Raw genomic sequence first — 57,671 nt, forward strand, 5'->3', positions numbered from 1 at the left:
TTCTACTACACCTTTCACTGTTACCCCTAGCTTTTCAGTCATTATAACAACCTTTTTAACTATCATTGATACCATATCTTGTGGTGTTGAAACAACTACCATGCTGGAGATAGGGAAGCTTTGCATTACAGTAAGAGCAATATCCCCTGTTCCTGGAGGCATATCTATCAAAAGATAATCAAGTTCTCCCCATTCAGTGTCTGAATACATCTGGTTTAACACCCCAGTTATTACAGGGCCTCTCCAAATTACTGGCTGTTCTTCTTGTTCTGTTAATAAATTTATAGATATAACCTTAATCCCTAAAGCAGTTTCTACTGGAATAAATTTAACCTCATCCTTTTCGCCTGCTGGAACTATAGGTGCTCTTTTTTCATTTATACCAAAGAATCTTGGCATAGAAGGTCCTGTTATGTCAGCATCTAGCACTCCAACCTTATATCCTTGCTTCTTTAGAGCAACAGCTAATATACCTGTGACAGTAGACTTACCAACTCCACCTTTTCCACTTATTACGCCTATTATATTTTTTATATTTCCATACTTAGGCACTAATTTTGAACAGGAACTTTCTTTTCCTGATTTTTTCACACTACAACTATTTTTACTAGGGCAAGTTGAACAATTACTCATAATAATATCTCCCCTTTAAATAAATTAAAAATCTTTAGGTCTTTGATCTGTTATATTTATCTCCCAGTCCTTATCTTGGCGCTTACACCAAACATAATAATTAAGCTCACTATTATCCGTCTTATCATATAAGGTTATTATACTCTTATAAACAGTAGTTTTATATCCATAAGTTTTAACATTTATTAATACATCGAAATCTTCTTTATTCTTCTCAACTAAAGACAAATCACTCATTTTATTCTTTAAGTTTATCTTAAAGTCTTCTATATCTGTAGAAAGCATGTATTTAGCAACTTCTACATCATCTTGTATATTTACCCCTATTTTTTTGTCCTTTTGTGTATTCTTTACATAGAGGTCTATAAAATTAAGTATGGAATTATAGTACAACTCTTCAAAGGTTCTAGGTTTTCTAAGTGTAGACATATTTTTAATTATATCATTATCCACTCTTTTGGAAACCACATAAGCTTTATTATCATCATAAAAATTTCCTAATCCCTTTTCTTGAATTCCTACTACATAATTAAACTTGTGTACTTTCTCATCACCTTCATGAAATTCAAAAACATAATCAGGTGGTAATGCAGTTTTGTTCTCTACAGGTTTTGCACTGGATAACATTGTATAAAGATCATTTATAGCTCTTTTATCCGTTACTATAAACCTGAATCCCTTATCTCTAGTACTTTGAATTATTATTTTCTGTATTTTATTTTGCTTTATATAATCAAAATCTCGATTTTTATATCCACTCTTTACCTTTAAGTCATCTATTTTACTACATCCAGTAAAAACCAACATAAAAATCACAAGAAAACATAATAGTTTCACTAATTTATTATTTTTCACCTTTTACCAAGCTCCCTTTAATTTTATCTAAATTAAATAATATCAACCCTATAATAAGGGTTATTATGCCTATGAATTGCGATGTTGAAAATACACCTACAGCGCCACGGGGATCATCTCTTAAGAATTCTATAAAAAACCTTCCTATACTGTATAAAATTATATACATTGAAAACACTCTTCCATGTTTTGAATTTTTCTTATCATACCACAATAAAAATAAAGCTAATAAAAAGTCAAAAATAGAGGAATATATTTGTGTTGGGTGAAGAGGAATCCCTAAAGGTGCGAAAGGTGAATCTTTAAATACTATGCTACAAGAAAAATCTGTTGGAGCACCGTAGCAACAGCCCGCTAAAAAACATCCTATTCTACCAAATCCTTGAGCTAATGGTACACTTGGTATCATTAAATCAAATACTTCTAGGGTGTTCCATTTTTGTTTTTTGCAATAGAAGTATACTGCAATTACTCCTCCTATTATAGACCCGTATACAACAAATCCATTTCCTATATCTTTAAGTATAGACGGATCTTCCATTATAGCGGCTAAATCAGTTATTATGTATAAAAGCTTACCTCCTATAACCCCTGCTATTACAGCAAGTATAGTCATATTAAATACCTTATCATCATTATAACCTTTAGACTTAGCTCTTTTATCCAAAAGCAAAAATCCTGTAAATATTCCAAGAGCTATCATAAGACCATATCCATATATTTTTATTCCAAATATATTAAATAATACTGGTTTCATTTTTACCTCCACAAAAAACAAGAGAAGCCTTCTAGCTTCCCTATTCTTTTTATTAAAATTATAATACTTTACCATAGGTAAAGCAAACTATTTTTCATATTTAAAAGTTGACACTAACCCTTTGAATATTGATAGCATGTTTTCTTTATAGTTTTTTTCTGATACAAAAAATGAGAATCTAATAAAACTATCTCCATGATCTATAAAAAATTCATTAGCCATGTATGAAGCATTTTGAGGAGTTTTCATAGAATAATGAACAACATACCCTTTATTATCATTTATCTCTATAGGCTGCAAATCATAGTTACTTATTTTATTTTGTTTTGAAGATACTTCTTTACTTTTATCTAAGAAGACCTTTAAATCTTCCTGTGACTTCCATACCTGGACAAAGCCATAAATCTTTTGATCTTTTGAATTAAAATCATTATGATATATTATATCTTTACTACTAAAATCTATTTCTTTCGTTTCCCAGTCCTCAGGTAATTTATATGTAAATTTATCCTGTAGAGCAGAATATTGTTTTAATTCATCTAAATTACTATTAACTAGAGCCACAAACTTTAATTTACCATCAAAAATCTTTTCAGCACTAAATAATATTATCATAAGTCCTATTATAATGGTTGTGATCTTTACCCTTTTTCTATTTATCACAATTACCTTCATCCTCTCACCCCTTTTTTTAATATGAAAGTATATAGATAGTCTTATAAAATTATATTAATAATACATTTTACTTATAACCAAATTTATAAAAAATAGTGCTTTTTAATTTTGTTATATAATCAATAAAGCACAAATATGAAAGATCTTCATTAAAAGAAAACCTTTCAAATTTGCACTTTAAGTCTATATATTTGTATTCCATTATAAAAATATATGTTTTTTAACTTACACTTTATAGTCTATTATTTCATAGGGACTACTGTGATAGAATTTCTGAAATCATAGAACATAAGCCAATATCCCATATTGCTATTTCTTCTAATTGGAATCCAAGTTACAAAACCTGTTTTTCCACCATAAGGTTGTTCCCTTCTATCTTTAGTTCCTGGAATTGCATAAACTATATACTTAAGTCTTCTGTCTCTATCAAATTTATAACCTATAACATAATGTCCATACTTTTTAATATATGGATAGTAATTAATCATAGGGTAATATATAACTGTATATCTTCCATAATTGGAGCTGTTAAATAAATCATCTAAACTTTTAATAGGTACCTTATACCATCTACAATACCTTATTTGATCTGATAAATTATCCAACTCTTCAAATCCTTCTACTATTCCTTCAAAGAACTCTCCCATAGCCCCTAGACTATATCCTTCATCTTCATTATGTTTATCTTCCTGTTCTGACTTGCATTTCTTCTTATTTCTTTCTTGTTGTAACTCTTCTTGATCCCCTTCTTCTAAGATAACCTCAGAATTATTCTCTATTTCTTCTCTAACTTGTTCTTCCTCATACTTATTAATGTTATCTAATGTATTGATCCTATCCTCAATTAATTCTTCTTTATCTTGTTTAATTTTTTCTATATTATCCTCGTACTCTTCAAAGTCATATTCATAATCTACTCTATGTTCTGGCTTTTCTTTATCCTCAAAGTCAGCTTTTGCTACATCCACTTTTATATTTTTATCTTCAAATTTTACCTCATTTGTATCTTTATTTTGCTTTCCTTCAGTATCTTTTATGGATACATCTTCTATCGTTTTCTCTTCATAATTTCTTATTTTTTTTCCATGCTGCTTAATCTGCTCTATGTTCTCTTCTTTTTTTACTGGAATATCTTCTAACTTATCCTTATGCTTTTCTTCTAGAGCCTCCTCAGTTCTTACCTTATCTTTGTTAGTAACTTTTAAATCTTGTAAGATATCCTCAGAAATAGTAGCCTTATCTTTTTCTACATCTTTGTTATCTTCTATCTCATCCTTTCTATTAGATTCTGGCTCGTCTTTCCCAACCTTAACTTCCTCAACAGGATAACTTTTCCAATCCTTAGGCTTATCTGTACTTAAAAACCCACTCATAGGTATAATATTATCATCTTTGGATCTTTTAAATATAGCAGCTCCCCCTATTTTATCTCCAGCAATACCTGTTTCTCCTATACTATCTACATTAAATTCATAAGATACATCTGCTCTTCCATTATCATCTATGTTCAAAACACCTATATTTATAAGCTTATTAACTCCTTTTTTATTGCATATTAACCCCATATAATAAGGATTATCCTGTCTTTTTAGATTTTGAACATAGTAAGATATCTTTAATTTTTCATTTTTAACTTCTATTTTTGCATACCCTGAAGGCTGTTTATCACTTGCTAGGGCACAACCCTTTTCGTCTTCTTGTAATATAACGAAATATCTACTATAAGACTTCTTATGAGCCAATTATTTTCCCTCCACACTATATTTATTCAATATAGTATATGAGTGGTTTTTTTAAAAGTGAACAAAAAAATGAATTTTAAAAAAAGAGTAGGATAAATGTTCCTACTCTTTTTAAAAAATTATGGTTTTTTAAATTTATTTATAATGACTTAGTAAGTTGGTGTAATTTGTTAGTTAACTCTGCAAATTCTTCTATGGATAAAGTTTCTCCCCTTCTTATGGGGTTTATATTACTTTCTTCAAAGGCTTTTTCTATAATTTCCTTCGGAATTTGTAGTGCTTTAAGAGCATTAGATAAAGTCTTTCTTCTCATATTAAATGAACTTCTTATAATTTTAAAGAATAAATCCTCATTATAAACCTTAACTCGTGGTTCATCTAGTTTATCTAACCTTATAATTATAGAATCCACCTTAGGTCTAGGTAAAAATGCAGCTGGAGACACTTTTCTTATTATATTAGTATTACAGTAGTACTGAACCAATAAAGAAAGAGATCCATATTCTTTGCAGTTTGGCTCTGCATTTATCCTATCCGCTACTTCACTTTGAATCATAACAGTTAAACTTTTAAAATTATACTTTTCACTTAATAATCTTGCCATTATAGGTGTAGTAAGGTAATAAGGTAAATTAGCCACTAACTTTACACTTGTTTCTTCACCTATAATTTCATTAAAATCAGCCTTTAAAGCATCCTTATGTATTAATTGAAAATTATCGAAGTCTTTTAGTTCCTCCACAAGTATAGGTATAAGATTTTTATCTATTTCAATAGAAGCTACTCTTTTTGCCTTATTTAAAATCTCTCTAGTTAGCGAGCCTACTCCCGGTCCTATTTCTATTACAAAGTCCTCTGAAGTAACTTCTGCTCCATTTACTATATCTTTAATAACATTATCATCAACTAAAAAGTTTTGACCTAAGGTTTTGGTAAATTTAAATTTGTATTTTTCAACTATTTCTTTTGTTTTGTAATCACCCATATCTCATTAACCTCTTCTTTTATTTTCTATTAATATTTTAAGCTAATTACCTATTTTTATTAGTGCATCTAAAAACTCATCTCTTGTTATTCCAAAGTTATTTAATCTAGACAAAAATGTGGATGAGTTAGCATATCCTATTCCTAATTCTTTCCCTAATTTATCTCTTTTTATACTTGATTTAGTATCTCCTACAAGTCCGTAATTCATCATATCCGCCATGGTAAAAGTATTTACCTTTTCTTTAATCTCACATTTTGCTTTTTTAATAGCCCTTCTTATGGTTTCTGGGGAGGCATTTTCTACTCCTATATCCCCATCCTTTAATCCTTCAGCTTGGGATATATATGCATGCTTTACTCCTGATACCCTCTTAGTTATTATACTTCTTATCTTATCTCCTGCAAAGTCAGGATCTGTTAGTATTATTACGCCTTGCCTTTTTTGAGCCTCTTTTATCTTATCTATAACAGATTTATTAATTCCAAAACCACCTACTGCAAGCACCTCTGCATCTACAGCTCTTTTCACTGCAGTTATATCATCTCTTCCTTCTACAACTATAACTTCCTTTATCAATATTATTCTTCCTTTCATCAAAAATAGGGGCTTATATAAGCCCCTTACTAATTAAGAATATATACATTTACGTATTTTACTCCCCAGTTATAAGTTTCACTAGCAGAAGGAAAAAACACATCTATTGTGTTACCTTTTATCGCTCCACCTGTATCTTCTGCAATAGCATAACCATAACCTTCTACATATACTCTAGTACCTAGCGGAATTACTCTAGGATCTACAGCTATACTACTGTATCCCCCTGGATTTCTTCTAGTACTAGTTCCAGTAGCGGTAATGTGATTTCCATTACTTCCACTATTATAGTAAGCCGTAGCCTTAACCTTCATGGACTTCTTGTACAATATATCCTCTCCACTACCTCTGGAGACATTCAAAACTCCTAATGTTCCTTGGAGTACTACTTTGTCCATAGGCTCCTTTACTACAGTTTCACTTACTACCTTTTTATCTACTTCCTTGCCATTTTCATAAATTATTTTGGTTGAGACTAGCTTCTCTCCCTGTGCTCCCTCTTGAACTACTTTGTTCACTGTTTTAGCTAAACTGTCATCTTTTTTTACTACAGTTGAAAAATCAATAGGTATACTTTCTGCTAAAATCTTTGTTTCTACTCTAGTAATATCCACTTTCAACCCCTTAGATATAGGGGAATCTATAGAAGGTGTTACTTTATCTTCTTCCTCTATTGTAATTCCTTCAGCACTTAGCATGGATTCAATGTTCTCTTCTGCAGTCTGTATACTTAATTCTTTTCCATCCAAAGCTATCTCCACATCCACAGCTCTTTTTATATGGATCTGGTCTCCTTTTTTAACTTTCGTTTCAATACCGGGCTCTATTTTGTCTTTTGGACCCAAGGTGATTTTATTATCGTGTAAAGCCCCTTCAACGGTCCCCTTATATGTTATTAAATTAGATTCCTGTCCGTCTATAACAACCGTAATTGTTTTTCTCATACTAAAAATTGTAAATAATAATCCCATCAAAATAAGGGACATAACAAATGCTGCCTTTGGACCGTTTGAAAAATAATGTCTTAGATTACCTTTCAAATTTTCAAACATAATGAACTACCTCCCTCTGGCAAGAGCACTTTTACATTATAACTATAATGAATATTCTTGTCAAATTTCATGCTCTAAGCCGCATATAGACTGGTTTTAAAACAATTTAAAAATATATATAATAGCGTTTTTTGTCTATTCAGTCTTTTTTTTGAGGGTCTTTTTTACCTTTGTTTTACCAAAATTTTTATAGGATAAACTCCTTTAAAGAATATTTACTTTATATAATTATATGCCTATTTAAAAATTTTTAAACCATAATAAGTAAAATTGCAATTCATACATATAAAAATTTTATAACATTATTTAACATTAAACAAGCTTTTTGTGTTTTCTATAGTTATATTACTAATTTCTTCTGCTGTAGAACCTTTTATCTCAGCTATTTTATCTATTATATGCTCAATATAGTCAGATTGGTTCCTCTTCCCCCTATAAGGTACAGGTGCCATGTAAGGACAATCTGTTTCAACTAAAATTCTATTCAAAGGTACCTCTTTTGCTACTTCTAATATTTTTTTTGCATTTTTAAAGGTCACTACTCCTGTAAAACCTATATAATATCCCTCTCTTAGGCACTCTTTAGCAAACTCCACACTTCCAGAAAAACAGTGTAGTACCCCTTTTACCTCTGGAAATTCTTTAATAATATCTAAAGTATCCTTATGAGCATCTCTATCATGTATAACCACAGGTAAGTTAAGTTCTTTGGCTAATTTCATCTGAGCTCTAAATACCTGTTTTTGCACTTCTTTAGGTGGATTTTGCTCCCAGTAATAATCTAGTCCAATCTCCCCTATAGCCTTAACTTTAGAATTGTCCTTATTAGCCCTTATCCAATCTGCCACTTCTTCATTCCATTCATTTGCATTTTCCGGATGTATACCTAAAGCAGTATAAAAAATTTCATATGTTTGAGATAATTCTAAGGATTTTTTTGCACCTTCTAAGGATGATCCACAGTTTAAAACTCTTATTACTCCATTATCCATAATAGTTTTTATAACATCATCTAAGTCCTCATTAAAAGACTCATCATCATAATGAGCATGAGAGTCAAATATATTAAATCTTACATCTTTATTCAAATATAACCTCTCCTTTTTTATAATAGTGGGGTAAAGATACCTATAAGTCCACCAAGCAAAGCTCCTAACCAAGTTATAGCCTTAAGCTCTTTGTTAGCAATATCTAGTATTATTTCTTCGGCAAAATCTACCTCAAAAGCATTTATATTATCCTCTACAATCTTTTGAATGTTTAATACCTCAATTACTTCATAAGCTTCTTTCTGTATAAAGTTGTCATAAAGACTTTTCACAAAGGTACTAGTAGATTTTACTATAACATCCTCTTTACCTTGAAGCAGAATATTCAATGGTTTCTTTAGTATAGAATCAATAAAGTAACTTACTGTATCTTTTATAAATATCTTAGTTTCATCTTCCGAAATTTTCTTATAAATGAAATCCCTTATAAGATTATGTAGCTTTTCTTTATACCCTGGCTCTATTTTGATTAATATATCATTTATTGAGCTATGTGATAATAATTTATCTTTAATTGAATACATGCCATCTCTTACAAGTTTTTTGGAGTATATATTCGTTTCTACTATTTCTATTATACTATCTATAATAACTTCCCTTTCAGAAAGAGATAAGGAGTCTAAAATCTTGCTTACCTTAATATCCATCAATTTATCCATATAGGTATTTATAAATAAGCAAATCTCTTTCTTATTTTCATCCTCCTCTAAATACTCCTTAGCAAAACTTAAAAATTTGTTATACAAAGTATCTGGATTTAGGAACATAGCCACTAATGGATTTACATTAGAGCTTACCCCTTTGGATATTGCAAGTTTAATCTTTATCTTAATCTCTGGATTTTCTAAAAGCTCTAATATATCTTCTGTTATTCTCTCTCTATTATTAATTATAATATTCTTTGCAGCATCTACTATATTATCTGGTATAATCTCATTAATAGCTTTTTCATTATAGGACATTTCTTTTATTCCGCTACTTATCTTATCCTTTATAATATTATGAAAATCCTCAGATTCCATATAAGTATCTAAAGTATCACATATTCTTTCTACATTTTCTTCTTTTAAAAACCCTTCTATTGTTTCTGGATTTTTATATAATTGCTTCTCTAATGAATTGTATATCTCTAAAACTAATTTGTCCTTAAAGTCATTATTTAGACTATTTAAAATCCCTTCATATATATATCCTTTTACTTCCTCCATACTATCTATATTAATAGATAGCTCTTCATGTAGTATTTCAATTAAGTTACCTTCTGCTGAAGAAAGCTTACCTATTTTATTTTTTATGGTAAGTTCTATATGCTCGTATATCTTAGGGCTACATAGAGCATTAACTAATGTGTCTTTAGATAGTAAATGATTTCCTATAGCTTCACTAACACTCCTTGCAATTCTTTCCTTTTCCTTTGGTATAAGCCCTGGTGTAAAAGGCACTTTAAAGCCCAAAATTCTTTTTTCTTCATAAGGTCTAAATAACATTTTTATTGCAAGCCAATTTGTTATATATCCTATTACAGCTCCCACTAAAGATGGTATAAAAAATTTCATATTATACTTCCTTTCCAACTGATGTTTTCATATTATAGTGATATCATAAATTTTCTACATTTACAACTGATATAATCTATAACTGATTAAATAAAAAGAAAAATAGGTGTGATCCAAATTACATCTATAATACCCTTTTTTATGTATAATCATAGTATACCGTATCTATTTAATAGTATAATTATTATTAAATAAATTTTATTTTAAATTAAGGAGAGTTCAAAATAATTATGATTAAATCGGATTATAGCTGCCTATTGATGGAATTATCACTTTTTAAAAAGTTTACTGAAGAAGACTTGCAAATACTTTTACATGATCCCAATGTAAAAATATCCTCCTATGATAAAGATAACGTAATTTTTATGGAAGAGGATACTTGCGAAAATTTAAGCATTATATTGGAAGGAAATATAGAAATACAAAAAATAGACCAAAGTGGTAAGCTTTTAACAGTGGCAAGCTTAAAAAAAGGAGATGCCTTTGGAGAAAATTTACTTTTTGGTGATAAAAATCTATATCCTATGACCGTGATGTCTAAAACCAAAAGCATAATTCTTCATATCCCTAAAAATATAGTTGCCCTTCTTTGCCAAAAAAACTTAGATTTTTTATATGAATTTTTAAAAACTCTCTCTAATAAAGCTGTAGCTTTAAGTTCAAAGATTAAACAAGTAACCTTAAAAACCATAAGAGAAAAGATATGTGAATTTCTGTATAAAAAATATTGTTACTCTAATAATAAAAAAATCATGCTTAATATGTCTAAAAAAGAATGGGCTGACAAACTAGGAGTTCAGAGACCTTCCTTATCTAGAGAACTTATGAAGCTAAAAGAGGAGGGCATAATAGACTATGAAAAGGATTATATATTAATTCTTGACGTAGAGTTATTAGAAAATGATGTTCAATAACAATAAATGTCTGCAACAAAACATTTGATTACATTCCATTTAAATTATGGTAATATTAATATAGATATACTCGATAAAATTACTTAAGGGGGGAATTATATGTTTTCTAAAAAATATAAGGAAGAAATCGGAAATTTAAAAAAAGAAATTCAAGCTTTAAATTTAGAAAAAGAAAAAAATCTAAATGAGTTAAAATCTTTGAAAGAAAAGTGCGAGTTTTTAGAAAGTGAAAATAATGACCTAAAATATTCTCTAGACTCTATTGATCAAGCTTCTGCTACAAATGACTATTCGGACTATAACAACATAAATACCTCTGAAAACTTGAAACTTCTTATGGAGGATTTAACCTCTCAAGATAGATGGTTTATAGAGAACATAGATAAAATAAATAATATTAGTCAGAACATAGCAAATACTGCAAAAAATGCTGGAAGTTCATTGAACAATATGATGAATAATGCTTCAAGCACAGAAACTACAGTGAATAACTTTACAAATACCTTTGAAGGACTTTTATCTCATGTAAAATCCATAGAAACTATATCTACAGAAATAAACACCATAGCATCTCAAACAGAGTTATTATCCCTTAACGCTTCCATAGAAGCTGCTAGGGCTGGAGAGTCTGGTAGAGGTTTTTCTGTAGTTGCAGAAGAAATTAAAAAGCTTGCTGCTAATACCACTGGGCTTTTAAGTAGTATACAAAAAACTGTTAAAGAAATTTATAGCATTACAGATAAAGCTAATAACCAAATAAAGGATCTAAATAAAGGTAAAAATGAAAGTGTGGATATTGCTACTGAAGCTAATTCAGGCTTTGAAAGCGTAATAACCCAAATTAATGAAATCTTTACAAGAGTAGATGAAATGAAACAATCAGGTAATTCTCATTTAACTCTTTCTGATGATATAATGGATAAAATTTCTGAAATAAAGTAAAAAATGTTATATAAAAATAAAGAGGGATTTAGAACCCCTCTTTATTTTTATAAACTTTAAAATTATTAAGTTTAATTATGACTTACTAAAGTTTTTACTTATTTCATATTCATGTTTTTTATCTATGAATATAAAATAACAGCACTTAAACTATAACTATTTAAAAGCAAGTCAAAATCTTTGTATACAACTACCTAACTTGGCTTCCTGTAGGTAATTCTCCTGGAATAGACACAGTAAACAAATTGCTATCATCATCTGTGGAAGCTGCAAGTATCATTCCTTGAGATAATTCTCCCCTAAGCTTTACCGGTTTTAAATTGGCTACAAGCACAACAGATTTTCCTACTAAGTCTTCTGGTTTATAATACTTAGCTATACCTGAAACTACCTGTCTCTCCTCTCCACCTAAGTCTACTTTAAGCTTTAATAACTTTTTAGCTCCTTTTATAGCCTCACACTCTAATACCTTAACTACCCTTAAATCTACCTTTTCAAAGTCTTCTATAGTTATCTCTGGTTTAATAGGCTCCATAGATTGTATTTCTTCCTGATCCTCTTTCTTTAAAGCCTCTAGTTCCAGAAGTTTTGCTTCTACATCTATTCTTGGAAATATTATTTGTCCTTTCTTAACCTTAGTACCTGCACTAATACCATCAAAAGAAGCTACACTATCCCAAGTGCATATTTCAACTCCTAGTTGCTCCCTTATCTTATCTGATGTATCAGGCAAGAAAGGAGATATAAGAACTGAGGTTATTCTTAAAGCTTCAGCTAAATTATAAAGAACAGTTCCTAACCTTTCTTTCTTATCCTCTTCTTTAGCTAATATCCATGGTGTTGTTTCATCTATATACTTATTAGCTCTTCCAATTAAAGTCCATATATGAGATAAAGCCTCTGGTAATTTAAAATCATCTACAGATTTTTCCACCAAATCCGGTGTCTCTAAAGCTAACTTTATAAGTTCATTATCTATTGATTCTGTAGCTGTTGGAGCTGGAATTACTCCATCAAAATATTTTTCTATCATAGTTACTGTTCTAGATACTAGATTTCCCAAATCATTAGCTAGATCAGAATTTATTTTCTTTATAAAAGTCTCATTAGTAAATACTCCATCTGATCCAAAAGGTATTTCTCTTAAAAGATAATATCTTATAGCATCCACTCCAAAATGTTCTGAAAGTATCACAGGGTCTACTACATTTCCCTTAGACTTTGACATCTTTCCTCCATCAACTAATAACCATCCATGACCAAAAACTTGTTTTGGAAGTGGTAAGTCTAATGCCATAAGCATTATTGGCCAATAAATTGTATGGAATCTTAAAATATCTTTACCTATTAAATGTACATCTGCTGGCCAATACTTTTCATAAAGATGTGTATTTTTATCGCCATAACCTAAGGCTGTTATGTAATTTGATAGCGCATCTATCCAAACATATACTACGTGTCCTTTATCAAATTCTACAGGAATACCCCAATCAAATGATGTTCTAGAAACACATAAATCTTGTAATCCTGGCTTTAAAAAGTTATTCACCATTTCATTTTTTCTTGATTCTGGTTGAATAAACTCTGGATTAGCTTCTATATATTCTATAAGTCTTTCTGCATATTTGCTCATTTTAAAGAAATAAGCCTCTTCTTTAGCTTTTTCTACTGCTCTTCCGCAATCTGGGCACTTCTCCTCTACTAATTGAGTTTCTGTCCAGAAAGACTCACAAGGTGTACAGTACCATCCTTCATAAGAATCCTTGTATATGTCACCCTGCTCATAAAGTTTTGTAAATATATCTTGAACTGCTTTAACATGATAATCATCTGTAGTTCTTATAAATTTATCATAGCTTATATTCATTAATTCCCATAAATCTTTGATTCCTGCTACTATCTTATCTACATATTCCTTCGGTGTAACCCCATTTTCTGATGCAATCCTTTGAATTTTTTGACCATGTTCATCAGTTCCTGTCAAAAACATAACATCATATCCACTTAACCTTTTAAATCTTGCAATAGCATCTGCCGCTACTGTAGTATAAGTGTTACCTATATGTAAATTAGCTGAGGGATAATATATAGGTGTAGTAATATAAAAAGTCTTTTTTTCTTCGCACATGTTCATTTCCTCCCTTTACTTTATAAAACTTTGTTCATCTTTATTTACTATCAAGTTGTCTATAATAAAAAACCTCTATGTGCAATAAGCACATAGAGGCGTAATTAACGCGGTTCCACTCTAGTTCATGCTTATGTTACCATAAGCACCTCTTTAAGTGACGCCACCTTATAAAAGTGGTTATCACCTTGCCCTTTAACGGGGGCTACCGTATTTCCCTAACTAAAAGCTCAGAAAATCCGCTCCAAGACCATATTCATAAAGGGCTATGTCACTGGCTCTCACCTATACCAGCTCTCTTTTAGACATATAACTTTACTACTCATCTCTTCATAGCTATAATAATTATACATTACTTACATATTAATAAATTAAGTTTTTAATGTCAATAGGTATTATCCTAACCTTTTATTTCTACTGCTTAAGTAATGTTTGTATTTAGCTGTTGCTTCTACCTTGCCTTTGTTATCTAATATATTTTTGCCCTCTTCATTAAAAGATATTATAAGATCAGAATCCTTTAATACATAAAAATTTTTTTCCTCTAAAAAGCCTAGTTTTTTTAGAAGTCCTGATATTTCAAGTTCCTTCGTCATATCTCTTATTATTCTATTTTTCTCATTATAACGCTTTTTATTCAAACCTTCTAGGGGGTTAATCCTATAACCACCATAATTAAATATTAAAGTACATTCTATAGACTTATTATTAAAATCCAAATAAAACTCAACATCTAATTTTTCTTCTTTTAAAATTACTTTCAAATCTTTGCTTATGATTACTCTTTCACTTATATATCTCAAAGAAGGTAATATGCAATAGCTTAGTTTATCAATATCCTTAGCATTAAAAGTCAAAGAAGTAACTCTATTCTCCATAAAATTATTATATATACATCCATAAACCTCTAGTTGTTTTTTAGAAGGTCTATATATGTTCCCTTTAAAGAAAAATAAATCCCTTTTTTCCGTTAAAGCTATAGGTATTTCATGATTATGCTTTAATATTATAAAAGACTCCGATGTTGTCATTAAAAATTCTAATGGCATGTCCTCTTCCAAGTATTTTACATCCTTATAAACTTCACCATTGACAAAGCAGCTAAATACTCTATTATTCATTAATTGCAAAAATCTTCTTAAATGACTCTCTACAATGAATACTCTTTTACCATAGATTAACCTATTTTTTGAAGGAAAATAAGCTAGAGATTCACCTTTCATTCTATCAATTTCGTATATTTCTAATAATATATCTAGTATCTTCTTATTTTCACCGCAAAATTCATAATATAGACTATCAAAGAAAAACCCCTTACCAAATTCTATGGCTCCTCCTTGATAAACAGTATCTAAAAATTGAGATACATCTTTTACTACATAGCATTTATCCTTTCCAACTTTAATCTCTATGGAGTAAGGCATATCTCCATCTAGGTTAAATATATAGTTCATATTAATATTTAAAGGAATTTTTTTATTTTCTATATAAAATAAACTATGTTCCATATCTCCTATAAGCTTTTCACATTTCATTAAGCTTCTTGCCTTTAAAGAGTTATATTGCTTTTCCTTTAAATATTTATATAATACCGCCACTACATGCTTACAAGGCAAACAACCACTTTTATCTGCCCCAAGCTCTCCACAATCACAATAAAACACTGTAAACCCCTCTAGATCATTAAAAGAAATTTGAACATTAAAGGCCAAATCTTCTTTTTCATGAACCCAGGCATCTATATAGTAGGTATTAACTTGAGAGTTATGGTTAGACTCCATGCAAACATTAAAATCCTCCACCAAACCTTTATTATAGTATTCTACGCCCCATTTAAAGATTAAATCTCCTGACAATGATACAATAATATCCTCATTTAAAATCATAGCTACTCCCCTATAGCAATAATATTGGTAAATTATTAACAATATTATAACGTATATAGAGATAAAAATATATATGTTTAATAAAATGTTACAGGAATTTAACTTAATCTTGGCTATTTATAATTGTTATAATATCTTTCAAGTTTGTTAAACTATCTACCAGTGTTTGTTTTTGTTTTTCTGTTAACTTATCCAAGGCTTCCTGTACTTGTTCAAATCTTTTTTCACGTTGTTCCTTTAAAAATTTTTCACCTTCATCAGTTAGACTATACAAAGTATTTCTTCTATCTTTTTCATCTGACTCCCTAGTTACTAGATCATCCTCAACCATTTTATTTAGCATTATACAAATGCTAGAATTTGACACATGCATATCATTACTTAACTTTTTAAGAGTAGATTTGCCATTTTCCTGTAACCTTGCTAAAGTTCTAAATCTTTGTTCTGTTATACCATTATCTTGTTCTGATTTTTTACTCCTAATATACTTTCTTACATCTAGATAAAAATCTATTATAACTTTAGCTACTTCTCTGTTATTCAAACCAACATTACCACCTTACATTTACTAATTTGATACAAATTCTATTTCTGAAGAGTTATCATCCTCTTTATTTTGAATATATTTTATTTTTTTCTTCCATCTACCTAACCTGTAATAGCTATATGTTAAAACTAACCCAAAACTCCATGCTATTGGCATTGACCACCAAATACCTTTGCTTCCTAGCCTCGGAGACAAAGTATATGCTATCGGTATTCTTATAAGCCATAGAGATAATATAGAGTTTATCATTGGGAATATAGTATCCCCTGCCCCTCTCAACACACCATTAGTTATAAACATAGCTGAAATCACCACATAAAATATTGATATTATTTTTAAATATTCAGTACCTATAACTGTAACTCTTGGATCTTTATTAAATAATCTAACTAAATTTGTTCCCCAAAGTTGCATAGCTATAGTAATTATCAAGCAAATCACTGTAGACATCACAAGTGTAGATCCATATCCTTTTTTAACTCTTTCCATTTTTCCAGCTCCAATGTTTTGTGCTACAAAGGTAGAAATAGCTGCTCCAAAGTTCATTATAGGCATAGAGGCAAAAGTATCTACCCTTGAAGCTGCAGTAAATGCCGCCACTGTATCTGCTCCGAACTTATTAACCATAGTTTGCATAGCTATCATACCAAAGGAAAATAACATTTGCTGAACCCCGGATGGTAGACCTATCCTAATACTTTCTTTAAATATTTTATTATCAAATTTCATATCCCTTACATTAAATTTAAACACATCATGAGTTTTATTTAGATGATGTATGCCAAAAATAAATGAGCAAGTTTGAGCTATAACTGTAGCCCATGCAGCTCCCGCTACTCCCCAATTAAAAACTAATACAAATACAATGTCTAATACTATATTTATTACTGTAGATATAATTAAAAATATTAAGGGAGTTTTAGAATCTCCAAGCCCTCTTAATATAGCACTTATGGAATTATATCCAAACATAGCTATTATACCTATAAATATAACATTAAGATAGGATTTTGCCTGATGAATTATGCTGTCTGGTGTTTTCATAAATCTTAATATAGGTCCACTGAATATAACTCCCACTATGGTGACAGCTATTGAAGCTATAAATAAAAATATATACGCTGTATCAATAGTTTTCTTTACCTTATCCATGTCTCTAGCTCCAAAATACTGTGAAATCAGTATAGATGATCCCATAGCTACCCCTATTATTAAAGATATAAGTAAAAACATTATAGGATTGCTAGCACCTACAGCTCCTAAAGCCTCTTTTCCAAGTGCCCTTCCTACAATTACGCTATCCACAGTATTGTATAGTTGCTGAAATATGTTACCAATAAACATTGGCAAAGCAAAGTTAAATATAAGTTTTGCCTCGCTACCTTTAGTCATGTCTTTCATATAAACTCTCCTATTCATTTTACATTAAAATCATTTTATAATAAAATGATTTTAATGTAAAGCTATTTTAAAGTCAATAAAATATAATAAGCAATGGATGTTTTTTATATAATTGTAAGTCTATCTAAAGTTAACCTAGAAAACCTACTATTAAAATTAAAGGGATTTAAGTGTTTATGATATAATTTGCTTAATAACTTATTTTATTTTGACTTCTAAAGGAGGGATATATTATGGGAATAAAATCAATACATCATGTTTGTATCCAAACAGAAAAATACCAAGACTCACTAGAATTTTATACTAAAATTTTGGGGTTTAAAGTTATTAAAGAAACAGCAAACTTTCATAAACGAGATTTTAATACCTGGTTAAAGCTAGACACATTCATGATTGAACTTCAAACTGCAAAAAAAGGAGCTAAATTAAACAGTTGGACATCATTAAATGAAGGTATCGCCCATATGTGTTTTTTAGTAGATAATGTTCAAGAAGAATTTTATAGAATAAAAAAATTAGGTTACTCTAATTTCAAGATTAAAAACAACGAGGAAATATATAAGGTTGAAGATGGGTATTTATTTAAAATTAAAGCTCCAGAAGGTACTGAAATTGAAATAAGAGATGTTAATATATCAAGTGATTCTTAGATTTATATTAAGTTTGATTAAATAAAAATACTCTGTGAACCTTAGAGTAGAATACTTTATACCTGTTAAAACAAAAATAATCTAAACAAAATCATTTAATGAAGGAGTTTGCTTATGGAAATAAAGAAAATACATCATATAGCAATAATTACCTCTAATTACGAAAAATCAAAGGACTTTTATGTAAATAAACTAGGTTTCAATGTAATAAATGAAGTTTATAGAAAAGAGCGAAATTCTTATAAATTAGATTTATCCGTAGGTGGAGAATATCAAATTGAACTTTTTTCCTTTCCAAATCCTCCTAAAAGATTGAGTTACCCTGAAGCTACTGGACTTAGGCATCTGGCTTTTGAAGTAGATAACATAGAAAATACTTGGAATGAATTAAATGAAAAAGGCTTGCTATTAGAAAGTATTAGGATAGATGAATACACAGGAAAGAGCTTCTTTTTCTTTATGGATCCAGATGGATTACCTTTAGAAATTTACGAAAAATAAGATATCCAATAAAATTTTTGTTTAAGATACAAATAAGGAAGTTTCTCAAAGGTTTAATCCCCTAGAAACTTCCTTATATTTTATCTATTATTTTTTTCCATGAATTCTTCTATTTCTTCTACTGTTTTTATTATATCTTTTGATAAAACTTCTGCTCCATTTTCTGTAACTAATATGTCATCTTCTATTCTAATTCCTATGCCCTCTTCTTCAATGTATAATCCTGGTTCTACAGTAATTACCATACCTGGTTTTAGTCCCCCTTCTCTAGGACCTACATCATGAGTGTCTAGACCTAGATGATGACTTACCCCATGGTAATAGTACTTTGATAGCTCCTCCTCATGCTTTATGAATTTTATTTCTTTTAAGCCTTCTGCAAGAACCTTTTTAGCTATTTTATTTAATTCTTCAAATGGTAATCCTGGCTTTATAGCTTCTATGACCTCAAGTTCTGTTTTAAGAACTATATTGTATATTTGTTTTTGTCTTTCAGTAAACTTTCCGCTTACAGGAAATGTTCGGCTTATATCTGCATTATAGTAATTTAATTGTGCACCTAAGTCAAATAATATAAGATCTCCATTTTTTATTTCACTATCATTAGCTGAATAGTGTAGTATTGTACCATTTTTTCCTGAAGCAGCAATAGTTTTAAAAGCATAATCAAAAGCTCCATTGGTCTTTAGTACAAAATCAAAATAAGCTTCAAGTTGATATTCTTTAAGACCTTCCTTTGAGTTTTTCATAAGAGCCTCTATACCTTCTTTTGTTATAGCTATTGCCTTTCTCATCTCTTCAATTTCTTCTTCTGACTTTATAGCTCTTAAATTCTCTATATTATTATATATATTTTTAATTTTAACCTGAGGATACCTTTCCTTTATTTTATGTGCAAAGCTTTCCACATTATTTACCATAGAATTAAAACTATCCTTTTCAAGGTCTAAATATAGCCTAGTAAAGTTCTTTAAACATATTAACCTATGGATCATTTCTTCAAAATCTTCCATATACTTTATGTTGGTAATTCCTGAATTTTCTTCTGCTTCTTCTTTACTTATGGTTTTCCCAACCCATTTTTCCATAACTGGATCAGCTTTTCTTATAAATAAGTATTCCTCTAAAGTATTATTTTCTTTTACCATTATTAACATTACTTTTTCTTCGTTAATTCCAGTTAAATAATAAAAATTTCTATTAGGCGTAAATGGATACGCTTCATCTGCTGACTTCTTTGGAGCACTTCCTGCAAACATTACAAGTATTGAATTATCCTTTAAACTTTCCGCTAAGTTCTTTCTATTTTTAATAAAAAACTCTTTTTTCATTTAATAAAACCCTCCCATTATATAATCCTTCTATATTTAATTATATACCTAATATTCTATCTATTCTATAAATATAAAAATTTATAAGATCTATTCCTATAAACGCAGTTCTTGCCTTTATAGGTAATTTTTAGTACCCTTAAAGCTTAGAAATCCTTATCCAGAGACGTTTCCCAATTTAAAGAAGATAAGAGTATTAGAACGGGTAGTCATGGGATAAACTCTTCTAATAATGAATTGGATATATATTCCTCATAACCTGACTGTTTTTGAGCCTTAAAATCACATGGTTCTTATAAGGAATTATAATTTTTACTTGACAATAAATATTAGCAGTTCTATAATATAATTGATTAATTGTATTCGATATAATTTTATGAATTTTATATTGTTTTAGAAGAGGTGTTACCATGAATGATGATATATTAAAGTTAGACAATCAACTTTGTTTTTCCATATATGCCTGCTCTAAAGAGATTATAAGGTTATATAGACCTTTTTTAGAGAAACTTGAATTAACATATACTCAGTATATAGCTTTATTGGCTTTATGGGAAAAAGATAACGTTACAGTCAAAGAACTAGGCGAGAGACTCTATCTCGACTCTGGCACCTTAACTCCATTACTAAAAAAAATGGAGGACAACGGAATCTTAACTAGGGAAAGACAGAAGGATGATGAACGAAAGGTATTAATTAAATTAACAGAGGCTGGACGCGATTTGAAACAAAAAGCCTTACAAATACCTAATTCTATACTATGTAGCACCAACCTATCTGCTGAAAATGCTATCTGTCTAAGAGAAGATATTAAGAATTTGCTAAAGTATATTTATAGTATAAATGAAACAACATCAAAAAAGTAAATATATAATATAAAGAGAACTCTTAATTTTGGTTAAAGAGTTCTCTTTTTTAACAACGTTTAATTTTATTAAATGGTAACTTTTTCTTTATTCTAATGCTATAAGCTTAACTTTTATTACATTATCCATACCTTGTATTTTATATAATATTTTTTTAATATCCACTTCCATTTGAGAAATATCAAAAGTAATAGTTACATTAGCAGCATTATTTATAGGTATATCTTGATTTATAGTCATTATATTACCTTTATCTTCTGCTATTTTATCTAATATTCTAGATAAGGTTCCGGCTTCATGGGCTAAAAGAAGAGCTAAAGTAGCCTTTTGCCCCTTTATATTTTCAGACATTGGAAACACATAATCCTTGTATTTATAATAAGCACTTCTACTTATACCTACTTCCTTCACTCCTTCAGAAATATCTTTCACTTGGCCTGTATATATAAGTTCCTTGACCTTAATTACTTTTTCGAATACATCCGGTAGTATTTTACTATTAACTATGAAATATTTATCTGCCATAATAATTCCTCATTTTATGCTATTTTAATAGCTTTTATTTATCCTATAGTTTTAGATTCAAATAAATATCTAACCATAGTACAAATTTAAACTCTTGCATAGATTATTTTAGTTTATCTTCTAATATTAATTAATACATATAAAATTATATCACAAATTAATATAATATAATTTTGTAAAAAATCCACAGCGTAGCCTCTTTAACTCGAAACCTCTGTGGATTTTTTATTATATATGTTAATAAATTATAATTATTTTATATTTAACTTTTCAGCTAGTTTTTTAAGCATATCCTCTGTCATATTCTCTAAATTATATTTAGCGTTAAATCCCCATTCCTCTTTAGCTGCGCTACAATCTATAGAATTTGGCCATGAATCTGCTATAGCTTGTCTCACAGGGTCAACATCATAGCTCATGCTGAAGTTTGGTATATGTTTCTTTATTTCATTTGCTATCATTGAAGGTTCAAAACTCATAGCTGTAATATTAAATGCATTTCTATGAATAAGCTTTGATGGATCTGCTTCCATAAGTGATACAATTGCATTTAGCGCATCTGGCATATACATCATATCCATATATGTGCCCTCTCCAATATAAGAAGTATATTTTCCTTCTTGAAGCGCTTTATAGTATATATCTACAGCATAATCAGTAGTTCCACCTCCTGGAGGAGTCGCATAAGATATTAATCCTGGGAAACGCACCCCTCTTGTATCTACACCAAATTTCTTAAAGTAATAATCACATAATATTTCTCCTGAAACTTTAGTTACTCCATACATAGTTTCAGGTCTTTGGATAGTATCTTGTGGTGTATTATCCTTTGGAGTACTTGGTCCAAAAGCTCCTATGGAACTTGGAGTAAAGAAGGAACATTTTAACTCTCTAGCAACTTCTAAAGCATTAAATAGTCCTCCCATATTTATCTCCCAAGCTAATACTGGCTTAGCTTCAGCTACTGCTGATAATAAAGCTGCAAGGTGTATTACTGTGTCTACCTCATGTTTCTTTGCAACTTCAGCCATTTTTTTAGCATCTAAAACATCTAATATTTCAAAAGGACCTGATTCTACTGCTGGATTACCATCTATTCTTCTAATATCTGTAGCAACTACATTATCACTACCATAAATGTCTCTCATATGCATTACTAGTTCAGAACCGATCTGACCTAGTGAACCTGTAACTAATATCTTTTTCATGACAATCCTCCCAAATTTAAATAGTTAACACTAAATTATTTAATTACACCTAATTCTTTACCTACCTTTTCGTATATAGCTAAGGCTTCATCTAACATTTCCTTTGTGTGAGCTGCTGTAGGCATATTTCTAACTCTTCCTGTTCCCATAGGTACTGTAGGGAATACTATAGATTTAGCATAAACACCCTCTTCTAGTAATCTACTACTAAATTGCTGAGTTAACTTTTCTTCTCCTATGATACATGGAGTTATTGGTGTTTCACTGTGTCCAATATTAAATCCTAGATCTTTTAATCCCTTCTTTAAGTACCTTCCATTTTCCCATACTTTATCCACAAGTTCTGAGCTTTCTGTCATTATATTTAATGCTTCTATTACAGCACCTGCAGCTGCTGGTGTCAAAGATGTAGAGAATAGGAATGGTCTTGCTCTAACCTTTAACCAATCTATTAAATCCTTAGAACCTGCTACATATCCTCCAACTACTCCTATAGCCTTTGATAAGGTTCCAATTTGGAAATCAACTTTATCTGATAGACCAAAATGCTTTACTGTACCTGCTCCCTCTCCCATAACTCCTGAACCATGGGCATCATCAACATAAGTTATTAAATCAAACTCCTCTGCCACTTTAATAAGTTCTGGTAGGTTAACTACATCTCCATCCATAGAGAAGACTCCATCTGTAATAACCATTAACTTACCATATAAACCGCTTTCTCTTGCTTCTTTAGCCTTAGCTCTTAAGTCCTCCATATCATTGTGCTTATATCTTATAGTTTTAGCACCAGATAATCTGCATCCATCTATTATAGATGCATGATTTAACTCATCTGATAATATAGCATCTTTTTTATTCATAACTGCTTGAATAGCTCCTGCATTACAATTAAAACCTGATTGGAAAGCTATAGCAGCTTCTGTATGTTTGAATTCAGCTAGCTTTTTTTCTAGTTCTTCATGGATTTTTAGAGTACCGTTTATAGTTCTTACAGCACCAGCACCTACCCCATACTGATTTGTAGCCTTTATAGATGCTTCTACCATTCTTGGATTATTAGCTAACCCTAAATAGTTGTTAGATGATAGGTTTATAAGATCCTTACCTTTAATTTTAATTATAGGTCCATTTGCACTTTCTAATACATTGATTTCATTGTATAGCCCTTTACTTTTTAGCTCATTAAGATTCTCATTTAAAAAATTTTGTAAGGCTTTACTTCCCATTGTTATTGCCTCCTTATATATTAAGTTTATTTTTACCAAAATGTTTTTCTCTGGAATACATTTTTTTATATATGTCTATAGATAATTATATCAAACATCTTATCAGATATCCACAATCTAAATTATTTAAAATACATAAATCTTCTAGCTCAATCTTGAATTTTCGCATATTTACTCCCATTTAAAAACGTTTACACTAATTATAAATAATTTCTTTTATAAAATAAATTTTGTAATGTATATGTAATATTTTAATAATATAAAGCATATACTTTTATGGGAGGGTTAATATTTAATAACTATTAATATGCTCCTATTTGCTTTTTCTATGCCAATTTTATTATCTGCCAGTTTTTTCAATATTGACTTTAAACTGTATATCAGCTATATTAAAATATATCTGAATATTATAAATATATAGTTATATGATTTATTATAGGTGTTTCATTTTATTTTGAGGCTTTATTTTTATAAAATTTCATATATAAGCCTAATCCATAAAAAGGAGTGATTATATTGAAAAAAATTGGACTTATACCTAAACTTATTGCTGCCATTATACTAGGTATCCTAATTGGTGCTTTTACCCCTGAATTTATAGTTAAGGTCTTAGCTACCTTTAACTCAATCTTTGGTAACTTTTTAGGCTTCATTATTCCACTTATAATTCTTGGATTTATAGTATCTGGCATCGCTGACTTAGGTGGTAATGCTGGTAAACTTCTTGGGGTTACTACTGCTTTTGCTTACGTATCCACTCTAATCGCAGGCCTTTTTGCTTATATAGTTGCTACGAATATCTTCCCTAAATTTATTAAAGCAACCAGTGTAGTAGGCGATGCCGTAAACCCAGAAGAGAAACTTTTAAAAGGCTTTTTTACCATTGAGATGGACCCTATTATGACTGTAATGAGTGCTCTTGTATTTGCTTTTTTACTAGGGCTTGGCATTGCGGCAACCAAGAGCGAAAGCCTACACAAAATCTCTGTAGAATTTCAAAGGATAGTTGAAAAAACTATCTCAAATGTTATAATACCCTTACTTCCATTTCACATAATGGGTATCTTTGCTAACATGACCCATGCAGGGGAAGTAGGAAAAATACTTCAAGTGTTTTGGAAAGTATTTCTTATAGTGCTTGTAATGCATCTATTAATAATAGTGCTGCAATTCACTATAGCCGGAACCATATCAAAGAAGAATATATTTCAAATGCTAAAAAATCAAGTCTCAGGTTACTTAACTGCTATAGGAACTCAATCTTCTGCTGCTACAATTCCTGTTAACTTAAGATGTGCTGAAAAAAATGGAGTGTCTAAAGGAATAAGAGAATTTGTAGTTCCTCTATGTGCAACTATACATTTGTCTGGGAGCACTATAACTCTTACCTCTTGCGCTATAGCTGTTATGATGATAAATAATATTAGTTTTACTCTACCTCAAATGATGGGCTTCATAGCTATGTTAGGCATAACCATGGTTGCTGCCCCAGGCGTACCTGGTGGAGCCGTAATGGCTGCCCTTGGAATACTAAAAACTAACCTTAACTTCACTGAAGCTCAATTAGCTCTAATGATAGCACTTTATATAACTCAAGATAGCTTTGGTACAGCATGTAATGTTTCTGGAGATAATGCAATAGCTGTATTGGTAGACCATATCTACCATAAAGACAAAAAAGAAAAAACCCTTTAAATTTAACATTTAAAAACTACAAACATAATCAAATTAAAAGGTGGCTTTGCCACCTTTTTTATTTGATATGTAGATTATTCCTCTCCTTCAATATATAATAGGATTGTTGATTATACATTTCTTAATTAAGGAGGGTCTTTATTGCTAAAATATAATAGTTCTGATTTTAAAGAGGTTCTTTCCTTGGCTCTTCCCGCCGTAGGTGAAAATATATTGTATATGCTAGTATGGGTATTTGATACTATGATGGTAGGAAAATACGGGGGAAACGTAGCTGTTAGCAGTGTGGGATTAAGTTCCGAACTAATGTATACTTTTTCTAACATTTTTATTGCCATAGGTATATGTATAGGAATAACCTCTTTAGTAGCTAGAAGAGTTGGAGCAAATTTAAAAACTGCTGCGGAAGAGTATGCTACCATAGGATTTCTTATAGGATCCATAATTGCCTTTTTAGGGTTTTTAATATTTTACCTTGGAAGTGATAAGATATTTACTATGATTGGAGCGGAGCAGAACGTAATAGATTTAGCTTCACCTTATATGAAGATAGCTTCCATAGGTATATTTTTTAATATGCTAATGAATCTATTAAATGCCTCTTTAAGAGGTTATGGAAATACTAGAATTCCTCTATTAGCTTCTATTTGTGTAATTGTGATTAATGGCTATTTGGATTATGGTCTTATATTTGGTAGATTGGGTCTTCCAGAACTAGGGGTTAAAGGTGCTGCTATAGCTACCTCAATTGCTCAAGTTTTTGGATTTTTATTTATAGTATTTTACATGATATATAAATCACCCATAAAACCTAGACTTAAGTATATTAAAAACTTTAAATCACATAACGCTAAGGACTTATTAAGATTATCCATACCATCTTCTATGCAAGAAGGTGCCTTTAGCATAAGCAGACTTATAGGTAACATAATGATAGTAAGTATGGGTACCATGGCCTTTGCTGCAAATCAGATTACTACTACCATAGAAGGTATTTCTTATATGCCAGGTTGGGGATTTGCCGTGGCTGCTACCACCCTAGTTGGTCATAAAATTGGAGAAAACAACTTAGAAAAGGGCAAACAATACGCTACTTTATCCATGATTTTAGGAACTGGATTTATGTTTATATTTTCTATATTATTTTTAATAATACCTCATGGACTTATTGGATTATTTATAAATTCCTCAGAGGTACAAGTTATAAGTCTTGGATCGCTATGCCTTATGGTAGCTTCTATAGAACAACCTTTCATGGGAGTTTCTATGATAGCCGGAGGAGCCTTTAAAGGTTCAGGAAATACCAAAACCCCATTTACCGTTTCTTTGATATCCAGTTGGATCATAAGATTACCTCTTATGTATTTAGTTATATACAAACTACAATTAAGCGTAGTATGGGTATGGGTTATAACTACAATCCAATGGATATTTGATGGTACACTTATATTTATTTTATACAGGAAAAATCTAGGTAAAAACATAAAGCTCTAGTCAAATGCTAGAAAAGGCTTATTAAAAGTAAAGATACTCTTAATAAGCCTTTTTTCTATAGTAATTCTAATATCCAGCTATAATCTATTCTATTTTTCCATATGTTCTATGTCCCTTATTATTTATATAGTAAAGAAGTAAAAGTACTATTATCAATGACAATAAGGTTAGAGATACAAAACCACTTAAAAGACTTGGCTGCAGTTTTATAAAAGCAAATATATTTAAAGCTGCAATCACAAGGGTTATTAAAGTACTTATAAGTGAATTTAAATTCTGTTTAACTGCTTTTTGTTCATTATCCCAGTTAAGCTTAGGCCTATTTATATCTATAACTACTCCTAAAACAGCTGCAATTATATTAGATAAAGTAGAGATAATAAATATCATCGCAATTAGCATTAAAGGAAACTTTAATATAGCTAATATAATGGTAATTAATACTACACTTATCATATTTACTATAATAGAAGATATAATTTTAGAATAAATCTGCTCTTTATAGGTCATAGGTATATATTTATTTATAAACATAGCTTCTCCCTCTCTCGATATAGATGTACAAGCTATTACACTAGTTCCACTTATAAATAAGGTTATGCTAAAGGCTATACCAATGATAAGGCCTAAAATTTTAGGATCGTTTATATTCTGAGTCATATTAGTTATCACACTAAGTTTACCTGTATCTAAAAACACATATACAATTAAAAATATAGGCCATATAAAGTTTCCTATTACGCAATTCACTAAAAATGCTGGTGTTCTAAATAAAATTTTTAGTTCTTTGAGTACATAAGTCTTTATCTTTGAATTTTCAGTAACTCTTTTGTCTAATTCATTTGATTTTAATTGTTTTCTTCTAGCAAAGGATTCGGATACACCCATAACTCCTTTAAAATAAAGCATCTTAGCCAGAACCATAAATATCATAACGGAAGCTATGGTTATAATCATAAATAAAGCTAAGTTTATCATGTTTTTATTAATTGAATTAGAAATCAAAGACAAAGAAGCTAATTTTGAAGTAGGGAATAGACTGTTAAATATGTTTAGCATGGAATTATTACCTTGAGATAACATTTCAACAATTTTCTCTTCACTCATACCTGAAGCTGTACTTCTTTGAACTAACAGATTTACTCCTACTCCAAAAAATATAGCAAGCACTCCACCTATAGTTCTTAATGCGTCTTTATGTTTACCTAAATTAGTAAACCTCATTATGATCATATTTAGGATAGAAGCCATAACTAAAGGTAACACTGGAAGAAGTAAAAATATCACCACTGAAACTATCCAATACCCTAAACCTAAACCTGCTTTAATTCCATAAATAATAATTACAGGAGCTAAAACAATAAGTTCTGTCAGATACTCATAAACTAATACAGTTATAAACTTAGCAGATAGTATTTCTTCCGCCTTCAAAGGAAGAGGTAGAAAAGACTCTATATCTTTAGCAAAATAGAAAGTAGTTAAAACATAGAGAATACCAAATATAAAAATAATTAAGCTTGCCATAGAAAATCCTAAGTTTAAAACAATACCCTCTTGTCCAAAACTAGCAAAAGTATCATACAAAGCTGAGGTAAATGCACCTAATGGTACTCCTAGAGACATAATAAGTATAATGGTTAAAAATATATTTAGGATCATACCAGAATATTTACGCTTCCTTTTGCCTTCACTTCCAGTTCCATTTTTTAATAATATTTTAACTAATACAAATATCTTACTCATTTTCTGTCATCTCCAAGAATATATTTTCTAATGAAGAATTCTCTTTCATTTGCTGCTTTATCTCGTCAATAGCACCACAAAATAGTATCTTTCCTTTGTTTATTATAGCTACCCTATCACATAATTTTTCTGCAACTTCAAGTACGTGAGTTGAAAAAAATACTGTTTTCCCTGTATCCGCATGTTCTCTCATCATTTCCTTTAGTATAAATGATGACTTTGGATCTAATCCTGTAAGTGGTTCATCTAAAATCCATATAGATGGTTCATGTATAAGTACTGCCATTATCACTATTTTTTGCCTCATACCATGGGAATAAGTTTGAATTTTATCGTCTAAAGCATTACTCATGTCAAATCTATTTGCTAAGTTTTCAATTCTTTCTTTCCTTAATTGTTTTGGCACCTCATATAAATCAGCCATAAAATTAAGATACTCTATTCCTTTTAGTCTTAGAAACATATCAGGACTATCTGGAACGAAACCAAACTGTTTTTTTGCTCCTATAGGATCTTCTTTTATGTCTATACCATTTAATTTTATTTGTCCTTTATCTTGACTTATAATACCAGTCAACATTTTTATAGTAGTAGTCTTTCCTGCTCCATTAGGACCTAAAAATCCAAATATCTCCCCATCTTTTATAGTTAAATTTAAATCGTCTACTGCCTTAAATGTTCCATTATAACTTTTATTTACATTGGTAATTTCTATCATAAACTTAATCCCCCTTAATTGATTTATTTAATAAATTCCTAAATAAATATTATGATTATAAATGTTAAATTTATTTTTAAATAAGATATTATGGTTTAGTAATCTCCGGATTTCCTATGATATTATAATAACCTATTTTTGCCTTTAACACAAACTTTCTTTAACCTTATAATGAAGTATATTATAACTCTTTATATGTTTTATTTCATCCTATCTTTATTTTCCACAAAATATCTAAGTTTTTTAATTTAACATAAAATACATATATATTTTATTCCCTCACTCTAATTGCTAACATCCTTATAAGGATAATCTAAAAAATTAATGGAGAGCTTATTAGCCCTCCATTAATTTTTATATTTAGTTACAGTATGAACTTAACTAAAGTTACAGCCATTATAATAGCTGTAATATCTGCCATTATAGCAGCCCAGAGTGTATGTCTTATTTTTTTTATTCCAACAGCTCCAAAGTATATGGTTATTGTATAAAATATTGTCTCTGTAGACCCCATCAATATGGATGCTATTAACCCTATTTTACTATCTGGACCATATTGCTTTATAGTTTCAGTAAATACTCCTAGCGCACCACTACCTGAAAGAGGTTTAACAAAAATCAAAGGCACAAGTTCCGGGGGTACACCTAAAAGTTGCATTAGTGGTCTAAAAGCTAAAACCATAAGATCTAAAGCACCAGATTCTCTAAATATCCTAACTGCTAAAAGCATAGCTAAGAGATATGGAAAAATTCTAAAACAAATTCCCATGCCATCCTTTGCTCCCTCTACAAAACATTCGTAGATTTTTACCTTTTTTACCATACCATAGACTACTATAGTTAATATAATTATAGGAATAATACCTTTGGCTATATATGAAAACATAAATGTCCCTCCAGTTTAAAAAAATCTCTCCAATATTTTGCAACATGTAACCCCTACTATGGCAGCTGTTAAGGTAGTTATAATTACTGGTATAATTATAACTGCTGGATTACTAGAACCTTCTACTGCTCTTAAAGATATAATTGTAGTTGGAATTAATTGAACACAGGCTGCATTAAGTACGAGGAACAAGCTCATATCATTACTAGCCCTCACCTTATCCTTATTTAATTTCTGCATTTCTTCCATGGCCTTAATTCCAAAGGGTGTAGCTGCATTAGATAAACCCATAATATTTGCAGTTAGGTTCATAACTATCGCTCCTAAAGCTTTTTCATTTTTTGCTGCATCCTTAAATAAAAACTTTAATATAGGTGAGAGCATTTTGGATATTTTTTCCGTAAGTCCACTCTTTTCTGCTATTTTCATTATTCCACACCAAAGACTCATAATACCTAGAAGCCCAATTATAAGTTCCACTGTAGACCCTGCAGAATCTATTACAGCCTTTGATAAAATTTCAGCTTTGCCTGAAAAAAGCCCCATACATATACCTATAAATATCATAAAAAACCAAATATAGTTAATCATATTACCCTAACCCTTCCAATTACTTCTTTTTTAAGTTTTTAATTTGTACATGGTACATTGAAATTTTTTACACAAAGAAGCCTATTGATTATCTATAATAAATATATGAACATATTTAGGTATTATGAATATCTTTATATATTAAAAGTATCAAGTTATTTAAAGGTTCAGATGGATTTTACTTATGAAAAATCTCTCTATCCATCTGAGTCTTATAAAAACTTATAAAAATTCATAGCATTGCTTATCCCCCAAAATACAAGTATTAGTAATGGTAGCTATGGAATAAAAACCAAAATCCAGTAGTTGCATTTAAAATATAATAGTGCTACCATGAATGTTAGATAAATATTAGGTTATAATATTTAATTTGTATATATATAATTTCAATATATGTGATGAAAGGTTTAGTTGGAGGAATATGATGACTATAAGAGAGATTATGAAATATATTGAAAGCGAATACGAAGTAATAAATCGTACTCCTTGTGAAGTTTGCGGCGGAGCATATTTAGCTGAAGACTTAGATATAACACTAGTAGATGGAATTCCATTTGATGTTTGCGATTGTATATGCTCCCATTGTGGACATGAAAAATCCTTTATGTTTACTGCTCCTTTTGTAGAAGAGGACAATGGATTAGCACTAGCCAGAAAGTTAAATTAAAAAATGGAGGCACTTTTCATGTGCCTCCATTTTTTATGAACAAATAATTGAATGTTCTTTTTCTATAAACAACTTTTCACAAAAAATATTTTTAAATACATCTACTACTGATGGATCAAATTGTTTTCCACTTTCATCTAAAATTTCTTTTAGAGCCTCTTCGTGAGATTTTGCTACTTTATACGGTCTACCACTGGTCATTACATCATAGGCATCTGCCACTGCCATTATTCTACACTCTATAGGTATCTCTTCTCTTTTAAGACCTAAAGGATACCCGTTTCCATCCCATCTTTCATGATGTTTTAATATAAGTTCTGATATAACTTGAAGTTTAGGTGTAGTTTTAGAGATTCTATATCCTATCTCACAGTGTCTTCTAACTTCTACTAGCTCATTATAAGATAACTTATCAGGCTTATATAGTATACTCTCCGGAACCCCTACTTTACCTATATCGTGATATTTAGAAAGTAATCTTAAGTTTTTAATTTGCTGTCTTGATAAATTCATCTGCTTTCCCATTTCTTCGCATATAAACTTTATCCTATCCACATGACCCCCATCTACATAATCTCTAGAAATTAATGCTCTTTTAATTGAATTTACCATAACCTTCTTAGTTTCATAACTTTGCTTAAGTTTATTTCTATACATATTATCATCTGCCTCTTTAAATAAATCTATAGGCAAAAAATTCCTATCATCACATGCAGTACCTATGGACATACTTATTGGAATTTTAGGCATACCTTCATTGTACTTATCAATAGACGTCTTTATGTTATAATAATTACTATCAAATTCTTCTCTATCGACACATTGGATAAGCACAGCAAACTCATCTCCACCTATACGCGCTACTATCCCCTCTGAAATTATAGATTCATTAATCGCCTTAGCACATTGAATTATAATTTCATCACCTTCTTGGTGGCCTAGCGTGTCATTTACTAATTTAAGATTATCCATATCACATATTATAAACCCACATAAGGGATATTTTTCTCTGTCAAAGTTAACCATATAATCTTCAAAATACCCTCTGTTATACAAACCCGTTAAACTATCATGATAGCTTAAATAGTAAAGCCTATCTCGTGACCTTTTATTTTCTAACGCCTCTTGCTGAAGCATTTTTACGATTCTCATATCTTGAGCCACTATAACATTTCCTAATGATTCATCAAAACTGTTTTTGATAGGTGATATATCTATTTCTACAGGTATTATTTCCCCTTCCATAGTGATAAAACAAATATTATCTTTTTTATCACTATGGTTCGCATTATCTTTCTTCTTAACTTTTGAAGGTTCTTTAAAATCTTTTGAAAATAGGTATTTAACCTTTGAGTTGACTAACTGCTCTTTCTTGTACTTTCCTATATTGAGTGCTTGTTTATTAATATCTAATATATTTCCATTATTATCAGTAAGAATTATTATATCCTTCACCTTATTCATAAGATACTCTTTACTCATCACTGAGTATATATCCTCGCCTTTATATTTTTTTAAATAAAAAAACATTATTAAAGAACTAACACAATAATCCAAGTTCATAATTAAAATTTTGTAGTATAAAGTATTTAAAAAAATTAATTGGATAAATCCCACTATAAAGGCTGAAGTTATATAGGTTCTTAGTATATTGCTAAAATATGTCCTTTCAAGAATATTATACTTATTTTTATGAAATGACTCTCTCAAAATAAAGTATCCAGATGTATTAATTATAATAAAATAAGCTAACAATAGTAAGTTAAATTGGGTTTTAGTCCATAAAGTAAGACTTCCTAATAGTATATGTATAAATATTAAAATACTTATAATAACTAAAGTAACATAACTCCACCTTTTTGACTTATTAGTCTTACTTTTATCACTCTGTAAGCTTATGGATAAGTTTAAAAATAAAAAACTCAATAAAAGCCAAGAAATCGTCATCATTAGGAGTATGATTTTTCTTAAGAAATCATTTTTTGAAAAATGGAAAAATATATTTACTGTGCTCATAAAGCATAATAAAGAAGTATATCTATGAAAAGCATCATTGATTCTATGTTTTTTGTTCATAAAATTTGAGTTTATAGCTAAATGGCTATATATTAAAGTACAAACTAAGTTAGATATAAAATAAATATCTTGGGACAATTAAACCACCTCAAAATATGTTTAAAATAGAGGTTAAAACACTTTCATTTGTATATTTTACACTATATTTCTAATTATTGCAAATATTTTGAAGTTATGCACCATGAAAATTAAAGTTTTCCCTCTAATATTTTCTATAAGCTAAAGTTAATATAGTTGCTAGTATATATAATAAAAAAACCACCTTTACAAATAAAGGTAGTTTTTTTATATAAGTTTTGTCCATAATCTTAAAATCTTTAAGCTAAAATATTATCTTAAGCTAAATTGGCACTTTCCTCCAAGGAATCATTATGAGCCACATTTAACCCTTTCATTTCTCTAAATAGCAATATTGCTGTTATTAAAGATGCTAACCCATCTGCTATAGGACCCGCCATCCAAACCCCAGTTAATCCCCATAGGTTTGGAAGTATTAATAGCAATGGAATTAATAAAATAACCTGTCTTAACATACTTAAAAACATTGCATGTTTTGGCTTTCCTACAGCTTGAAAATAGTTTGAGCTAACTATTTGAAATCCTATTACCGGTAACATCAACAGATATATCCTTATCCCCTTTACTCCTATTTGTAAAAGTTCTGGATCTTTATTAAAGAATCCAATAATAGCTTCAGGAAATAGTTGAATCACAATAAAACCTGTAATAGCAATTATAGTAGCTACAGTAACAGCATATTTTAATGTATCCTTAACCCTCTTATATTGTCTTGCTCCATAGTTAAATCCTATTATAGGTTGAGAACCTTGATTTAATCCAAACATAGGCATTAAAAATATAAGACCTACACTGTTTATAACCGCCATAGCCCCTATGGCTAAGTCTCCTCCGTTAGATGCTAAAGCTCTATTAGCTGTTATGGAAACTAAACTGGCTGCAAATTGCATTGAAAAAGGTGCGATACCTATAGCAAATATAGTTTTTATAATTTCTATATCTAATTTCATATTTTCTCTTTTTATTTTTAAAGTACTTTTGTTCCCAAAGAAATAGCTTAATACCCAAGCTGCAGAAACTATTTGAGATATAACCGTAGCAACAGCTGCTCCTCTAATTCCCATATCAAATGTAAATATAAATAAAGGATCTAATATAGTATTTAATACGGCCCCAATTAGCATTGTTATCATAGCCATCTTAGGATTTCCCTCAGCTCTTATAAGACTATTCATAGAGAAAGCTAAAGAGTTAAATATAGTTCCTACAAGAATTATATCTATATACTCTTTTGCATATCCGAAGGTATCTGGACTTGAACCTAATACCTTAAGTAAAGGTCCAACGAATATTAGACCTAAAACTGTAATAACTATGCTAATTAATATATTTAATACAAAAGCATTACCTATAATTTTTTCAGCATCATTCTTTTTCTTTTGCCCCAATTTAATAGATGTTTTTGTACCAGCACCTATACCCACTAACATACCGAAAGCCATTATAATTGTAGTTATAGGAAGAGTTAATCCAACTCCTGATATGGCATACCCTCCTACATCTTTAATATTTCCTATGTAAATCCTATCAACTATATTATATAATGCATTTACCATCATACCCACAATTGCAGGAATAGAAAACTTTGCAAGCAAGTCACCTATTGGTTCTGTACCTAATCTTTTTTGTCTATCATTCTCCATGCCATGTGTCTCCTTTTAATACTTTATTTTGATTGTTTACCATTCTTCTAAATAGCTTTAAAGCTATTTCTTTTTCTTCCTCTGTAAAATCAGAGACTATAATTTCACTCCACTCTCTTAGAACACCAAAGAAATCTTCCTTAATTTCTATGGCCTTTTTTGTTATAAATACTCTATAAGCTCTTTTATCCTCTAAGTCCACCTCTCTTTTTATGTAACCTTCATCCTCTAATTTTTTTAAAGCTCTCGCTGTGGTTCCTTTATCCATTATAAGATCATTGCTTATGCACTCTTGATTAACTCCATTATTTCTGAAAAGATAGGCTAAAAATGCAAATTGACCACTACCTATATTAAACTTAGCAAACTCTTTAGAATAATAGCTAGAACCTAATCTGTATAATATAGATATATAATGACCTATGGTCCTACAATTAGACTCTAAATCCTCTGTCTCCATAAACTCTTCTCCTTAAAATAAAATAGTTGCATCAACAACTATATTTTAATACAAATTAGTTGTGATTGCAACTATTGTTAAAAAGATTCAATATTTAGTTTTTGCCAATACTATAATTATATTCCTAAGGAAAACATATATAATCCTAGAATAATTATAATAGCTCCTAACACTAATTTTAATATCTTACCAAATTTTAATGTCTTTTCAGAACTACTTAGATGTTCAACTACCCCCACAGAGGTGCCGGCTAATATTATAAGAGCACAATGACCTACGGAATACAGTAAAAGCATAGCAATACCTAAAAGCACATTAGCTTTTCCTGCCACAAAGGTTAAAATAGCTGCCAATACTGGTGTAGCGCAGGGAGAAGATAATGCTCCTCCTAATATTCCTAACATAAAAGCTCCAAACAGCCCTCTTCTCTTAGTAGGCATTTTACAACTATTTTGAGATCTTCCAAAAGTTAAAATCCCTAGAAGTTGCAAACCACTTAATATCATGACAGCTGCTAAAACTATATACCACAATTTACCTGCCCCTGAAAAGAATCTTCCAAGTACCGCAGATAATGCTCCTATTATGGTAAAGGTTGCTATAACACCTAATCCGAAAAACATTGAATATTTAAAAGCAACTTTTTTATCTTTAACACCATTACCTTCCACATAACCTACTATTAAAGGTACAGAAGATAATACACAGGGGCTAAAGGAAGATGCTAAACCTGCAAACAAAGACATAACAAGAGCCAGCCATATGTTATTATTAATAATCTCAGTAAAATTACTTAATAAACTACTCATTCGCCTTGACCCCCATAGAATTAAATACTTTTTCTATAGACTCTAAAGTCAACATTCCTTCATACCTGCCTTTTAAATCGCTATTTTCGTCTAGAAAAATAAATGTAGGCATTAGCCTTACATTATACTTTTTAGCTAAAGCATAATTATCTCCAGATTCTATGTTGATTTTTTTAACAATAACGTTGTCTCCGTATTTTTTTCTAAAATCCTCCAATGTAGGTTCCATCCTTCTACATGCCGGACAAGTAGGAGATCCTAACTCTAAAAGCATTGGTATCTTTTTATCCTTGTCATCATCTGGATTATAGTTTTCCCAGGCTAAAGCCTTTTCTGAGCCCTTTCCTTTTGATATATCATTTCCATGATTTTTAAAATAATATATGCCGAAAAGAGCTAAAGCTATAACTGCTATAATGGATATCTTGATCCACTTTTTCAAATATATCACCTCTCTTTCATATACCCTTATATGGTATATATTAAAGTAATTGAGTTTCTATGTCAATTAAATAAATTCAATAAACATTCAAAAAACTATTAATATACGAAAAGTAAAAAAAGCTAACCTGAATGTATCTTAAGTTACATTCAGATTAGCTTTTACTTATTTCTTACAAGAATCTCTTTCAACCAATATATATGGTAGTTGGAAATGCTTTTGATCTAAATCCTTATTGTTTATAAGTTTTATAAGCATTCTCATAGCTACTGATCCCATATCATACATAGGTTGTGATATGGTGGTAAGTCTCGGATAGAATATAGAGGCTGTGTATAAATCATTAAACCCTACTACATCAATATCCTCTGGGACTAATATTCCTTTTCCTCTTAAGGCATTAATAGCTCCCATGGCTATTTCATCAGAAGCGCAGAATATAGCATCTATATTATCCTTTTCTATAAGCTTATCTATAGCTTCATATCCCGTTTGCGCCTTTAACTCTCCGAAATATAGAAGCTCTTCTTTAAGCTCTAATCCACTTTCTTTTATAGCTTCTTCATATCCAGCATATCTTAAGCTCCACGCATTTTGAGCATTTTTAGGTGTTCCTATGTAAGCGATATGCTTATTACCTCTTTCTATTAAATAATTTGTAGCATCTAAAGCTGCAGATTTATTGTCTATAGTAACACTTGGAAGTTTGCCTTCATTATCCTTACTTTCTACCAGTACTGTATTAAGCTCTAATTCTTTTATAAGAGCTAATATCTCTGGTTCAAGAGAACTACTCATATATAGCACACCATCAACCATTTTTTCCTTTAAAACTCTTAAATACTCTTTTTCTTTTTCTAAGTCTGAGTCAGAATTACAAAGCATAATATTGTAATCGTATATATTAGCAACATCCTCTGTTCCTCTTACTATTTCAGGATAAAATTGATTTGATATATCTGGTATCAATATCCCTATAGTCTTTGTTTTTTGAGTCTTAAGGCTTCTAGCCACAATATTTGGTCTATATCCCAACTTCTTTATAGCTTCTAATACTTTCTTTTTAGTCTCTTCATTTACAACGTCCACGTCATTTAAAACTCTTGATACTGTAGCAATAGATACTCCTGCTTCTCTAGCTACATCTTTAATTGAAGCTGCCATTTTGTTTCCTCCTTTTATAAAGTGATTCTTAGGCCATTTTAGAGTTTCTTTATGAGGAATAACTCTCTCCATCTAAGCCTTAGAACATAATATATTTAATACTCCATTCCCATCTACGTTTAAGCAATATTATACCATATATCCCTAGTATGTGTATTATTTAAACTATAAATTCTATGTATTCAACTAAAAATCTGCAAGAGAAAACTTCTCTCTTGCAGATTTTTTAACTTTCATTACTGATGGATTTATTTTTTTAATGATTAAATTTACTTAACCACTTCAACTGCCATATCTAATTCTTCACCATTTATATTAAATCCATTGTAGTTAAATTCTTCATTGTATAAGACCTCTAAAGCTAGAGTTTCTCTCTTTATTGTACCTTCAAACTTTTTAACTATTTGAAGAAGCATATCATTTTTAGCTACATATAGTTTTATCTTATCTGCAACTTCAAAGCCACTTTCTTTTCTCATATTTTGAATCTTGCTTATAATTTCTCTTAAGTGACCTTCTTCTTTTAATTCTTCTGTAATTGTAGTATCTAAAACTACACCTATTTCCCCTTCACCTGAGAAAGCGAAACCTTCAAGTCCTTGCATTGTAACCAAAAGATTCTCTCCATTTAATACTATTTCTGAACCACTTACATTTATGCTTACAACTCCACCATTTTGTATAGTTTGAGCAAGTTCCATTTGATTTCTTTGAGCTATTTCTTTTCTTATTCCTGGTATAAGCTTACCATAAGCTTTTCCGAGCACCGGTAAATTTGGCTTGATTTCAAAATTTACATATTGGGATAGATCTGAACCAAATTCTACTGATTTTATGTTAAGCTCATCCTTTATAATGTCACCATAATATTCTGGTAAGGAAGTAGTGCTTATAAGCATTTTGGATAATGGCTGTCTATTCTTTATATTAGCTCCATTTCTTGCACTTCTACCTAATTTCACTATGCTGTATGCCATATCCATTTCTTTTTCAAGTTTTTCATCTACTAATTCAACATCATATTCTGGCCAATTGCAAAGATGTATACTCTCTGGCGCCTTATCATCAAAACTTACTACAAGGTTTTGATACATTTCCTCTGTAATAAAAGGTACAAATGGAGCGGATACCTTACATAATGTTACAAGTACTTTATATAGAGTCATGTAAGCCCCTATTTTATCCTCTGTTAAAGATTCACTCCAATATCTTGACCTATTCCTTCTTACATACCAGTTAGATAGTTCATCTACAAAGTCTTCTATAGCTAACGCTGCTTGAGTGATTTTGTAGTTCTCCAAATCTTCATCTACAGTTTTAACTAAAGTATTTAATTTAGATATTATCCACTTATCCATAACATTTTCTGATTTAAACTCAGCATAATCTGTTGGGTTAAACTCATCTATTTCTGCATATAGAACATAGAAGGAATATACATTCCATAATGTACTAAGGAATTTTCTTTGAGCTTCTGCCACATCATCCTTTGAAAATCTTGTTGGAAGCCATGGTGCACTTGCAGTATAAAAATGCCACCTTGTAGAGTCAGCCCCCTGACTTTCTATTACATCAAACGGATCTACTACATTTCCCTTGTGTTTTGACATCTTTATTCCTTGTTTATCTAAAACGTGTCCTAATACTACACAGTTTTCGAAAGGATTCCTTTCAAATATGGATGTAGATATAGCAAGCAATGTATAGAACCACCCTCTTGTTTGGTCTACAGCCTCTGATATAAATTGTGCTGGGAAATTAGCTTCAAATAGCTCTTTATTTTCAAATGGATAGTGATATTGTGCAAAAGGCATAGAGCCTGAGTCAAACCAACAATCTATAACTTCATGGGTTCTCTTCATTTCTCCTCCACACTTTTCACATTTTAAGTGTACCTTATCTATATAAGGCTTATGAAGTTCTATATTTTCAGGTACATCCATACCTTTTTTCTTTAAGTCTTCAATACTTCCTATACAGTCTTTATGTCCACAGTCACATTCCCATATCGGAAGAGGAGTTCCCCAATATCTATCTCTTGATATACCCCAGTCAATAACATTTTCGAGGAACTTTCCAAATCTTCCTGTTCTTATGTTATCTGGATACCAATTTATTTTATTATTGTTCTCTAAAAGATTTTCCTTTAGAGAAGTCATTCTTACAAACCAGCTTTCCTTTGGATAGTATAAAAGTGGTGTATCACATCTCCAACAGTGTGGATAGGAGTGTGTAAACTTCTCTGATTTAAATAACATTCCATGTTCTTTCATGTATTCAAGTATCTTTGGATCTGCTTTTTTTACAAATAGACCCTTCCATGGTTCTACACAATCTACAAACTTACCTTCTGCATCTACTAAGTTAATAAGTGGTAAGTTATGTGCCTTACATACAATGTTGTCATCTTCACCATAAGCTGGTGCTGTATGAACTATTCCTGTACCATCAGTTAATGTTACAAAATCTCCATGAATTACAAAGAAAGCTTTTTCCTCTGGAGTATGGAACTTAAATAATTGCTCATATTCAAGGCCTAATATATCTTCTCCCTTAAATTCTTTAACTATTTCATATTCTGTATCACCAAAGACAGAATGTAATAATTCTTTTGCTAATATATAGTATTCTTCTCCAACCTTAGCCTCTATATAGTCATACTTCTTATTTATAGTAAGAGCCACATTAGAAGGTAATGTCCAAGGAGTTGTTGTCCAAGCTAATATATATTTATTTTCTTCTCCTTTGACTTTAAACTTTGTCACAGCTGTAGATTCTTTTACATCTTTATATCCTTGAGCTACCTCATGAGAAGATAAGCTAGTTCCACATCTCGGACAGTAAGGAAGTACTTTATGTCCCTTATATAAAAGATTTTTGTTCCACATTTGACTTAGTGCCCACCAAACAGATTCTATATAATCATTATGATAAGTTACATAAGGACTATCCATATCAACCCAGAAACCAATCTTTTCAGACATATCCTTCCACATAGTTGAATATGTGAATACGCTGTCTTTACACTGATGTATAAATTTCTCTACACCATAGTTTTCAATCTCTTGTTTACCAGAGATTCCAAGTTTTTTTTCTATTTCAAGTTCTACTGGAAGACCATGAGTATCCCATCCAGCTTTTCTTAAAACCTTATATCCTTTCATAACCTTATATCTAGGAATAAGATCCTTCATAACTCTAGTTAAAACGTGTCCTATATGAGGCTTACCATTGGCTGTTGGAGGCCCATCATAAAAAGTGAAATACTTTCCATCTTCATTTAAATCAAAATTCTTTTGAATTACATCTCTTTCCTGCCAAAGCTTAAGAACGTCTTTTTCCATATCTACAAAACTTCTTGTAGAATCAATTTTCTTATACATTTTAAGTCTCCTTCCTTATTTCATATACATTCTCTTACATATTTTATATTTGAATTATGTTCCTACTAATTTGATTAAAGGTAATAAAAAAACTCCATCCAACAGGACGAAGTTACATTCGTTATACCACCCATAAGGTTTACAGCTGACCATATAAAAATCCAGCTTAACATTTCAAGTACATAAGCATATACCCCAAATTTGATATTTGGTAATATCCGCTTACTCATCTTAATTTATGAAGATGAGTTTTCTAACAATACTCTATTCTTTAACGCAGAACTACGGGCTAACTTACTTTATATTTTCGGTTGCCAACTCCTAGGTGATTTTCCTTAAATCCTACCTATGGCTTTTCACCTAACGCCACTCTCTTTGAGGATTAAACTTAAGTACTTTTCCTATTCACAGTTTTTCATTATCCTTGATTATATTACAAGTAAAGGCTATTGTCAATTACAAAGTAAGAGTATAATGTAATAGCATCAATAAATTTATATAAATAATATTTTTAAATTTTTATGAGCTTTTATATAATAATGGAAATTTAATAAATTGAATGATATAATCTATTATAGGTTAATTTTTACTATATATAAAGATACATTAATAACTAGATTTAATTATAATATAAGAGGAGGTTAATTTAATGAGTCAAGGGTTTATGGTTTTAAACGGAATAATGGTTATTTCTTTAATCAGTTTACTTTTAATGCAAATAAAAAGTTATATGAAAATCAATAAAGCTCATGATGCTAAGTCCCATAAAGCACTGTACATAATTCCAAATAGTGGAGCTACAAGATTTCTAAGCTTATTATTTCCATCAATAGTCATACTTAATTTTGCAATGAATATTATAAGTGGTGAAAAAGATCTTTATAGATTGATCTTTTCAGGGTTTATCTTTTTATATTCTTTATTTATATTTATAACTTTAGATATGAATTTAGTAATAACTGAAAATGGAATAGGGATGAAACCAAGATTTTTAAATATCTATACTCAATTTATAGTTTGGGAAGATATAGTTCAATGGAGCTGGAACAAATATAATAAAGATGTTTTATCATTACAATTTAAAGCTAAGGGCGCACCTAGTGGTCTTGAAAGAAAGATAACCTCAGATAAAGAAAAAATAAACAAATTACTTAATAAATACGCAGCTCATAAATTTAAAATGAGCAAATAAAATGATTTAAAGTACACAGTATAGTATGAGAGTGTAGTAATATGATTTTAAAGATCCCTTTACTACACTCTCTGATTTTATCCATAATTTTATAATAATCTTTTTATACTGCTTCTTCCCCTATAAATATGTCTCTTAACTGTTGTAGTGATTGAATAGTTATAAATGACTCTTTATGTTCATCCTTTAAAGTAACATTATCATACTCCCACTGGAAAAGCCCTGGTATAAATATAGCTTTAATTCCAGCCTTTACTGCTGGCATTATATCGGATTTCATTGAGTTTCCTACCATCCAGGTGTTTTTCTTATCTAGGTTTTCCTTTAATATTATAGCTTCTAAAACCTCAGCATTTTTATGAGGTGTTATAAACACTCTATCCTCAAAAAAATTCCCTATATTAACCCTATCAATTTTTCTTTTTTGAATTGTATTACTACCCGCTGTATATAGATATAGCTTGTGTCCTTTTTCTGAAAGCAAATTAAGTATATCTTTCATAAAAGGATAACATTCTAGTTCCTGCTCATAAGCACTTTCACCTATATCATTAATCCATTTCTCTTCTTCTTTATTTCTAGCTCTACCTGTTTTTTGTGAAAAATAAATATAAGTATCTATCAAAGAAGTGGAAAAATGAGTATCAGCAAACCCCTGCTTTATAACCCTTTGAATATCTATCTCTTGCTGTTTAGTCTTTATTTCATCAAACTCTATATTATACTCTCCAAACCACTGACACATCTTTTCTGAAAAGGTGTCTATAGCTCCATGAAAATATTTATTACAATGTATAAGAGTATCATCTAAATCAAAAATAATGGTTTGTTTCTTCACTTAATCCTCTCCTTGTATAAAAAATTAATAATATATCCATTATGATACACGATTTTAAGAAAAATTGCACCCTTTGTATAATGACCCTTAGATCATATTAACTAAGTGTTCTCATTATGAAAACGAACAAAAAGAAGAAATTTATTAGCCTATAAAATAAAACTTATATAAGCTTTTTTATTTCTCCTTTTTATCAAATTACACTATTCTATAAACTTAAAATTACTTACATCTTCAAATTTATAATCTTTTTTTACTAATCCTTTTGATTTGCTCCACTTTAAAACACTTTCGAAGGTTTCATTATCAATTTTTCCAGCTTTAATATACTTTGCCTCACCACTTAAGTATTTTGTGACTATAGGTGGAAAACTGTAATTACTTAAAACCTCACTATATTCAGATGGATTTGTTTTATTTATGTACTCTACAGCTTCGTTATAAGCTTTGTAAAAGGCTTTAACTGCCTTTGGATCTTCCTTTATGATTTTTTCATTAAATAAGAAAGTTCCAGCTTTTATTCCATACTCTTTAGAGGAAGCTATTACTTTAGCTCCTTGTGATTCTAATAACGTAGCTTGTGGTTCAGTGAACACAACTGCATTTACCTTATCTTGTAATAAAGCTTCAAAACGTGCAGATATAGATGGAATAACAACTACATTATACTTTATATTATTCTTTGCAGCCATTTCATCCATTATATATTCCAAAACAAAGTTAGGAACTATTGAAACATCTTTATTATTAAGCTTCTCGAAGCTATCTATGTTTGAATTTGGTGAAGTTAATAGTTTAAAATCTTCATTTATATCAGAGGTTATTTTCATTGGAAAACCTGCCTCATGAAAAGTAAGTGAGGTCATTACATCTGCAATAGTCCCATCTATCTTTCCAGCTTGAACTGCTATATTACGATCATTGGGAGAGTTAAATGCTACAAGTTCCATATCTAAACCCTCTTTTTCAAAGAAACCTTTTTCTTTAGCTACAATTATTGGAATTGCAGACTCAGCAGGTAATGTTCCAAATTTCAATGATGTATTAACCACTTCTTTTTTACCACATCCTGCCAGTAAGGTTACCGAAGTTATTACTGCTAATACTATTGATAATACTTTTTTCATAAAAAACCTCCACTTTTAAATATCTTAATTTAATATAGTTTTAAACTGTTCTAATGTACACTGTAAAACCACAGCATTTCTATGAAGCATAAGTGGATTCGTATTTATATCATTTCTTCCTCCTTCAGTGGTAAAGGCTAGTAAAAACCCTAACTCTTTCAACCAATGAACCACTTCCTCTTTGAATACTCCAAAAGGATATGCATATATATTTTTAACCTCTACAAAATTTTCACAACCTTTAACATCATCAATAAAGCTACCTTTATCTATAGTTTGAAGAGCTGTTACTCCATCTTTTCTAGTATGTAAAGCCTTTGAATGATTGGCATATTGAAAAACATCTTTCATCTTATCTAATTCACCCTTTGATAAACAAACAGATTCAGTTTTAGAATAACTTTTCTCTTCATTAAATAGCCAATCTAATACCACAAATCCAACTGCAGAAAAACCATACTTTTTTAATATGGGATAAGCATATATTAGAGATGACTTGTACATATCATCAAAAGTTATAAGTACTGACTTTTCTGGTAAAGGCTTGTTCTTATAAAAGAATTCAATAATCTGATGTAATTTTAGGGTTACATATCCACTTTTATGTAGATAGTCCATTTGCTTTTCAAATTCTTCTAAAAAAACAAATAACGGCTTTGGTAATATATCCTCATATTGCTGATTAACTTTAATAACTGAATTGTTATTTGTATTAAAGTCTTCTTTTTTTATTATCTCATGGTACATTAATACATGAAAAGCACTCATAATATCCTCCTAAAATAATTGTTAAATCCTCTATAAAATTCTACAAAAGATATACAACATACTATATATTCCCACTTTTATCATCACTCTTTTAAGATTATTAAATATCCCTTAGTTATATTATAATAATCCATATTATATGTCAAACTTTTATCAATCAAAAACACCTTTCTACTTCAAAGACAGTATAAAGGTGTTTTTAATTTTATTTGTTAGTATTTGGTATAAAATTTATAGTAAAAGATTTTCAAAGCCTTTGGGTATTTCAATTATTAAGCTTCATATCCTGTTACCCAATAAAAAAGCCTTGAAAATCATCTGGCTTTTTTTCTTACTGCTCTACCATAAACAAGCAAAAGCAAAAATAATTGCCATTATTACTAGTACTATTCCACCTATCCTTGTAAATAATATTGATATATCGCTGGGTCCTGTGCCTTCTTTAAACTCCCACTTCCTCCCAAACATAAACATCTCCTCAGGAAATAGTATTTCTAAAATACCTATTATTAAAAGCACTAAGAAAATCAATATCATAGAAAAACTTCCTTTCTAATTGCTCCTTTCACTACTAAAAATTTCTATAAATTTTTCTCACTACAAACTAGATTTTCTAATTTGTTTTATCCCACATATAATTAAGCTTGTTCACAAATTCTTCCTTATGGGTATTGTTATTAAACGCTTTTATAGGAATAATATAAGCAGACACTGCGCTAATATATATGATAACAAGCTCTTTAGTTTCTATAATTTTTTCTACTGTACTCCAACTAGTTTTTGCATCATCTGAATCACTAGTTTTAACGATTCCTTCTTCTGTAAGGGAAATGCTACCTTTTCCTAGTAATCCAGCATTTTTACCCTCTTGAAGCATTTTTGTTAATCTTCTTTTTATCATCCATTTAATGTACCTGGGATAAAAAGCAACCCATAGTACAAAAATAATTATAAATATACTTAACCAATACCATAATGGAATATCTGAAGACCCCGTAACTACAAAGGGTACTATAAGAAATATTAGGGATATTATATACCTTTGTATAAATAGTGATCTCCTCATAGTCTCAGAGTGATCCATGTGGTAGATATTAAAATTAATATAGTCTTCTTTAGTTAATTCATAATCAATTTTCATAAAATCCTCCTTATGTTAATTACCTTGTTAATCTAAGTGTTTTAAAAGTGTTGCAGAAATAATAAAGTAACATGCTCTATATAATACTATTATATGAGAAACTGCAAATATTCACCAGAATTTTCAAAAATATATTTAATCTTTTATTTTACCAAATTATTTGCTCACCACCTTATGCATTCTATAACCCCACCCCATGAAACTACTACCTAAAGTCCTTTAAAGAAATTACTTTATACAAATAGTAAAATAAAAAAGACCACTAAATGGTCTTAATTTATTGATAAGTATTTTATACTAATATCCCCTAAGGGTGTATTTGGGCTTTCAAACACACTGTAAAAAGTTTTCTAAAAACTTTAAGTAACATTTTTTCTTACTTATCAGCATATTGCTCTAGCAAAGCTTCTATTTTTGGTGTACATCTTCTTCCACAGCAGGGTCCTGAACCTGCTCCTGTAGCTTTTTGTACTTCTTCTACGGTTTTAGCTCCATTAGCTATAGCTTCTTTCATTTTAGACCTAGGTATTGCCTTGCATAAGCACACTTTTGTTAATTTATCCATTATTTGTTCACTAGCATTGTTTTCCATTAATAATCATTCCTTTTAAAATTTATTTGATTTTATTACATTAATTTTTTTTATTTTCTTGAATTTTTTCTGCTAACTCATTAAGATATGTCCATCTCTCATATTTTTCTTCAAGGGTGTTTTCTAATAAAGATTTTTCTTCTAAAAGCTCTTGTAGTTTTACAAAATCCGTAGCAGCATTATTTATAGCTTCATTTGTTTCACTTATTTTATTTTCAAGTCTTTCAATTACATCATCTATCTCTTCAAATTCTCTTTGTTCTTTAAATGAAAACTTTAAAGGCTTTTCTTTATTACTCTTTTTATCCACAACCTCTTTATTTTTGTCCACAGACTCTTTTGACTTTTTTGTATCTATTGTGGATTGTTCTTTTAAATAATCCATATAATTTTCATAGTTTCCATGATGCTTAGATATCTGACCTTTTCCCTCAAAGGCAAATATCTTATTACATATCCTATCTAAGAAATATCTATCATGAGAAACAGTTATTATAGCACCATCAAAATCATCTAAATAATCCTCTAATATGCTTAATGTAGAAATATCTAAATCATTAGTAGGTTCGTCAAGAAGAAGTATATTTGGAGATCCCATAAGTACTCTTAAAAGATATAATCTCCTTTTTTCTCCTCCTGAAAGCTTTGAAATTGGTGTCCACTGCATTTCAGGGGTAAATAAAAACCTTTCAAGCATTTGTGACGCAGAAATTCTGCCCCCCTCTGCTAATGGAAGATATTCTGCTATTTCCTTTACATACTCTATAACCCTCATATCTTCTTCCATATGTCCATTCTCTTGAGAGAAAAATCCTATCTTAACAGTTTCACCTATATCTAATATCCCACTATCTGCTTTTATTTCTTCAGCAATAATTTTCATGAGGGTAGATTTTCCTACACCATTATCTCCTACTATACCTATTCTATCTTCCCTTAGAAGAATATAACTAAAGTTATCTATATAGCTAACTCCATCATAGGTTTTATTCAAATTTTCCATCTCTATTATTTTCTTACCTAATCTGCTACTTAAAACAGAAATATCTATTTTTTCTTCTTTAATATCTACCTTTGACTCTTCTAACTGCTCAAACCTATCTATTCTAGCCTTTTGCTTAGTGGTTCTAGCTTTAGCCCCTCTCTTTATCCAAGCTAATTCCTTTTGGTAAAGTTTTTCCCTCTTCTTTTCACTAGAAGCCTCTAACTGTTGTCTTTCTATCTTCTTTTCTAAAAATATACTGTAATTCCCTGAATAGCTGTACAAAATACCTTTATCAAGCTCTAAAATCCTATTTGTAACCCTGTCTAAAAAGTACCTATCATGGGTTATCATAATTAAAGCACCTTTTCTAGAGTTTAAATATTGCTCAAGCCACTCTATAGTGTTATTATCCATATGATTTGTAGGCTCATCTAATATTAAAAGTTCACAAGGAGTAATAAGAGCTGCTGCTAATGCAATTCTCTTTTTCTGTCCTCCTGAAAGAGTTCCTACCTTAACTTCAAAGTTTTCTATACCTAGCTTTGTTAGTATTGTTTTAGCTTCACTCTCTAAATCCCACCCATTTATAGCATCTATTTTACCTTGAAGATCTATTAACTTATGGTTTAAATCATTAATTTCAACCTGATTATTTGCTTTCTCTATATGATTTAAAGTGTTCTCATAATCTCTTAAAAGCTTCATTTCTGGAGAATTACCTTTAAATACTTGCTCTATAACTCTCGCCTCACCGTCAAACTCAGGAGATTGATTAAGATATTCTATTCTAACCCTATTTCCTTTTATTATATTTCCCTCATCTGGAACCTCAATTCCTGCTATTATCTTTAAAAGAGTAGATTTACCTGCTCCATTTACTCCTATAAGTCCAATCTTTTCACCTTCATTTATCCCTAAAGATATATTATCTAAAAGCTTTCTCTCACTATAACTTTTACTTATGTTTTCTAAAGATATAAGATTCATATAAATCTCCTCTCATCTATTAAGTACATTATTAAACATATATATTATATAATATCAGAGTATAATAGTCTATTTTAATAATTAAGAGCTATGCTGATTTTATGTATATAAAAAAATGTATCCTTTTACAGAATACATTCTTTTCACCTTTATTATTTAAACTATTTTTACTTAAAGTTATGGTTTTTTATTAAAAGAAACTTTAAAATCTCCATCATGCTTTTTTCCTTCTATTTTTACTCTGTAAATATCAGCCTTATTTACCTTAACAGTTTCATCATCCTTAAGTTCTGATATGACCTGATCTTTTGAGTCTATTAGACTTATAAATACCTCTCCGCCTGTGGTATTTACTGAAGAGGTGAATTCTATGCTCTCTCCTTCTTTAAGCTTTACCTTTTTTTCATAGACCCCTGTAAACCTCTTGTACTTTCCCTCAATACCATTACTTCCGCTACTAATATCTCCTTTAAGAATACTATAACTACCATAAGAGCAACCCGTAAAAATAAATAAAGTACATGCTAATACAATTATTGAAATCTTATTTTTTACTTTCATATATTTTCCTCCTATAATAAATATATAAGTTGTTTACAAAACTACTAAAATAACTTAAAATCTCTACAATTTACTTCCACAATATGGACACATATTATATCCTTCTGAAACCTTCCTTCCGCAACTATTACAGCTTTTACCAAGACCTTTGCCGCAATGAGGACACACATTGAAGTCATCTCTTATATGTCCGCCACAATTTTCACATCTCCTATCATTTCTATAGGAGTTTCTAACTATTAAATAAATTATAACCCCTATAAAGTTAGGTACATACACCGCTATGCAAATCCAAAGCCAAGGATCCATACCTCTACTTAAAGCGTCTCTGTATACAAATCTTCCTAAAGCTACTACAACTGCAATAATGGCTAAAAAAAATAATAGCATTAAGGTAACTCCTACTATGTCCCTAGTTAAAGTACTAATATCCACTACATTTTTTACAAGAAGAGCACACATAATTAAAATTATGGCACCAATTATTGAGGTTAAAACAATAAATACTGTTTTAAATGGACTTTCTTTTTGATAATCTCTTATCTCTTTTTTAGAATAATTAGTTATTGCATAAATAACCAATGTTATTACAGCCATTATTAAAGCCAAGGGGGTAAGATACACCAAAGACATAATCATGGTTTTCATATACTTTCACTCCTATTCTTAAATCTGAATATTCTGTTATATACTAAAATAAATATTAAAACTATTAAATTATTAAAAACCCATAGATAGCTTACCACCATAGTAGTAAATCTTATATCACCTATTCTTAATATAAAATACCCCAAAACTCCTAATAGCGATATATTTAATAAAAAACTTAAAGGTATAAGATAAATTAATGGCTTATAATTTATATGCTCTTTAACTTTTAGAATAAGCCTTTCTGGTGCTTCTATCTTTTCTTTTCCTATATTATATAAAAGCTCCTCTATTCTCTCTTCATCCATTAATACTCACCTCCAGATAATCTTTTAATAACTTTCTTCCTTTGTTCAATCTAGATTTAATAGTTCCTTCAGGTATAGACAGCATTTCAGAAATCTCTTTATAACTTAGTCTTTCAAAATAATAAAGTATAACTAATATACGATATTCATCCTTTAATTTATTTACTGCACTTCTTATTTCTTCCTTTTCCTCACTTTTTATAATATCCTTTTGAGGTATTCCTTCTCCTGAAGGTACCATAGCCATTTCTCTATCCTTTTCATCATTATCAAAATAATCCTTAATCCTGTTTAACCATCTTTTCTTCTTTCTATAGCCATCCTTATAAGTATTTATAGCTATAGTAAACAGCCACGTCTCAAAGCTTTTATCTCTATTAAACTTTTCTAACCCCTTAAAGACCTTTACCCAAGTGTCTTGAAATAACTCTTCTGTCTCTTTTAAATCTTTACATAAGTGAAGGGAGAATTTGTATAAAGAATTGGAGTACTTTTCTACTAAAAGTTTTAATGCTTTTTCCTTATCATTACTATATACCTGAAATATATAAATATCATCTATACTATCTTCAGATTCTAAAACACTCAACATCTCTTCCCCCTTTCATATATGTTTTACGCTCCAATTAGTTTTAGGTTCACATTAATTAAAATTTTTTTGTATAAACATTATCTCACTAGATTTAAGATATAAGGCACCTTATATCTTAGAGATATAGGGTTTAATCAAGTGATTCTAATAGAGTATAAAAAAAACTCACCGCTAGAATAGATCCTTATAGGATAAAAATATTTATTTTGTTAAAACTAATTTAAGAATACATTTGTAAAGGAGATTTAACAATGGCTTGGGAAAAACTTAAAGAAATGAATTTATATGATAAGCTTGAAGATCACTTAAAAACTGTACCTACAAAAGACACTGAAAAAGTGGAAGAAATAATCACAAGTACTGAAGGTCTTCAAAAAATAAATAAATGCATACACGAAGGAATGGATCCTAGAACTACCGGTGAGGCTATGAATCTTAGTGTGGATCAAGTAAATATAATAAAAGATATTCTAGGAAAACTATAATAAATTACTTTTTCAGCAAGCCCTTAGGGGCTTTTTTTGTGATATAATCTATAAGAATATCAATGTAGGGGAGTGAAAAACATAGATGACTTGCAAATTTTATTTACATAAGGGCAAGGGTAAAAAGGCTGAGAATGGTCATCCTTGGATATATACTGATGAAATTCAAGGTTATGATGGAGAATATACCAATGGTGATATAGTAGAAATTTATAATTTTAAAGAAGACTTTATTGGTAAAGGTTACATAAATGATGTTTCAAAGATAGCTTTAAGAATAATGACTAGAGATAGAGAGGAAAATATAGATAGAGAATTTTTCTTAAAGAGATTTAAAGCTGCCTTTGACTATAGGAAAAAGGTTATAGACACTTCTAGCTGTAGATTTATATTTGGTGAGGCAGACTTTCTTCCTGGTCTTACCATAGATAAATTTGAGGACTATTACGTAGTTCAAATAGCCTCATTAGGTATGGACATGTATAGAGACATAATAGTAGACATATTGAAAAAAGATTTTAATGCTAAGGGCATCTTTGAAAGAAGTGACCTTAATTCTAGAGAGCTAGAGGGACTAGAACAAAAGAAAGGTTTTCTAACTGATCCCTTTCCTACCATGGTCCAAATAGTAGAAAATGGTGTTAAGTATTATGTAGATATTGAAAACGGTCAAAAAACTGGATTTTTCTTAGATCAAAAGGAAAACAGAAAGGCTATTCATAGGATATGTAAAGACGCTGAGGTCTTAGACTGTTTTACTCACACTGGTTCATTTGCTTTAAATGCTGGTATCGCTGGAGCCAAAAGTGTTTTAGGTATAGATGTATCACAACATGCTGTGGACTTTGCTACTAAGAACTCAGAACTAAATGACTTATCCGAAATTGTAAAATTTGAATGCCATAACGCCTTCGATGTGCTTCCTAAATGGGCTAAAGAGGGTAGGAGCTTTGACGTAGTTATACTAGATCCTCCAGCTTTTACAAAATCAAGAGAAACAGTAAATGGTGCTAAAAGAGGGTATAAGGAGATAAATCTAAGAGGTCTTAAGATGGTAAGACCTGGAGGATATCTCGTTACATGCTCTTGCTCTCATTTTATGAAAGAAGATCTTTTAAAGACTACTCTTCAAGAAGCCGCAAAAGATGCAAGAAGAACCTTAAGACAAGTTGAGTTTAGAACTCAATCTGCAGATCATCCAATACTATGGAATTCAGATGAATCATACTATCTAAAGTTCTTTGTTTTTCAAGTAGTTTAATTTATAAACAGAGTTCTTGCCTTTAGAGGGAGTTTTTAATCACTCTAAAGCTTAGAAATCCTTATCCAGGGACGTAGCCGCTCTTTATTCCCACTTTGAAGAAGATGGGAGTATTAAAGGGGATAGTCATCTGATAATAGGAAAAGGATAAGAAAGAATACATTCTTTCTTATCCTTATTAATTATAAACCTAAAGGTTTGATAATTCCTTCCTTATATTCTGGAATTATCTCTATTATATCTTTTTTTATACAATAAGATAAGTCTTCGTCTAGTTCTAAACTTTTAAGAACACCATAATGCCTTGCATCTTTTATGAAGCTATAGATATCTTTGTTGTTTTCATATACGTAATTAGCAGTCTTTGCTATATCTGTAAGCTCTGCCTCTGTTTCTTGTAAGATACAGTTTATCATGTATCCTCCACATATGAAGTCATCCATAGAGAATTGACCTAGGGTTCCTGCATTAACAAAAACCACATCTCTACCTTCTTCTATAATCTTTTTAGCTATAGACTTTGCATTAAGCATAGCACCTATATATATAGCTGAAGCAGTACTACAACCCTTAATAGCTCTAGTACCGTTAGATGTAGTTAAAATCACAGTTTTCCCTTCCACTAATTCTTTAGTATACTCTAGCGGTGAGTTAGAAAAATCAAATCCATCTATTTTAAGAGCTCTTCTTTCTCCTCCTAAAATATAAGATCTCCTATCTTCCTTTGATATATCAAAAGCTTCCTCTACAGTTAAAACAGGAATAACCTTGCTACATCCATTGCTTAATGCAGTTACTATAACTGAAGTGGCTCTTAAAATATCTATAACCACCACAGTTTTATCCTCTATAACCTTATCTTTTATATCATCAGCTGAAATTATAACATCTATTTTCATTTTTTATACACTCTCCTTCCATATAAGGAAGGCTATCATGAATATTGTAGCTTGTTTAAAGTTTCTTATATCATAACCTGTATCTTTGGCTATTTTATCTAATCTATAAATTAGTGTGTTTCTATGTATATAAAGATTTTTAGCGGCATCACTTATATTTAATCCTGAATTTATAAATTCTTCCACAGTATTTAGCATTTCATTATCAAAACTTTCAAATTTACTACTAAACTTCTTTATGAATTTTTTCTTTAAGGGTTCTGATATGCTATATACTATCTTTTCAAATGCCATGTTATCATAGTTGTAAATCTCGCCTTTTATTCCAAATTTCTTTCCAATTATAAGAGACTCTTTAGCTTCACTATAACTATCACAAATCTCTTCTAAGGTATATCTGTTTTCAGAATAACCTATGTAACATCTACAATAAAGATTAGATATTATAGCTTCTCTTATACTTTGAACATGTTCCTTTATATCCTCAAAGGCTCCTATTAACACTATATTATCCTGAAATATTATGGATTCAAATTCCTCTTCAGTATACATATGTCTTATTATATTAAGAGCTTCATATCTGCTCCCCTCTACACTTATAACTAATAGATTAAATTCTTTTAAAAGGAAAGGAAAGCTTCTTTCAACCCTTTCCTTTGAAAAGGCCTTTCCTTTTAAAATGTCACTTAGAACTTGGTCTCTTATAGAAAATAATTCGCTATACTTATTTTCTATATAGTACTTTAGTAAAGATGTACACATTTCATATTGCTTTTCAATTATCAGTGTAGCTTTTTGTCTTCCAAGTTTAATAAAAGTTTCTACTGAAACCTTTTCAGCTAAACTCTCTCTATTGCCATATATAACCTTTCCATCTTCTAAAACTAAAGTAAAGGGTATTGATGAATTTGAGCTTAACTCTTCTAGAAAGGTTTGAAAGTTGTACATCTATTGAAAACCCCCTAAACTATAATATAGTTATTTCAGTTTCTTTATCAAATATGTGAATTTTATTTTCATCTAAAGCAAGTTTTATAGTTTCTCCAGATTGAACCTTTGAACTTCCATTAACTCTTGCTACAAAGTTTGACTTTCCTTTTGAAAGGTATATATAAGTTTCAGCACCCATAAGCTCTGTTACTTCTACTGTAGCTTCTATTATTGCATCTTTGTGCATATCTATAAAATCATTATTATCATCTAAGTTTTCTGGTCTTATACCTAGTATTACTTCTTTTCCTACATATCCTTTTTCTCTTAGTACCTTAGCCTTATTTTCTGGTAATAATATCTTATCTCCTTCAAATTCAGCAAATAATTTTCCATCTTGTTCTATAAGTTTAGAATCTATAAAGTTCATTTGCGGACTTCCTATAAATCCTGCAACAAATATATTTGCTGGATGATCATATATATTTTGAGGGCTATCAACCTGTTGTATTATTCCATCTTTCATAACTACTATTCTGGTACCCATAGTCATAGCTTCTGTTTGGTCGTGAGTTACATACACAAAAGTAGTTTGTAATCTCTTATGAAGCTTTGATATCTCAGTTCTCATTTGAACTCTAAGCTTTGCATCAAGGTTAGATAAAGGCTCGTCCATTAAGAACACTTTAGGCTCTCTAACTATAGCTCTTCCTAAAGCAACTCTTTGTCTTTGTCCTCCAGATAAAGCCTTAGGCTTTCTCTCTAATAAATGCTCTATATCTAAAACTCTAGCTGCTTCTTTAACTTTTTTTTCAATTTCTGCCTTATCGACCTTTCTGAGTTTAAGACCAAAAGCCATGTTATCGTATACTGTCATATGTGGATATAGTGCATAGTTTTGGAAAACCATAGCAATATCCCTATCTTTAGGAGCTACATCATTAACTAACTTGTCTCCTATGTATAACTCTCCTTCAGATATTTCTTCTAATCCCGCTATCATCCTTAACGTTGTAGATTTACCACATCCTGATGGTCCTACAAATACTACGAACTCTTTATCCTCTATTTCTAAATTAAAGTCCTTTACTGCTGTAACATTTCCTGGATAAACTTTATATATATGTCTTAATGATAAATTAGCCATTTTTAATACCTCCAAATAAAACTTATTAATTCTATTTTATCTTTTAAGAGATATTTAATCTATCCGCAAAAATAACAAAACTATTAGAGGCTATTTGTAGAATGATACAAACCTTGATACAAATTTTCTTTCTCTAAATAAGAGTCAATGGTATTTAATACTTCCCATTTTTTGAGACTCCACATGGGTTCTATAAGTAAGTCTCTAGGTGCATCACCAGTTAACCTATGAATGACCACATTCCTTGGTAACATAGCTATTGATTGAGCTATAAGATCTACATAGTTATCCATAGTTAGAAACTTTAAATCTCCTCTTTCATAAAGTTTTACTAAAGGTGTATCCTTCATAAGATGTAAAAGGTGAAATTTTATACCCTGTATATCTAAATTAGACACATACCTTATAGTATTTAACATATCCTCTTCATTTTCCTTAGGCAATCCGAATATAGTGTGAATTACCACATCAATACCTTTACTCCTAAGTTTAAATATAGCTTTTTCAAAGGTTTCTAAATTATATCCTCTGTTTATTATCTTTGCTGTAGCATCTTTACTAGTTTGAAGTCCAAGTTCTACCCATACATAAGTCTTTTTATTTATCTCCTCTAAAAGTGAAATAACTTCATCATTTAAGCAGTCTGGTCTTGTGGCAATAGCGATTCCTACCACATTTTCTTCACCCAAAGCTTCTTCATATAGTTTTTTTAAAACCTCTACAGGGGCATAGGTATTAGTATATGCTTGAAAATAAGCTATATATTTTCCCTTAGCCCACTTTTTATTCATCATAGCCTTAATATCTTTAAATTGACTTGATATAGAAAACTTTCTATTTCCTGCAAAGTCTCCTGAACCTCTAGCACTACAGAATATACATCCACCTGTGCTTATAGTTCCGTCTCTATTAGGGCAAGAAAAACCTGCATCTAATGATATTTTAAATACTTTTTCTCCAAATTTATTTCTTAAAAAATAGTTTAAGCTATTATATCTTTTTCCTCCCCAAATGTCTTGCATAATACATCCCTTTCATAATTTTAACTAAGTTATCTTCAAAACATAACTAGTAAGTCTTATTCCTCTTTGACTAGTTACCTTTATCCCGATTCCTAATTAAATTATATCACATTTTCATAAGTTTAATCTCTCCAAGATTTATCTTCCATCTTCCAGACTTTTCTCTGTTTTTGTTTCCAGCTTCAGATTTTGCTACCACATCAAAGATAACTCCATCTAAATCAAAAGAGTAAAAAAGCACATCAAAATCTTCTATAGGAAATTCACTTTCTATATCTATTTCTATAAGTTTACCATTGTCTACATTATA

General features: G+C 30.1%; 56 protein-coding genes and 2 other annotated features (2 of these 58 cut by a window edge). Of the genes, 11 read left to right on the top strand and 45 right to left on the bottom strand.

Annotated elements, in window-relative coordinates; all coding sequences use genetic code 11:
- The 10 genes from KQI89_RS10140 to KQI89_RS10185 form a co-directional block, all read right to left on the bottom strand.
- Positions 1-633, bottom strand: partial view of an Mrp/NBP35 family ATP-binding protein gene (locus KQI89_RS10140; RefSeq protein WP_216456987.1) — the 5' portion only. It extends 213 nt beyond the left edge of the window; only the first 633 of its 846 coding nucleotides appear in the window; the start codon lies at positions 631-633; the stop codon falls past the left edge of the window.
- Between the two features lie 24 nt (positions 634-657).
- The gene (locus KQI89_RS10145; protein ID WP_343216354.1) at positions 658-1,488 is read right to left on the bottom strand and encodes a YhfM domain-containing protein; all 831 of its coding nucleotides are present in this window, start codon (positions 1,486-1,488) and stop codon (positions 658-660) included.
- A complete protein-coding gene (locus tag KQI89_RS10150) occupies positions 1,478-2,245 on the bottom strand; it encodes a prolipoprotein diacylglyceryl transferase (protein WP_216456988.1) in 768 nt (255 codons plus the stop codon). Before KQI89_RS10150 ends, KQI89_RS10145 begins: the two co-directional genes overlap by 11 nt.
- Before the next feature lie 87 nt (positions 2,246-2,332).
- Positions 2,333-2,920 (bottom strand): hypothetical protein, encoded by a 588-nt coding sequence (locus KQI89_RS10155; RefSeq protein WP_216456989.1) that lies wholly within the window; start codon positions 2,918-2,920, stop codon positions 2,333-2,335.
- A 242-nt stretch (positions 2,921-3,162) separates the two neighbouring features.
- A complete protein-coding gene (locus tag KQI89_RS10160) occupies positions 3,163-4,662 on the bottom strand; it encodes a hypothetical protein (RefSeq protein ID WP_216456990.1) in 1,500 nt (499 codons plus the stop codon).
- 139 nt (positions 4,663-4,801) lie between these two features.
- Entirely contained in the window at positions 4,802-5,647 is an 846-nt protein-coding gene (rsmA, locus tag KQI89_RS10165) for a 16S rRNA (adenine(1518)-N(6)/adenine(1519)-N(6))-dimethyltransferase RsmA (protein WP_216456991.1), read from the bottom strand.
- Positions 5,648-5,689: 42 nt separating this feature from the next.
- Complete coding sequence (gene rnmV, locus KQI89_RS10170; RefSeq protein WP_246583071.1) at positions 5,690-6,226, bottom strand: ribonuclease M5; 537 nt, start codon at positions 6,224-6,226, stop codon at positions 5,690-5,692.
- A 47-nt stretch (positions 6,227-6,273) separates the two neighbouring features.
- Positions 6,274-7,296, bottom strand: a complete 1,023-nt coding sequence (locus KQI89_RS10175) for a resuscitation-promoting factor (RefSeq protein ID WP_216456992.1) — start codon at positions 7,294-7,296, stop codon at positions 6,274-6,276.
- 302 nt (positions 7,297-7,598) lie between these two features.
- A complete protein-coding gene (locus KQI89_RS10180; protein WP_216456993.1) occupies positions 7,599-8,384 on the bottom strand; it encodes a TatD family hydrolase in 786 nt (261 codons plus the stop codon).
- A gap of 17 nt (positions 8,385-8,401) precedes the next feature.
- A complete protein-coding gene (locus KQI89_RS10185) occupies positions 8,402-9,901 on the bottom strand; it encodes a DUF445 family protein (protein ID WP_216456994.1) in 1,500 nt (499 codons plus the stop codon).
- 230 nt (positions 9,902-10,131) lie between these two features.
- Here KQI89_RS10185 and KQI89_RS10190 point away from each other — a divergent pair, with 230 nt between their 5' ends.
- Positions 10,132-10,815, top strand: coding sequence for a Crp/Fnr family transcriptional regulator (locus KQI89_RS10190; protein WP_051986461.1), 684 nt, complete (start codon positions 10,132-10,134; stop codon positions 10,813-10,815).
- A gap of 99 nt (positions 10,816-10,914) precedes the next feature.
- Positions 10,915-11,757: a methyl-accepting chemotaxis protein gene (locus KQI89_RS10195; RefSeq protein ID WP_216456995.1), complete on the top strand. Its 843-nt coding sequence runs from the start codon at positions 10,915-10,917 to the stop codon at positions 11,755-11,757.
- A 190-nt stretch (positions 11,758-11,947) separates the two neighbouring features.
- Here KQI89_RS10195 and metG read toward each other — a convergent pair whose 3' ends face one another.
- The 4 genes from metG to KQI89_RS10215 form a co-directional block, all read right to left on the bottom strand.
- The gene (gene metG / locus KQI89_RS10200) at positions 11,948-13,885 is read right to left on the bottom strand and encodes a methionine--tRNA ligase (RefSeq protein WP_216456996.1); all 1,938 of its coding nucleotides are present in this window, start codon (positions 13,883-13,885) and stop codon (positions 11,948-11,950) included.
- Between the two features lie 91 nt (positions 13,886-13,976).
- Positions 13,977-14,228 (bottom strand) — a binding site (T-box leader).
- Between the two features lie 52 nt (positions 14,229-14,280).
- Positions 14,281-15,771 carry an SNF2 helicase associated domain-containing protein gene (locus KQI89_RS10205; protein ID WP_216456997.1) on the bottom strand — a complete coding sequence of 497 codons (1,491 nt, stop codon included), beginning with the start codon at positions 15,769-15,771 and terminating at the stop codon, positions 14,281-14,283.
- A gap of 103 nt (positions 15,772-15,874) precedes the next feature.
- Positions 15,875-16,315: a MarR family winged helix-turn-helix transcriptional regulator gene (locus KQI89_RS10210; protein WP_216456998.1), complete on the bottom strand. Its 441-nt coding sequence runs from the start codon at positions 16,313-16,315 to the stop codon at positions 15,875-15,877.
- A 24-nt stretch (positions 16,316-16,339) separates the two neighbouring features.
- Positions 16,340-17,719: an MATE family efflux transporter gene (locus KQI89_RS10215; protein ID WP_216456999.1), complete on the bottom strand. Its 1,380-nt coding sequence runs from the start codon at positions 17,717-17,719 to the stop codon at positions 16,340-16,342.
- 233 nt (positions 17,720-17,952) lie between these two features.
- On the opposite strand from KQI89_RS10215, the gene KQI89_RS10220 reads away from it, so the two are divergent.
- Positions 17,953-18,369 carry a VOC family protein gene (locus KQI89_RS10220; RefSeq protein ID WP_032123560.1) on the top strand — a complete coding sequence of 139 codons (417 nt, stop codon included), beginning with the start codon at positions 17,953-17,955 and terminating at the stop codon, positions 18,367-18,369.
- Between the two features lie 114 nt (positions 18,370-18,483).
- Positions 18,484-18,870 (top strand): SMU1112c/YaeR family gloxylase I-like metalloprotein, encoded by a 387-nt coding sequence (gene gloA2, locus KQI89_RS10225; RefSeq protein ID WP_032123559.1) that lies wholly within the window; start codon positions 18,484-18,486, stop codon positions 18,868-18,870.
- Between the two features lie 80 nt (positions 18,871-18,950).
- Here gloA2 and KQI89_RS10230 read toward each other — a convergent pair whose 3' ends face one another.
- Positions 18,951-20,201 carry an aminopeptidase P family protein gene (locus tag KQI89_RS10230; protein ID WP_032123558.1) on the bottom strand — a complete coding sequence of 417 codons (1,251 nt, stop codon included), beginning with the start codon at positions 20,199-20,201 and terminating at the stop codon, positions 18,951-18,953.
- A 410-nt stretch (positions 20,202-20,611) separates the two neighbouring features.
- On the opposite strand from KQI89_RS10230, the gene KQI89_RS10235 reads away from it, so the two are divergent.
- Complete coding sequence (locus KQI89_RS10235) at positions 20,612-21,067, top strand: MarR family winged helix-turn-helix transcriptional regulator (RefSeq protein WP_216457000.1); 456 nt, start codon at positions 20,612-20,614, stop codon at positions 21,065-21,067.
- Positions 21,068-21,154: 87 nt separating this feature from the next.
- On the opposite strand, the gene KQI89_RS10240 is transcribed toward KQI89_RS10235, so the two are convergent.
- From KQI89_RS10240 to KQI89_RS10250, 3 genes are all read right to left on the bottom strand, one after another.
- Positions 21,155-21,592, bottom strand: a complete 438-nt coding sequence (locus KQI89_RS10240) for an ACT domain-containing protein (protein WP_032123556.1) — start codon at positions 21,590-21,592, stop codon at positions 21,155-21,157.
- A 251-nt stretch (positions 21,593-21,843) separates the two neighbouring features.
- A complete protein-coding gene (locus tag KQI89_RS10245) occupies positions 21,844-22,800 on the bottom strand; it encodes an L-threonine 3-dehydrogenase (protein WP_032123555.1) in 957 nt (318 codons plus the stop codon).
- 35 nt (positions 22,801-22,835) lie between these two features.
- On the bottom strand, positions 22,836-24,029 hold the full coding sequence (locus KQI89_RS10250) for a glycine C-acetyltransferase (RefSeq protein WP_216457001.1): 1,194 nt from the start codon (positions 24,027-24,029) through the stop codon (positions 22,836-22,838).
- A 516-nt stretch (positions 24,030-24,545) separates the two neighbouring features.
- On the opposite strand from KQI89_RS10250, the gene KQI89_RS10255 reads away from it, so the two are divergent.
- Together KQI89_RS10255 and KQI89_RS10260 are read left to right on the top strand one after the other, a co-directional pair.
- Positions 24,546-25,724 (top strand): dicarboxylate/amino acid:cation symporter, encoded by a 1,179-nt coding sequence (locus tag KQI89_RS10255; protein ID WP_216457002.1) that lies wholly within the window; start codon positions 24,546-24,548, stop codon positions 25,722-25,724.
- Positions 25,725-25,865: 141 nt separating this feature from the next.
- Complete coding sequence (locus KQI89_RS10260; RefSeq protein WP_246583072.1) at positions 25,866-27,218, top strand: MATE family efflux transporter; 1,353 nt, start codon at positions 25,866-25,868, stop codon at positions 27,216-27,218.
- 84 nt (positions 27,219-27,302) lie between these two features.
- Here KQI89_RS10260 and KQI89_RS10265 read toward each other — a convergent pair whose 3' ends face one another.
- The 4 genes from KQI89_RS10265 to KQI89_RS10280 all read right to left on the bottom strand — a co-directional run bounded on the left by KQI89_RS10265 (position 27,303) and on the right by KQI89_RS10280 (position 31,156).
- Entirely contained in the window at positions 27,303-28,961 is a 1,659-nt protein-coding gene (locus KQI89_RS10265) for a putative ABC transporter permease subunit (protein WP_216457003.1), read from the bottom strand.
- Positions 28,954-29,679 (bottom strand): ABC transporter ATP-binding protein, encoded by a 726-nt coding sequence (locus tag KQI89_RS10270; protein ID WP_032123551.1) that lies wholly within the window; start codon positions 29,677-29,679, stop codon positions 28,954-28,956. Before KQI89_RS10270 ends, KQI89_RS10265 begins: the two co-directional genes overlap by 8 nt.
- A gap of 364 nt (positions 29,680-30,043) precedes the next feature.
- A complete protein-coding gene (locus KQI89_RS10275; RefSeq protein ID WP_032123550.1) occupies positions 30,044-30,565 on the bottom strand; it encodes a spore maturation protein in 522 nt (173 codons plus the stop codon).
- 15 nt (positions 30,566-30,580) lie between these two features.
- Positions 30,581-31,156 carry a nucleoside recognition domain-containing protein gene (locus tag KQI89_RS10280; protein WP_032123549.1) on the bottom strand — a complete coding sequence of 192 codons (576 nt, stop codon included), beginning with the start codon at positions 31,154-31,156 and terminating at the stop codon, positions 30,581-30,583.
- 424 nt (positions 31,157-31,580) lie between these two features.
- Here KQI89_RS10280 and KQI89_RS10285 point away from each other — a divergent pair, with 424 nt between their 5' ends.
- Positions 31,581-31,823 carry a hypothetical protein gene (locus KQI89_RS10285; protein ID WP_032123548.1) on the top strand — a complete coding sequence of 81 codons (243 nt, stop codon included), beginning with the start codon at positions 31,581-31,583 and terminating at the stop codon, positions 31,821-31,823.
- A 33-nt stretch (positions 31,824-31,856) separates the two neighbouring features.
- Here KQI89_RS10285 and KQI89_RS10290 read toward each other — a convergent pair whose 3' ends face one another.
- The 7 genes from KQI89_RS10290 to ileS form a co-directional block, all read right to left on the bottom strand.
- Complete coding sequence (locus tag KQI89_RS10290; RefSeq protein ID WP_216457004.1) at positions 31,857-33,287, bottom strand: sensor domain-containing diguanylate cyclase/phosphohydrolase; 1,431 nt, start codon at positions 33,285-33,287, stop codon at positions 31,857-31,859.
- A 947-nt stretch (positions 33,288-34,234) separates the two neighbouring features.
- On the bottom strand, positions 34,235-35,620 hold the full coding sequence (locus tag KQI89_RS10295; RefSeq protein ID WP_216457005.1) for an MATE family efflux transporter: 1,386 nt from the start codon (positions 35,618-35,620) through the stop codon (positions 34,235-34,237).
- Complete coding sequence (locus KQI89_RS10300) at positions 35,610-36,080, bottom strand: MarR family winged helix-turn-helix transcriptional regulator (protein WP_216457006.1); 471 nt, start codon at positions 36,078-36,080, stop codon at positions 35,610-35,612. Before KQI89_RS10300 ends, KQI89_RS10295 begins: the two co-directional genes overlap by 11 nt.
- Before the next feature lie 116 nt (positions 36,081-36,196).
- A complete protein-coding gene (locus KQI89_RS10305; RefSeq protein ID WP_216457007.1) occupies positions 36,197-36,889 on the bottom strand; it encodes a cytochrome c biogenesis CcdA family protein in 693 nt (230 codons plus the stop codon).
- Entirely contained in the window at positions 36,882-37,331 is a 450-nt protein-coding gene (locus KQI89_RS10310) for a thioredoxin family protein (protein ID WP_216457008.1), read from the bottom strand. Before KQI89_RS10310 ends, KQI89_RS10305 begins: the two co-directional genes overlap by 8 nt.
- Positions 37,332-37,496: 165 nt before the next feature.
- Positions 37,497-38,495, bottom strand: coding sequence for a LacI family DNA-binding transcriptional regulator (locus KQI89_RS10315; RefSeq protein ID WP_032123543.1), 999 nt, complete (start codon positions 38,493-38,495; stop codon positions 37,497-37,499).
- 269 nt (positions 38,496-38,764) lie between these two features.
- On the bottom strand, positions 38,765-41,878 hold the full coding sequence (gene ileS / locus KQI89_RS10320) for an isoleucine--tRNA ligase (RefSeq protein ID WP_216457009.1): 3,114 nt from the start codon (positions 41,876-41,878) through the stop codon (positions 38,765-38,767).
- 99 nt (positions 41,879-41,977) lie between these two features.
- Positions 41,978-42,296 (bottom strand) — a binding site (T-box leader).
- A gap of 231 nt (positions 42,297-42,527) precedes the next feature.
- Between ileS and KQI89_RS10325 the strand changes: the two genes are divergently transcribed.
- On the top strand, positions 42,528-43,070 hold the full coding sequence (locus KQI89_RS10325; RefSeq protein ID WP_032123541.1) for a hypothetical protein: 543 nt from the start codon (positions 42,528-42,530) through the stop codon (positions 43,068-43,070).
- A 103-nt stretch (positions 43,071-43,173) separates the two neighbouring features.
- On the opposite strand, the gene KQI89_RS10330 is transcribed toward KQI89_RS10325, so the two are convergent.
- From KQI89_RS10330 to KQI89_RS10380, 11 genes are all read right to left on the bottom strand, one after another.
- Positions 43,174-43,908: an HAD family hydrolase gene (locus tag KQI89_RS10330; RefSeq protein WP_216457010.1), complete on the bottom strand. Its 735-nt coding sequence runs from the start codon at positions 43,906-43,908 to the stop codon at positions 43,174-43,176.
- A gap of 203 nt (positions 43,909-44,111) precedes the next feature.
- Positions 44,112-45,035: an ABC transporter substrate-binding protein gene (locus KQI89_RS10335; protein WP_216457011.1), complete on the bottom strand. Its 924-nt coding sequence runs from the start codon at positions 45,033-45,035 to the stop codon at positions 44,112-44,114.
- A gap of 24 nt (positions 45,036-45,059) precedes the next feature.
- On the bottom strand, positions 45,060-45,803 hold the full coding sequence (locus KQI89_RS10340; RefSeq protein WP_216457012.1) for a polysaccharide deacetylase family protein: 744 nt from the start codon (positions 45,801-45,803) through the stop codon (positions 45,060-45,062).
- Between the two features lie 339 nt (positions 45,804-46,142).
- Positions 46,143-46,340 carry a DUF6199 family natural product biosynthesis protein gene (locus KQI89_RS10345; protein ID WP_032123537.1) on the bottom strand — a complete coding sequence of 66 codons (198 nt, stop codon included), beginning with the start codon at positions 46,338-46,340 and terminating at the stop codon, positions 46,143-46,145.
- A gap of 76 nt (positions 46,341-46,416) precedes the next feature.
- Entirely contained in the window at positions 46,417-46,944 is a 528-nt protein-coding gene (locus KQI89_RS10350) for a YcxB family protein (protein ID WP_216457013.1), read from the bottom strand.
- Positions 46,945-47,320: 376 nt separating this feature from the next.
- Positions 47,321-47,536, bottom strand: coding sequence for a (2Fe-2S)-binding protein (locus tag KQI89_RS10355; protein WP_032123535.1), 216 nt, complete (start codon positions 47,534-47,536; stop codon positions 47,321-47,323).
- Positions 47,537-47,576: 40 nt separating this feature from the next.
- Positions 47,577-49,508: an ABC-F family ATP-binding cassette domain-containing protein gene (locus tag KQI89_RS10360; protein ID WP_216457014.1), complete on the bottom strand. Its 1,932-nt coding sequence runs from the start codon at positions 49,506-49,508 to the stop codon at positions 47,577-47,579.
- 177 nt (positions 49,509-49,685) lie between these two features.
- Positions 49,686-50,069, bottom strand: coding sequence for a hypothetical protein (locus tag KQI89_RS10365; RefSeq protein ID WP_216457015.1), 384 nt, complete (start codon positions 50,067-50,069; stop codon positions 49,686-49,688).
- A 63-nt stretch (positions 50,070-50,132) separates the two neighbouring features.
- Positions 50,133-50,717: a zinc ribbon domain-containing protein gene (locus KQI89_RS10370; protein ID WP_216457016.1), complete on the bottom strand. Its 585-nt coding sequence runs from the start codon at positions 50,715-50,717 to the stop codon at positions 50,133-50,135.
- Complete coding sequence (locus KQI89_RS10375; protein WP_216457017.1) at positions 50,714-51,025, bottom strand: hypothetical protein; 312 nt, start codon at positions 51,023-51,025, stop codon at positions 50,714-50,716. The genes KQI89_RS10370 and KQI89_RS10375 overlap by 4 nt, the downstream gene beginning before the upstream one ends.
- Positions 51,018-51,617, bottom strand: a complete 600-nt coding sequence (locus KQI89_RS10380) for a sigma-70 family RNA polymerase sigma factor (RefSeq protein ID WP_216457018.1) — start codon at positions 51,615-51,617, stop codon at positions 51,018-51,020. Before KQI89_RS10380 ends, KQI89_RS10375 begins: the two co-directional genes overlap by 8 nt.
- 251 nt (positions 51,618-51,868) lie before the next feature.
- Here KQI89_RS10380 and KQI89_RS10385 point away from each other — a divergent pair, with 251 nt between their 5' ends.
- On the top strand, positions 51,869-52,102 hold the full coding sequence (locus tag KQI89_RS10385; RefSeq protein ID WP_032123529.1) for a hypothetical protein: 234 nt from the start codon (positions 51,869-51,871) through the stop codon (positions 52,100-52,102).
- Positions 52,103-52,187: 85 nt separating this feature from the next.
- Positions 52,188-53,363 (top strand): class I SAM-dependent rRNA methyltransferase, encoded by a 1,176-nt coding sequence (locus KQI89_RS10390; protein ID WP_216457019.1) that lies wholly within the window; start codon positions 52,188-52,190, stop codon positions 53,361-53,363.
- Positions 53,364-53,545: 182 nt separating this feature from the next.
- Here the strand turns inward: KQI89_RS10390 and KQI89_RS10395 are convergent, their stop codons facing one another.
- The 5 genes from KQI89_RS10395 to KQI89_RS10415 all read right to left on the bottom strand — a co-directional run.
- Positions 53,546-54,262 carry a 2-phosphosulfolactate phosphatase family protein gene (locus tag KQI89_RS10395; RefSeq protein ID WP_216457020.1) on the bottom strand — a complete coding sequence of 239 codons (717 nt, stop codon included), beginning with the start codon at positions 54,260-54,262 and terminating at the stop codon, positions 53,546-53,548.
- Between the two features lie 3 nt (positions 54,263-54,265).
- On the bottom strand, positions 54,266-55,210 hold the full coding sequence (locus tag KQI89_RS10400) for a PucR family transcriptional regulator (protein WP_216457021.1): 945 nt from the start codon (positions 55,208-55,210) through the stop codon (positions 54,266-54,268).
- Positions 55,211-55,229: 19 nt separating this feature from the next.
- On the bottom strand, positions 55,230-56,339 hold the full coding sequence (locus tag KQI89_RS10405) for an ABC transporter ATP-binding protein (protein ID WP_032123525.1): 1,110 nt from the start codon (positions 56,337-56,339) through the stop codon (positions 55,230-55,232).
- A gap of 83 nt (positions 56,340-56,422) precedes the next feature.
- On the bottom strand, positions 56,423-57,361 hold the full coding sequence (gene mnmL, locus KQI89_RS10410) for a tRNA modification radical SAM protein MnmL/YtqA (RefSeq protein WP_216457022.1): 939 nt from the start codon (positions 57,359-57,361) through the stop codon (positions 56,423-56,425).
- 106 nt (positions 57,362-57,467) lie between these two features.
- Positions 57,468-57,671, bottom strand: the final stretch of a protein-coding gene (locus KQI89_RS10415) for a hypothetical protein (RefSeq protein ID WP_216457023.1). Its footprint extends 930 nt past the window's final position; 204 of the gene's 1,134 nt are visible here — the last part of the coding sequence; its start codon lies off the right edge, out of view; the stop codon is at positions 57,468-57,470.

The sequence above is a fragment of the Clostridium simiarum genome (genome assembly GCF_018919175.1).
Classification (GTDB): Bacteria; Bacillota; Clostridia; order Clostridiales; family Clostridiaceae; genus Clostridium_L; species Clostridium_L simiarum.

Coding starts and splice junctions, on each gene's coding strand:
- KQI89_RS10150 (WP_216456988.1), bottom strand. CDS start 2,245: ATGAAACCAGTATTATTTAATATATTTGGAATAAAAATATATGGATAT.
- KQI89_RS10155 (WP_216456989.1), bottom strand. CDS start 2,920: ATGAAGGTAATTGTGATAAATAGAAAAAGGGTAAAGATCACAACCATT.
- rsmA (WP_216456991.1), bottom strand. CDS start 5,647: ATGGGTGATTACAAAACAAAAGAAATAGTTGAAAAATACAAATTTAAA.
- KQI89_RS10175 (WP_216456992.1), bottom strand. CDS start 7,296: ATGTTTGAAAATTTGAAAGGTAATCTAAGACATTATTTTTCAAACGGT.
- KQI89_RS10185 (WP_216456994.1), bottom strand. CDS start 9,901: ATGAAATTTTTTATACCATCTTTAGTGGGAGCTGTAATAGGATATATA.
- KQI89_RS10190 (WP_051986461.1), top strand. CDS start 10,132: ATGATTAAATCGGATTATAGCTGCCTATTGATGGAATTATCACTTTTT.
- KQI89_RS10195 (WP_216456995.1), top strand. CDS start 10,915: ATGTTTTCTAAAAAATATAAGGAAGAAATCGGAAATTTAAAAAAAGAA.
- metG (WP_216456996.1), bottom strand. CDS start 13,885: ATGTGCGAAGAAAAAAAGACTTTTTATATTACTACACCTATATATTAT.
- KQI89_RS10205 (WP_216456997.1), bottom strand. CDS start 15,771: ATGATTTTAAATGAGGATATTATTGTATCATTGTCAGGAGATTTAATC.
- KQI89_RS10215 (WP_216456999.1), bottom strand. CDS start 17,719: ATGAAAGACATGACTAAAGGTAGCGAGGCAAAACTTATATTTAACTTT.
- KQI89_RS10220 (WP_032123560.1), top strand. CDS start 17,953: ATGGGAATAAAATCAATACATCATGTTTGTATCCAAACAGAAAAATAC.
- gloA2 (WP_032123559.1), top strand. CDS start 18,484: ATGGAAATAAAGAAAATACATCATATAGCAATAATTACCTCTAATTAC.
- KQI89_RS10230 (WP_032123558.1), bottom strand. CDS start 20,201: ATGAAAAAAGAGTTTTTTATTAAAAATAGAAAGAACTTAGCGGAAAGT.
- KQI89_RS10235 (WP_216457000.1), top strand. CDS start 20,612: ATGAATGATGATATATTAAAGTTAGACAATCAACTTTGTTTTTCCATA.
- KQI89_RS10240 (WP_032123556.1), bottom strand. CDS start 21,592: ATGGCAGATAAATATTTCATAGTTAATAGTAAAATACTACCGGATGTA.
- KQI89_RS10245 (WP_032123555.1), bottom strand. CDS start 22,800: ATGAAAAAGATATTAGTTACAGGTTCACTAGGTCAGATCGGTTCTGAA.
- KQI89_RS10250 (WP_216457001.1), bottom strand. CDS start 24,029: ATGGGAAGTAAAGCCTTACAAAATTTTTTAAATGAGAATCTTAATGAG.
- KQI89_RS10265 (WP_216457003.1), bottom strand. CDS start 28,961: ATGAGTAAGATATTTGTATTAGTTAAAATATTATTAAAAAATGGAACT.
- KQI89_RS10270 (WP_032123551.1), bottom strand. CDS start 29,679: ATGATAGAAATTACCAATGTAAATAAAAGTTATAATGGAACATTTAAG.
- KQI89_RS10275 (WP_032123550.1), bottom strand. CDS start 30,565: ATGTTTTCATATATAGCCAAAGGTATTATTCCTATAATTATATTAACT.
- KQI89_RS10280 (WP_032123549.1), bottom strand. CDS start 31,156: ATGATTAACTATATTTGGTTTTTTATGATATTTATAGGTATATGTATG.
- KQI89_RS10285 (WP_032123548.1), top strand. CDS start 31,581: ATGACTATAAGAGAGATTATGAAATATATTGAAAGCGAATACGAAGTA.
- KQI89_RS10290 (WP_216457004.1), bottom strand. CDS start 33,287: ATGAATAAGGTGAAGGATATAATAATTCTTACTGATAATAATGGAAAT.
- KQI89_RS10295 (WP_216457005.1), bottom strand. CDS start 35,620: ATGGAGAATGATAGACAAAAAAGATTAGGTACAGAACCAATAGGTGAC.
- KQI89_RS10300 (WP_216457006.1), bottom strand. CDS start 36,080: ATGGAGACAGAGGATTTAGAGTCTAATTGTAGGACCATAGGTCATTAT.
- KQI89_RS10305 (WP_216457007.1), bottom strand. CDS start 36,889: ATGAGTAGTTTATTAAGTAATTTTACTGAGATTATTAATAATAACATA.
- KQI89_RS10315 (WP_032123543.1), bottom strand. CDS start 38,495: ATGGCAGCTTCAATTAAAGATGTAGCTAGAGAAGCAGGAGTATCTATT.
- ileS (WP_216457009.1), bottom strand. CDS start 41,878: ATGTATAAGAAAATTGATTCTACAAGAAGTTTTGTAGATATGGAAAAA.
- KQI89_RS10325 (WP_032123541.1), top strand. CDS start 42,528: ATGAGTCAAGGGTTTATGGTTTTAAACGGAATAATGGTTATTTCTTTA.
- KQI89_RS10335 (WP_216457011.1), bottom strand. CDS start 45,035: ATGAAAAAAGTATTATCAATAGTATTAGCAGTAATAACTTCGGTAACC.
- KQI89_RS10340 (WP_216457012.1), bottom strand. CDS start 45,803: ATGAGTGCTTTTCATGTATTAATGTACCATGAGATAATAAAAAAAGAA.
- KQI89_RS10345 (WP_032123537.1), bottom strand. CDS start 46,340: ATGATATTGATTTTCTTAGTGCTTTTAATAATAGGTATTTTAGAAATA.
- KQI89_RS10350 (WP_216457013.1), bottom strand. CDS start 46,944: ATGAAAATTGATTATGAATTAACTAAAGAAGACTATATTAATTTTAAT.
- KQI89_RS10355 (WP_032123535.1), bottom strand. CDS start 47,536: ATGGAAAACAATGCTAGTGAACAAATAATGGATAAATTAACAAAAGTG.
- KQI89_RS10360 (WP_216457014.1), bottom strand. CDS start 49,508: ATGAATCTTATATCTTTAGAAAACATAAGTAAAAGTTATAGTGAGAGA.
- KQI89_RS10365 (WP_216457015.1), bottom strand. CDS start 50,069: ATGAAAGTAAAAAATAAGATTTCAATAATTGTATTAGCATGTACTTTA.
- KQI89_RS10370 (WP_216457016.1), bottom strand. CDS start 50,717: ATGAAAACCATGATTATGTCTTTGGTGTATCTTACCCCCTTGGCTTTA.
- KQI89_RS10375 (WP_216457017.1), bottom strand. CDS start 51,025: ATGGATGAAGAGAGAATAGAGGAGCTTTTATATAATATAGGAAAAGAA.
- KQI89_RS10380 (WP_216457018.1), bottom strand. CDS start 51,617: ATGTTGAGTGTTTTAGAATCTGAAGATAGTATAGATGATATTTATATA.
- KQI89_RS10385 (WP_032123529.1), top strand. CDS start 51,869: ATGGCTTGGGAAAAACTTAAAGAAATGAATTTATATGATAAGCTTGAA.
- KQI89_RS10390 (WP_216457019.1), top strand. CDS start 52,188: ATGACTTGCAAATTTTATTTACATAAGGGCAAGGGTAAAAAGGCTGAG.
- KQI89_RS10395 (WP_216457020.1), bottom strand. CDS start 54,262: ATGAAAATAGATGTTATAATTTCAGCTGATGATATAAAAGATAAGGTT.
- KQI89_RS10400 (WP_216457021.1), bottom strand. CDS start 55,210: ATGTACAACTTTCAAACCTTTCTAGAAGAGTTAAGCTCAAATTCATCA.
- KQI89_RS10405 (WP_032123525.1), bottom strand. CDS start 56,339: ATGGCTAATTTATCATTAAGACATATATATAAAGTTTATCCAGGAAAT.
- mnmL (WP_216457022.1), bottom strand. CDS start 57,361: ATGCAAGACATTTGGGGAGGAAAAAGATATAATAGCTTAAACTATTTT.